The organism is Actinomadura kijaniata, assembly GCF_014138665.1.
GTDB lineage: Bacteria > Actinomycetota > Actinomycetes > Streptosporangiales > Streptosporangiaceae > Spirillospora > Spirillospora kijaniata.
On the sequence record NZ_JACJIA010000003.1, the window covers coordinates 224724 to 280838 of the forward strand.

The 56115-nt window shown below is 73.2% G+C and carries 52 protein-coding genes, 4 tRNA genes and 1 riboswitch (2 of these 57 running past the window's edge); of the genes, 33 read left to right on the forward strand and 23 right to left on the reverse strand.

The features are described 5' to 3' along the window. On the forward strand, positions 1-135 hold the end of the coding sequence (locus HNR61_RS13105) for a transglycosylase domain-containing protein (RefSeq protein ID WP_182843411.1). It extends 2325 nt beyond the left edge of the window; the window shows 135 of its 2460 coding nt (coding positions 2326-2460); its start codon lies off the left edge, out of view; its stop codon occupies positions 133-135. Positions 136-381: 246 nt separating this feature from the next. On the opposite strand, the gene HNR61_RS13110 is transcribed toward HNR61_RS13105, so the two are convergent. Next, the gene (locus HNR61_RS13110) at positions 382-765 is read right to left on the reverse strand and encodes a hypothetical protein (RefSeq protein WP_182843412.1); all 384 of its coding nucleotides are present in this window, start codon (positions 763-765) and stop codon (positions 382-384) included. Between the two features lie 49 nt (positions 766-814). Next, positions 815-931, forward strand: a riboswitch (SAM riboswitch). 48 nt (positions 932-979) lie between these two features. On the opposite strand from HNR61_RS13110, the gene HNR61_RS13115 reads away from it, so the two are divergent. The 3 genes from HNR61_RS13115 (at position 980) to HNR61_RS13125 (ending at position 7664) form a co-directional block, all read left to right on the forward strand. Beyond that, a complete protein-coding gene (locus tag HNR61_RS13115) occupies positions 980-2299 on the forward strand; it encodes an aminotransferase class V-fold PLP-dependent enzyme (RefSeq protein WP_182843413.1) in 1320 nt (439 codons plus the stop codon). A gap of 137 nt (positions 2300-2436) precedes the next feature. Continuing rightward, positions 2437-7299, forward strand: a complete 4863-nt coding sequence (locus HNR61_RS13120) for an SseB family protein (RefSeq protein ID WP_182843414.1) — start codon at positions 2437-2439, stop codon at positions 7297-7299. Then, positions 7296-7664, forward strand: a complete 369-nt coding sequence (locus HNR61_RS13125; protein WP_182843415.1) for a UCP033725 family protein — start codon at positions 7296-7298, stop codon at positions 7662-7664. Before HNR61_RS13120 ends, HNR61_RS13125 begins: the two co-directional genes overlap by 4 nt. 118 nt (positions 7665-7782) lie before the next feature. Here HNR61_RS13125 and HNR61_RS13130 read toward each other — a convergent pair whose 3' ends face one another. After that, complete coding sequence (locus HNR61_RS13130; protein ID WP_182843416.1) at positions 7783-8100, reverse strand: hypothetical protein; 318 nt, start codon at positions 8098-8100, stop codon at positions 7783-7785. Here HNR61_RS13130 and HNR61_RS13135 point away from each other — a divergent pair. Continuing rightward, entirely contained in the window at positions 8078-8866 is a 789-nt protein-coding gene (locus HNR61_RS13135) for a hypothetical protein (RefSeq protein ID WP_182843417.1), read from the forward strand. The genes HNR61_RS13130 and HNR61_RS13135 overlap by 23 nt on opposite strands. A gap of 417 nt (positions 8867-9283) precedes the next feature. Here HNR61_RS13135 and HNR61_RS13140 read toward each other — a convergent pair whose 3' ends face one another. Both HNR61_RS13140 and HNR61_RS13145 read right to left on the reverse strand, forming a co-directional pair. After that, positions 9284-10099, reverse strand: coding sequence for a TrmH family RNA methyltransferase (locus HNR61_RS13140; RefSeq protein WP_182843418.1), 816 nt, complete (start codon positions 10097-10099; stop codon positions 9284-9286). A 34-nt stretch (positions 10100-10133) separates the two neighbouring features. Beyond that, positions 10134-11117, reverse strand: coding sequence for an endonuclease/exonuclease/phosphatase family protein (locus HNR61_RS13145; protein ID WP_182843419.1), 984 nt, complete (start codon positions 11115-11117; stop codon positions 10134-10136). A 353-nt stretch (positions 11118-11470) separates the two neighbouring features. Here HNR61_RS13145 and HNR61_RS13150 point away from each other — a divergent pair, with 353 nt between their 5' ends. From HNR61_RS13150 to HNR61_RS13160, 3 genes are all read left to right on the forward strand, one after another. Continuing rightward, positions 11471-13840, forward strand: coding sequence for a substrate-binding domain-containing protein (locus HNR61_RS13150; RefSeq protein WP_312897888.1), 2370 nt, complete (start codon positions 11471-11473; stop codon positions 13838-13840). A gap of 348 nt (positions 13841-14188) precedes the next feature. Then, positions 14189-15715, forward strand: coding sequence for a sigma-70 family RNA polymerase sigma factor (locus HNR61_RS13155; protein WP_182843421.1), 1527 nt, complete (start codon positions 14189-14191; stop codon positions 15713-15715). Between the two features lie 247 nt (positions 15716-15962). After that, entirely contained in the window at positions 15963-17453 is a 1491-nt protein-coding gene (locus HNR61_RS13160) for an RNA polymerase sigma factor (RefSeq protein ID WP_182843422.1), read from the forward strand. A 102-nt stretch (positions 17454-17555) separates the two neighbouring features. Here the strand turns inward: HNR61_RS13160 and HNR61_RS13165 are convergent, their stop codons facing one another. Further along, on the reverse strand, positions 17556-18641 hold the full coding sequence (locus HNR61_RS13165; RefSeq protein ID WP_182843423.1) for a phosphotransferase family protein: 1086 nt from the start codon (positions 18639-18641) through the stop codon (positions 17556-17558). Positions 18642-19003: 362 nt separating this feature from the next. On the opposite strand from HNR61_RS13165, the gene HNR61_RS13170 reads away from it, so the two are divergent. Next, positions 19004-19696 (forward strand): hypothetical protein, encoded by a 693-nt coding sequence (locus tag HNR61_RS13170; protein ID WP_182843424.1) that lies wholly within the window; start codon positions 19004-19006, stop codon positions 19694-19696. Between the two features lie 15 nt (positions 19697-19711). Here HNR61_RS13170 and pdxR read toward each other — a convergent pair whose 3' ends face one another. Next, complete coding sequence (gene pdxR / locus HNR61_RS13175) at positions 19712-21082, reverse strand: MocR-like pyridoxine biosynthesis transcription factor PdxR (RefSeq protein ID WP_312897889.1); 1371 nt, start codon at positions 21080-21082, stop codon at positions 19712-19714. Positions 21083-21163: 81 nt separating this feature from the next. Here pdxR and HNR61_RS13180 point away from each other — a divergent pair, with 81 nt between their 5' ends. The 3 genes from HNR61_RS13180 to HNR61_RS13190 all read left to right on the forward strand — a co-directional run bounded on the left by HNR61_RS13180 (position 21164) and on the right by HNR61_RS13190 (position 22752). Beyond that, positions 21164-21805: a pyridoxamine 5'-phosphate oxidase family protein gene (locus tag HNR61_RS13180; RefSeq protein ID WP_182843426.1), complete on the forward strand. Its 642-nt coding sequence runs from the start codon at positions 21164-21166 to the stop codon at positions 21803-21805. A 189-nt stretch (positions 21806-21994) separates the two neighbouring features. Next, entirely contained in the window at positions 21995-22597 is a 603-nt protein-coding gene (gene orn / locus HNR61_RS13185) for an oligoribonuclease (RefSeq protein ID WP_182843427.1), read from the forward strand. A 79-nt stretch (positions 22598-22676) separates the two neighbouring features. After that, positions 22677-22752, forward strand: a tRNA-His gene (locus HNR61_RS13190). A 52-nt stretch (positions 22753-22804) separates the two neighbouring features. On the opposite strand, the gene HNR61_RS13195 is transcribed toward HNR61_RS13190, so the two are convergent. Continuing rightward, entirely contained in the window at positions 22805-24547 is a 1743-nt protein-coding gene (locus tag HNR61_RS13195; RefSeq protein WP_182843428.1) for a hypothetical protein, read from the reverse strand. Between the two features lie 119 nt (positions 24548-24666). Here HNR61_RS13195 and HNR61_RS13200 point away from each other — a divergent pair, with 119 nt between their 5' ends. The 4 genes from HNR61_RS13200 (at position 24667) to HNR61_RS13215 (ending at position 26703) form a co-directional block, all read left to right on the forward strand. After that, a complete protein-coding gene (locus HNR61_RS13200) occupies positions 24667-25632 on the forward strand; it encodes a TIGR03557 family F420-dependent LLM class oxidoreductase (protein ID WP_182843429.1) in 966 nt (321 codons plus the stop codon). 191 nt (positions 25633-25823) lie between these two features. Then, complete coding sequence (locus HNR61_RS13205) at positions 25824-26402, forward strand: response regulator transcription factor (protein ID WP_182843430.1); 579 nt, start codon at positions 25824-25826, stop codon at positions 26400-26402. A 122-nt stretch (positions 26403-26524) separates the two neighbouring features. Further along, positions 26525-26597, forward strand: a tRNA-Lys gene (locus HNR61_RS13210). Positions 26598-26630: 33 nt separating this feature from the next. Continuing rightward, positions 26631-26703: transfer RNA gene (locus HNR61_RS13215), tRNA-Lys, on the forward strand. A gap of 54 nt (positions 26704-26757) precedes the next feature. Here HNR61_RS13215 and HNR61_RS13220 read toward each other — a convergent pair. Further along, positions 26758-27777 carry a M4 family metallopeptidase gene (locus tag HNR61_RS13220; protein ID WP_220509298.1) on the reverse strand — a complete coding sequence of 340 codons (1020 nt, stop codon included), beginning with the start codon at positions 27775-27777 and terminating at the stop codon, positions 26758-26760. 151 nt (positions 27778-27928) lie between these two features. On the opposite strand from HNR61_RS13220, the gene HNR61_RS13225 reads away from it, so the two are divergent. Next, positions 27929-28001, forward strand: a tRNA-Lys gene (locus HNR61_RS13225). Between the two features lie 73 nt (positions 28002-28074). On the opposite strand, the gene HNR61_RS13230 is transcribed toward HNR61_RS13225, so the two are convergent. Then, entirely contained in the window at positions 28075-28764 is a 690-nt protein-coding gene (locus HNR61_RS13230; protein ID WP_182843431.1) for a hypothetical protein, read from the reverse strand. Positions 28765-29119: 355 nt separating this feature from the next. Between HNR61_RS13230 and HNR61_RS13235 the strand changes: the two genes are divergently transcribed. From HNR61_RS13235 to HNR61_RS13250, 4 genes are all read left to right on the forward strand, one after another. Next, positions 29120-29914, forward strand: a complete 795-nt coding sequence (locus HNR61_RS13235; RefSeq protein WP_182843432.1) for a helix-turn-helix domain-containing protein — start codon at positions 29120-29122, stop codon at positions 29912-29914. Between the two features lie 308 nt (positions 29915-30222). Then, positions 30223-30384, forward strand: coding sequence for a sensor histidine kinase (locus HNR61_RS47630; RefSeq protein ID WP_182843433.1), 162 nt, complete (start codon positions 30223-30225; stop codon positions 30382-30384). Beyond that, positions 30381-31046 carry a response regulator transcription factor gene (locus HNR61_RS13245; RefSeq protein WP_182843434.1) on the forward strand — a complete coding sequence of 222 codons (666 nt, stop codon included), beginning with the start codon at positions 30381-30383 and terminating at the stop codon, positions 31044-31046. Before HNR61_RS47630 ends, HNR61_RS13245 begins: the two co-directional genes overlap by 4 nt. 120 nt (positions 31047-31166) lie before the next feature. Further along, on the forward strand, positions 31167-32768 hold the full coding sequence (locus tag HNR61_RS13250) for an ArnT family glycosyltransferase (protein WP_182843435.1): 1602 nt from the start codon (positions 31167-31169) through the stop codon (positions 32766-32768). Here HNR61_RS13250 and HNR61_RS13255 read toward each other — a convergent pair. Further along, entirely contained in the window at positions 32753-33385 is a 633-nt protein-coding gene (locus HNR61_RS13255; RefSeq protein WP_182843436.1) for a TetR/AcrR family transcriptional regulator, read from the reverse strand. The genes HNR61_RS13250 and HNR61_RS13255 overlap by 16 nt on opposite strands. A 166-nt stretch (positions 33386-33551) precedes the next feature. Here HNR61_RS13255 and HNR61_RS13260 point away from each other — a divergent pair, with 166 nt between their 5' ends. From HNR61_RS13260 to HNR61_RS13270, 3 genes are all read left to right on the forward strand, one after another. Further along, on the forward strand, positions 33552-34079 hold the full coding sequence (locus HNR61_RS13260) for a hypothetical protein (RefSeq protein WP_182843437.1): 528 nt from the start codon (positions 33552-33554) through the stop codon (positions 34077-34079). Between the two features lie 38 nt (positions 34080-34117). Continuing rightward, positions 34118-35332, forward strand: coding sequence for a cytochrome P450 (locus HNR61_RS13265; RefSeq protein ID WP_182843438.1), 1215 nt, complete (start codon positions 34118-34120; stop codon positions 35330-35332). Between the two features lie 144 nt (positions 35333-35476). Then, entirely contained in the window at positions 35477-37348 is a 1872-nt protein-coding gene (locus HNR61_RS13270) for a neutral/alkaline non-lysosomal ceramidase N-terminal domain-containing protein (RefSeq protein ID WP_220509300.1), read from the forward strand. Between the two features lie 30 nt (positions 37349-37378). On the opposite strand, the gene HNR61_RS13275 is transcribed toward HNR61_RS13270, so the two are convergent. Beyond that, positions 37379-37660, reverse strand: coding sequence for a hypothetical protein (locus HNR61_RS13275; RefSeq protein ID WP_182843439.1), 282 nt, complete (start codon positions 37658-37660; stop codon positions 37379-37381). A 639-nt stretch (positions 37661-38299) separates the two neighbouring features. Between HNR61_RS13275 and HNR61_RS13280 the strand changes: the two genes are divergently transcribed. Continuing rightward, positions 38300-38491 carry a hypothetical protein gene (locus tag HNR61_RS13280; protein ID WP_182843440.1) on the forward strand — a complete coding sequence of 64 codons (192 nt, stop codon included), beginning with the start codon at positions 38300-38302 and terminating at the stop codon, positions 38489-38491. Between the two features lie 635 nt (positions 38492-39126). Here HNR61_RS13280 and HNR61_RS13285 read toward each other — a convergent pair. The 7 genes from HNR61_RS13285 to HNR61_RS13315 all read right to left on the reverse strand — a co-directional run bounded on the left by HNR61_RS13285 (position 39127) and on the right by HNR61_RS13315 (position 45437). Beyond that, positions 39127-39948, reverse strand: coding sequence for an alpha/beta fold hydrolase (locus HNR61_RS13285; RefSeq protein WP_182843441.1), 822 nt, complete (start codon positions 39946-39948; stop codon positions 39127-39129). After that, complete coding sequence (locus tag HNR61_RS13290) at positions 39945-41189, reverse strand: RNA polymerase sigma factor (RefSeq protein WP_182843442.1); 1245 nt, start codon at positions 41187-41189, stop codon at positions 39945-39947. The genes HNR61_RS13285 and HNR61_RS13290 overlap by 4 nt, the downstream gene beginning before the upstream one ends. Beyond that, a complete protein-coding gene (locus HNR61_RS13295) occupies positions 41186-41539 on the reverse strand; it encodes a YciI family protein (RefSeq protein WP_220509368.1) in 354 nt (117 codons plus the stop codon). Before HNR61_RS13295 ends, HNR61_RS13290 begins: the two co-directional genes overlap by 4 nt. Positions 41540-41656: 117 nt before the next feature. Beyond that, positions 41657-43726, reverse strand: a complete 2070-nt coding sequence (locus HNR61_RS13300) for a xanthine dehydrogenase family protein molybdopterin-binding subunit (protein ID WP_182843444.1) — start codon at positions 43724-43726, stop codon at positions 41657-41659. Beyond that, the gene (locus tag HNR61_RS13305; RefSeq protein ID WP_182843445.1) at positions 43723-44697 is read right to left on the reverse strand and encodes an FAD binding domain-containing protein; all 975 of its coding nucleotides are present in this window, start codon (positions 44695-44697) and stop codon (positions 43723-43725) included. The genes HNR61_RS13300 and HNR61_RS13305 overlap by 4 nt, the downstream gene beginning before the upstream one ends. Continuing rightward, positions 44694-45206: a (2Fe-2S)-binding protein gene (locus HNR61_RS13310; protein ID WP_182843446.1), complete on the reverse strand. Its 513-nt coding sequence runs from the start codon at positions 45204-45206 to the stop codon at positions 44694-44696. Before HNR61_RS13310 ends, HNR61_RS13305 begins: the two co-directional genes overlap by 4 nt. A gap of 57 nt (positions 45207-45263) precedes the next feature. After that, positions 45264-45437: a hypothetical protein gene (locus tag HNR61_RS13315; protein WP_182843447.1), complete on the reverse strand. Its 174-nt coding sequence runs from the start codon at positions 45435-45437 to the stop codon at positions 45264-45266. A 53-nt stretch (positions 45438-45490) separates the two neighbouring features. Here HNR61_RS13315 and HNR61_RS13320 point away from each other — a divergent pair, with 53 nt between their 5' ends. Further along, on the forward strand, positions 45491-47695 hold the full coding sequence (locus tag HNR61_RS13320) for a terpene synthase family protein (protein WP_182843448.1): 2205 nt from the start codon (positions 45491-45493) through the stop codon (positions 47693-47695). On the opposite strand, the gene HNR61_RS13325 is transcribed toward HNR61_RS13320, so the two are convergent. Next, a complete protein-coding gene (locus HNR61_RS13325; RefSeq protein WP_182843449.1) occupies positions 47673-48071 on the reverse strand; it encodes a phage holin family protein in 399 nt (132 codons plus the stop codon). The two genes, HNR61_RS13320 and HNR61_RS13325, sit on opposite strands and share 23 nt — an antisense overlap. 56 nt (positions 48072-48127) lie before the next feature. Between HNR61_RS13325 and HNR61_RS13330 the strand changes: the two genes are divergently transcribed. After that, positions 48128-48619 (forward strand): hypothetical protein, encoded by a 492-nt coding sequence (locus tag HNR61_RS13330; protein ID WP_182843450.1) that lies wholly within the window; start codon positions 48128-48130, stop codon positions 48617-48619. A gap of 19 nt (positions 48620-48638) precedes the next feature. Here the strand turns inward: HNR61_RS13330 and HNR61_RS13335 are convergent, their stop codons facing one another. Genes HNR61_RS13335 through HNR61_RS13345 form a run of 3 tightly spaced genes read right to left on the reverse strand, consistent with a single transcriptional unit; the run spans position 48639 to position 49452 of the window. Further along, entirely contained in the window at positions 48639-49046 is a 408-nt protein-coding gene (locus HNR61_RS13335) for an ATP-binding protein (protein ID WP_182843451.1), read from the reverse strand. Beyond that, a complete protein-coding gene (locus tag HNR61_RS13340) occupies positions 49043-49219 on the reverse strand; it encodes a hypothetical protein (RefSeq protein WP_182843452.1) in 177 nt (58 codons plus the stop codon). Before HNR61_RS13340 ends, HNR61_RS13335 begins: the two co-directional genes overlap by 4 nt. Next, complete coding sequence (locus HNR61_RS13345) at positions 49216-49452, reverse strand: hypothetical protein (RefSeq protein WP_182843453.1); 237 nt, start codon at positions 49450-49452, stop codon at positions 49216-49218. Before HNR61_RS13345 ends, HNR61_RS13340 begins: the two co-directional genes overlap by 4 nt. A 221-nt stretch (positions 49453-49673) precedes the next feature. Between HNR61_RS13345 and HNR61_RS13350 the strand changes: the two genes are divergently transcribed. Further along, positions 49674-50501 (forward strand): helix-turn-helix domain-containing protein, encoded by an 828-nt coding sequence (locus HNR61_RS13350; RefSeq protein ID WP_182843454.1) that lies wholly within the window; start codon positions 49674-49676, stop codon positions 50499-50501. Continuing rightward, complete coding sequence (locus HNR61_RS13355) at positions 50485-50673, forward strand: DUF397 domain-containing protein (protein ID WP_182843455.1); 189 nt, start codon at positions 50485-50487, stop codon at positions 50671-50673. The genes HNR61_RS13350 and HNR61_RS13355 overlap by 17 nt, the downstream gene beginning before the upstream one ends. Positions 50674-50786: 113 nt before the next feature. On the opposite strand, the gene HNR61_RS13360 is transcribed toward HNR61_RS13355, so the two are convergent. Then, the gene (locus HNR61_RS13360) at positions 50787-51263 is read right to left on the reverse strand and encodes a hypothetical protein (protein ID WP_182843456.1); all 477 of its coding nucleotides are present in this window, start codon (positions 51261-51263) and stop codon (positions 50787-50789) included. Between the two features lie 917 nt (positions 51264-52180). Between HNR61_RS13360 and HNR61_RS13365 the strand changes: the two genes are divergently transcribed. The 4 genes from HNR61_RS13365 to HNR61_RS13380 form a co-directional block, all read left to right on the forward strand. Then, positions 52181-52621: a hypothetical protein gene (locus HNR61_RS13365; protein ID WP_182843457.1), complete on the forward strand. Its 441-nt coding sequence runs from the start codon at positions 52181-52183 to the stop codon at positions 52619-52621. Between the two features lie 88 nt (positions 52622-52709). After that, a complete protein-coding gene (locus tag HNR61_RS13370; protein WP_182843458.1) occupies positions 52710-53510 on the forward strand; it encodes a tetratricopeptide repeat protein in 801 nt (266 codons plus the stop codon). A 294-nt stretch (positions 53511-53804) separates the two neighbouring features. Next, positions 53805-55166, forward strand: a complete 1362-nt coding sequence (locus HNR61_RS13375) for a hypothetical protein (protein ID WP_182843459.1) — start codon at positions 53805-53807, stop codon at positions 55164-55166. Further along, positions 55163-56115 carry the 5' portion of a hypothetical protein gene (locus HNR61_RS13380; protein WP_182843460.1) on the forward strand. Its footprint extends 1570 nt past the window's final position, so the window shows 953 of its 2523 coding nt (coding positions 1-953); it begins with the start codon at positions 55163-55165; the stop codon falls past the right edge of the window. Before HNR61_RS13375 ends, HNR61_RS13380 begins: the two co-directional genes overlap by 4 nt.

Genomic DNA, 56115 nt, shown 5'->3' on the forward strand with positions numbered 1-56115 from the left:
GGTGATGGCCCCGGCAACGGGGACGGCGGCGACGGTCCCGGCAACGGGGACGGTCCCGGCAACGGTGATGGCCCCGGCAACGGCGGCGGTGGCGACGGTTCCGGCGACGGCAACCGACCCGACGCCCGAGGATGACACGGAAGGAGGCCCGGCGGACGCCGGGCCTCCTCGCTTCTCCGCTCCGCTGATCCGGCTCACCCGCCTCGGCGGCGCGGATGTCCGGCCTCCCCGCCGGAGCGCCTTCCCCGAGTCCGGGGTCCTGGCGGCCGGGCTCTCGACCAACCTCCGCGCGGGACACCTCGCCGATCTCGTCACGGACCGCCCGGCGGCAGAGTGACGGGCGTCCACGGCACGGTCCTCACCGCGCGTCCCCCGGCCAGGTCAGTCGCAGACCGCGCCGACGCGGGCGGGAGTGTTCTTCATCACATCGTCCAGGGCGGCCATGTCGCCCGTCCCGGCCGGTCCGGCGGCCTCCCGCAGGCGCTTGGCCTCCTCCTTGAGGGTCTTCTTCAGGGCCGCGTCCTCCGCCTTGGCGGCCAGGCCGTCGACCTTCCCGGCGAGCTGCTGGACGGCCTGCCCCCAGGGGGCCGGCTGGTTGGCAGGAAGGGATCTGACCTGCGACATGTACTGCTGGAACGCCTTCTTGGTGTCGTCGCAGACCGCGGCGGTGTTGCCCCCGCCGAGGACCCCGCAGCCGACCAGCGGACCGGCGCCGGCGAGCAGCAGCGCTCCCCCGGCGAGCGCCCGCAACGCCGCGTTTCGCATTGGACCTCCCACTTGCTCCCCGATCACGTGTGTCTATAATTCCGCACTAGGTCATGAGCGCCAGCGTCAAGCCCCGGCTTGCTGGCCGGCAACCCTTCGTCCGCGATGGGGTGCCCCGGGTGAGGACCAGGCCGGACGCAACACCGCGTTCCGGCAAGCGCGGATCCCGCCGAGCCACCTTCCGGGATCCCTGGATTCCGAGGAGGTACCGCCCATGTCCGCCACCCTTACCGAAGCCCCCGTCACCCCCGATGTGACGCGTTCCGGGCAGCACGGGGTTCGCTTTCCGGACCGGGAACTTCGCGTCGTCGGCGCCGACGTCACCGTTCCGCTGAACGACGGCCGCCGCGTCCCCTACGCCAACTTCGACTACGCCGCCAGCGCCCCCTGTCTGGAGGCGGTGCACGAGGCCATCACCCGCGCACTGCCCTACTACAGCAGCGTGCACCGGGGCGCGGGCTACGCCTCCCAGGTGACCACCGCCGCCTACGAGAAGGCGCGCGGGACCGTCCGGTCGTTCCTGGGCGCGTGGCGGCGCGCGTCGGTCGTGTTCACCCGCAACACCACCGACGCGATGAACCTGCTCGCGCACGCCCTGCCGGCCGGCACCACCGTCGTGGTCTTCGAGACCGAGCACCACGCGACCCTGCTGCCCTGGAAGAACGTGGTGCGGCTGCCCGCCCCCGCGTCCCCGCTGGAGGCCGTCGCCGCCGCCGACCGCGCCCTCGCGCAGGCCCCCACCGGGCCGCGCCTGCTCGTCGTCACGGCCGCCTCCAACGTCACCGGCGAGCTGTGGCCGCTGCGCGAACTCGCCGAGACCGCCCACCGCAACGGCGCGCGCATCGCCGTCGACGCCGCCCAGCACGTCCCGCACCGGCCGCTCGACATGACCGCGCTGGGCCTGGACTACGTGGCGTTCTCCGGGCACAAGCTGTACGCGCCGTTCGGGGCGGGCGTGCTGGCGGGGCGCTCGGACTGGCTGCGCGCCGCCGACCCGTACCTGAAGGGCGGCGGGGCCAGCGCGTCGGTCGAGGACCGCGGCGACACCACGCGATGGCAGGCCGAGCCCGAGGCCCGGCACGAGGCCGGAACCCCCAACGTGCTGGGCGTCATCGCCCTGGCCGCCGCCTGCGAGGCGCTGGCCGCCACCGGCTGGGACTCCCTGGTCGAGCACGAGGAGCGGCTGCTGACCCGGCTGCGTTCCGGCCTGGCCCGCGTTCCGGGTGTGCGGGAACTCACCCTGTGGGACGAGCGTCACCCCCGGGTCGGAATCGTGTCCTTCACCGTCGAGGGCTGGAACGCGCGTGATGTGGCGCTTACGCTTTCAGGTGAGTACGGAATCGGCGTTCGGGACGGCAAGTTCTGCGCCCATCCGTTCGTTCGTCACCTGCTGGCCTCGGCGGAGAACGGGGAGGGATGCCAGGACGGGCAGAGCACGGCGGTGCGCGCGAGCTTCGGGATCGGCAGCACCGAGGAGCACGTCGACCGGCTGCTGGCCGCCCTCACCAGGCTCACGAGCGAGCCGCGCGGGTGACCCGCGGCCCCGCGGCCGCTGCCTCGCGGACGGGTCGTCTCATCCACAGAACCGGACGATAGGGCGCTTTGGCACTGTTCGCCCATGTAGCGTAGGCAGGTCCGTAACCTGCCCGGCCGGGGTAGAGGCAGCGCGCGATGAAACAGGGGGTGGCGGCCGTGGCCGACGCGTGGCGGCCCACGTCGGAGCTTGAGCGCCGACTGCTGGAGACGGTGCGCACGGGGGACCAGCGGGAGTTCTTCCGCCTGCTGGCGGAGAGCGAGCTGGTCGTCCCCGTTCCACCGGACATGATCGACGACGTGCTCGCCAACGAGGCGCAGCCGACCTGGCCCGCCCAGCAGGAGGGCGACCGCACCTGGGTGCTCGTCTACACCTCGGCGGCCGCGATGCGCGTCTGCCTGGGCCCGGGTTACCGGCACTTCCTGAAGCTGAAGTTCACGGACCTGGCCGCCACCTGGCCCGACCCGCACTGGTGGCTGGCCGTGAACGCGCCCGCCCGGGGCGTGGAGAACGTGGCGCTGCCGATCGAGGCCCGCCTCCCCAGCTGGTTCATCCGGCAGATCACCGAGGGCGACCCGCTTCCGCCCCAGGCGGGCCGCCCCGAGGCCCTGCCCCGGAACCTCGGCGCCTCGGACCCGGCCGCCGACCCGACCCTGACCCAGATCCTCAAGCCCCACCGCCCCGAACGCGAGGAGCCGTCCACCCAGGACCGCCTGGTGGCGGGCGGAACCCCGGCCGCATACGGGGACACCGGCGTTCCGTACGGAGAGGCCGCCGCCCGTAACGGAGCCCACCCGTCGTACGGCCAGGGAACGCCCGGCGCTCCCCCGGCACACGACCACAGGCTCGGCGAACCCGCCCCGCGACGCGAGGAACCCGGGGTCCCGGCACCGTACGGACCCGACGAAACACCCGCGCAGGACCACCTCGTCGCGGGCGGAGGACCTGCCGCGTTCGGCACCTCCCCGTTCGGCGACGCTCCTGACCAGCACGTTCCCGGTGGACCACCCGAGTACGGCCTTGGCGAACGCGGCGAGGTCCCCGGCGTCCCTCACGGAGAGGGCACGACACCAGGTCACCCCCGCGCGAGCGAGGAAAGCGTCGCACACGCCCCCGGCCAGGACCGGCCCGACGTTCCCCCGACGCAGGGCGAGACCGCCACGCCCGCAGGCGCGGAGCCCGACGCGTCCGACCTCTCTTATAGAGAAGCCGCCGCATACGGCGAGGGAGAAGCCATCACACACGATGGCGCTCCCGCACCGTACGGGCCCGCCGCACATGGCGAACCGCCCGCGTTCGACCGACCCATCCCGCAGAGCGAAGTCACGGCGCACGACGGCATCCCCGCACCGTACGGCCCCGGCGCACACGGCGAACCGCCCATGCCCGGTCAGCCCATCACACAGGGAGAAGCCACCGCGCACGCTGGTGCCCCCGCGCCGTACGGGCCCGGCGCACACGGCGAACCGCCCGCGTTCGACCAGCCCGCCCCGCAGGGCGAAACCGCTGCCCACGATGGCACCTCCACGCCCTACGGCCCCGGCGTTCACAGTGCGGACGGCCTCCCCCGCGTACCCGGCGAACCGCCCGTACCTGGCCAGCCCACCCCGCAGGGGGAAACCACCGCACACGACGGACCGCCCACGCCCTACGGGCCCAGCGAACCGCCCGTGCCTGGTCAGCCCCCCGTGCAGGGAGAAGCCACCGTGCACGGCGGTACCCCTGCGCCGTACGGGCCCGGCGCACACGACGGACTCGGCGCGAACGGCGTCCTCGGCGAACCGGCCCTGCCCGGCCAGCCCGCCCCACAGGAAGAGGTCGCCGCGCACGACGGTGCCCCCGCGCCCTACGGGCCGGGCGCGCACGACGGACCGCCCGCGTTCGACCAGCCCGCCCCGCAGGGCGAAACCACCCCGCGCGACGGCGCCTCCGCGCCGTACGGGCCCGGCGCACACGGCGAACCGCCCGCGTTCGACCAGCCCACCACGCAGGGAGGGGCCACCGCACACAACGGCCCTGGCGCGGACGGCACCCCCACCGCGCCCGGCGAACCTGTCCTGCCTAGCCAGCCTGCCCCGCAGGGAGAAGCCACCGCGCACGATGGTGCTCCCACACCGTATGGGCCCGGCGCACACGACGGACCGCCTGCGTTCGACCAGCTCACCCCGCAGGGAGAGGGCGTCGCGCGCGACGGGCTCGGCACGGACGCCATCCCCTCCGCGCCCGGCACACCGCCCGTGCCCGGCCAGCCCGTCCCGCAGGGAGAGGCCGCCGCACACGACGGACCGCCCGCGTTCGACCAGCCCATCCCGCAAGGGGAGGGCCTCGCGCGCGACGGGCTCGGCACGGACGCCATCCCCTCCGCGCCCGGCACACCACCCGTGCCCGGCCAACCCGCCACGCAGGGAGAGGCCACCGCACACGGCGAACCGCCCGCGTTCGACCAGCCCGCCCCGCAAGGGGAGGGCGTCGCGCACGAGGTGGAAGGTCAGCCTGTCGCGCAGGAGCGTCTTCTCACCGGCGAGTCGCCCGTGCCGGGCAGTGCGCTTCCGGAGGGAGAGGCCGAGCGGCATGGGACCGGCGCGCCCGGTGAGCCGTTGGTGAGTGAACCCGCCGCGCAGGGTTACCCCGAAGCGCCCGCCATCCCCTCCGTTCGCGATCTCGCTCCCGATCGGGGTGTTCCCGGCGAGCCGCCGGTGCCGGAGCAGCCCGTCCCGCACGACGGCGTCGTCGCACCGCAGGAGTCGGGTGCGCGCGATGTGGGGGCGGACGCCGCTTCCCCCATGGAGACCCGGGTGGATCTTCCGCCCGTCCCCGACGACGCGGCCGTCCCCGCCGAGCAGGGCGTGCGGGGTGAGGGTGAGGAGGCCTCCCAGTGGGAGGAGCTTCAGGAGCAGCACAAGGAGCTGCCCCGCGAGGAGCCCCGCCCCGAGTTCCAGCCCGCCAACGACGTCGAGCGCGCCCTCCTGCACGCCGCCGCCACCAACGACCACGACCTGTTCCTCCAGACGCTGGCCGACGCCGAGGTGCTGGTGCCGGTGCCCGAGGACATGGACTACGCGTTGCGGCCGGGCAAGCCCGGGTTCCCCTGGCAGACCCGCGAGATCGACGGGACCCCCGCCGTCCCGGTCTACACCTCGCCCGAACGCCTCATAGAGGCGGAAGGCGCGGCGACCGGGTCGGTCACGCTGTCGTTCACCAGCGTGCTGCGCTACTGGCCGCACCCGAACTGGATGCTCGCCATCAACTCGGGCGCCCCGGCGGGCGGCACCATCGTCGCCGAGCAGTTGCCCGGGCTCGCGGCGTGGGCCGACCAGCGGGCCGCGCGGCGGATGGCCGAGAACTTCGAGCCGCAGAACGAGGTCGAGCAGCGGCTGTTCGACGCCGCGCTGCGCCGCGACACCGACGCGTTCTTCAAGGTGCTGCTCGGCGCGCAGGTGCTGGTGCCCGCCGACCCCGACACGCCGTGGGGCATCGCGCCCGACGACCCGGAGTTCCCGTGGCGGCCCGCCCCGGTGCACGGCCGCACGGCGATCCAGGTGTTCACGTCGTTGAAGTGGATGACCGACGCGATCGGGTCGTCGCGGTTCGTGATGCCCGGCTTCCTGGAGGTCGTCACCGCCTGGCCGGACGGCGACTGGTCGCTCGTCCTCAACCCCGGCACCCCCGTCGACGCGTCGCTGACCGCCGAGCAGGTCCGCGCGTTGAGCGGCCCGGCACGCGTCGAGGAGCCCGGGCCGGACGACGAGCCGTCCCCCGTGCGGGCCGCCCCCGAGGCGCAGTCCCCGGCCGTCCCCGGCGAGCCGCCGGACGCCGAGGTCGAGGAGCCGCTGTTCGAACCCGGCAACCGCATCGACCAGGAACTCTACGAAGCGGTCCTGGCCGGGGACTCCGACGCGTTCCTGCGCGTCCTGCTCGCCGCGAACGTGCTGGTGCCGATCCCGCAGGACGCGCCCCTGGAGGTCACCCCGATCCAGCGGGAGTTCCGCTGGGAGGCGGCGCTGCGCGGCGACGACGCGGTGCAGGTGTTCACGTCGCTGGTGCGGCTGCGCGAGGTGCTGCCGGAATCGCGGTTCGTGTACGCCGACTTCCGCGAGCTGATCGGGTCCTGGCCGCACCAGGACTGGGCCATGCTGCTCAACCCGGGCACCCGCATCGGCGCGTCGCTGCGCGGCGACCAGGTGCGGGCGCTCAGCGAGTGGGCGGTGCGCGTCGGCCTGGTCCGGCCGCTGTCCGAGGTGCCGACGACGCCCGTGCCGGTGCACGAGCCGCAGGCCGCGCCGGAGTCGTTCGCGGCGCCCGAACCCGACCCGACCCAGACCGTGCAGGACGTCCCCGCCGACGAGTTCGGCGTCCCGGCGGCGCAGGAGCCGGTTCACGAGGACGTCGCCCCGCCGGTCGACCCGCAGCGGAACGGCGCCCCGGCCCGCCCCGAACGCCTGCTGCCGCCCGAACCCGAGGGCGAGCCCGTCCCGCAACCGGCGATCATGCAGAAGGTCGTGCCGCACCCGCACGTCTCCTGGTACCTGGAGCAGGGCTACGACCGGATCGGTGGTTTCGTCCACCCGACCTCCGACGTCGCCGACCTCCAGACGCCGCAGCAGCTGTACGAGACGCTGGGCCTGCTGTACGAGGGGTCGCCGTTCTCCCCCGACGACGAGGGCGTGTACGTGATCCGCTGGCCCGCGTACTGTTCGGGGTTGTACCGGATCCCGTTCGGCGGCCGCACCGAGGAGGAACTGGCGGCCTGGGGTGACGCGGGCTGGGTGCTGGAGACCGAACCGTTCGAGGGCACCGGGTTCGCGCCGGGCAGCGCGGGAACGATCCGCGAGTACAAGGTGGACAGCATCCGGTTGCCCTACGGCGCGGAAATGTATCACCTGGGCGCGGACCGGTCGGAGCGGTTCATCGCCATGTACGACCCGGACCGGCTGGCCTGGCTGAGGCCCGAGGGAGCCGGGAGCGGCGAGGAGCAGGCGGACCGGAGGGCGGAAGGGTGATACGGGACGGATACCTCGCGCGCTGGCTGGGCCGGGAGTTCGAGGCGGCCCCCGGCGCCGACGGCGACATCCGGCTCTACGCGTCCGAGCCGACCGACGGGTTCGAGGAGTTGCGGCCGGGCCGTTACCGGCGGGTGGTGCCCTCCTTCGAGGTGGAGGATCTGCGGTACGTCCGCACGATCGGAACCTGGCGCGGCGAACGCTTCGTAGTCGTCGGCGAGCATGACAGCTGGCTGCGCGTGGAGTACTCCGGTGGCCGTGCTCCCGTCGCCGAACGCCTGGGTCTGGAGCAGATGGAACGCGGCGTCTGGCAGGCGTGGGCGCCCCGCGACGAGGTCGAGGACCTACACGAAGAGTATTCGTGAGGACGCCGGTGATCCCGACGGGATACGGTATGCGGGAGCCTCGGGGTTGATTTGGTCCGTAGATCCGTGTTCGCATGGCTTCGGAAGCCGCCCCTGAGGGAGGGCGAGACTCGGGCGTTCAATGGTGACGCGACGGAGGTGCTGGCGCGGTGCTCCCCCGATCGGCAGGAAAACCGATCATCGTCGGACTCGGCACGGCGGCGGTGCTCGCCGCGGGCGGACTGCCGGCGTTCGGTGCCGAAGCCGCGACGGTGACGGTGACCGCGACACCGTCCGCCACGGAGGTGGTGGCGGGCGAGAAGGTCACGGTGACGGCGAGGATCGCCGCTTCGGCCGACACCTTCAAGTCGGTCACGGTGACCGGTGCGCCCTCGCAGACCACCCCACCCGCGAAGGTGGCGTTCAGGTGCGGCGTGGGCGGCACGACGACCCCCACCGGGTGCACGTTCGCCGAGGTCGGCACCAAGGGCGTCACGGTGACCTACACCGTGAGGGTGAACAAGCAGAAGGTGAAGGACGACACTCTCGTCCGCCTGGGCGTCACGGCCGCCTGGGAGCAGGAGGTGAAGGGGAAGCAGGTCCAGAAGGAGAAGACCGACACGGCCGCCTTCACCTTCACCCCGGTGGTCGCCCCGACCCCGACGCCCACGCCGACCCCGACGCCGACCCCGACTCCCAAGCCGACGCCGACCAAGTCGACCCCCAAGCCCTCCCCGTCCAAGACCGACAAGGACAAGGACAAGGACGGCTCCGGTTCGAACAACGGCGGCGGCGGGAGTTCCAACTCGAACTCGAACTCCAACAGCAGCAGCAGCAACGGCAGCAGCAGCAACAACACCCCCGCCTACACCCCGCCGTCGCCGAACGCCTCGTTCAGCCCGAACGACACCACCAAGAGCCCCCAGGTCGCGCTGCCCCCGATCGCGCCGAGCCCGACGGTGGCCTCCGCGCCGACCTCGTCCGCGCCGGAGAGCAGGCTGCGCAACAACAAGGCCCCGGTCGCGCAGGACCTGACGTTCACGCGGATGGCCAGCACGCAGGTGGCGTGGCTGGCGGCGCTGCTGGTGGCGTTCTCGCTGCTGCTGACCCAGCTCCGGCTGGGCCGCCGGACCGCGCCGCGCGGCGCGGCGGCGGCCGCCGCGGCCCCGCGCCGTCCCAAGGGCACCCACCGCCGTCCCCGCAAGGGCATGTTCGGCAAGTGACCGGCGCCCGCCGGGCGACGAAGACGCGGACGGAGACGAAAGGGAGCGTCCACCTCACCCGGTGGGCGCTCCTTCCGCGTTCAGCGGCCTCCGGGCCACGTTCGGAAGTCCCCGCCCCCGACGCTCGCCCGGCGGGCAACGCGCTCGCGCGGTGGTCTCGGCCCCTTCGCGGCGGATCCCGGAACCCGTTCCGAAGCGGACCTCAGCCGCGCACGCGAGCGCTGTCCAGCCCTCGAAGCGATGGCGCGCCCACCAAGCACCGGTGAGATGCGAGCCGCCAGGCGGACTCCGTGGACCGGGGCGCGGAAGCGCAGCTCAGGCATGCACCAGGGCCTGGAGCGATGACGCGCCCGCCAAGCCCTGGTGAGGTGCGAGCCGCAAAGGCGAGCGCCGTCGGCCGAGGCGTTGAGGCGCGGCTCAGGCGTGCACCAGGCCGTGGCAGGCGATCGCCGCCGCGGCGACCACGTTGAGGGAGTCCACGCCGTTGGCCATCGCGGCGGGGCTCATCGGGATGCACACGCGCTGGTCCGCCTCCTCCAGCCAGCGGGAGGAGAGGCCGTCGCCCTCCGAGCCGAGCATCAGCGCCGCCCGGTCGTCGACCTTCGCCTGGTCCAGCGGGACGGCGGACTGGTCCGGCGTCAGCGCCAGCAGCGCGAACCCCGCCTCCCGCAGCGTGCCGAGCCCGCCCCGCCAGTCGGTCATCCGCGCGTACGGGACGGCGAACACCGCCCCCATCGACACCTTGATCGAACGCCGGTACAGCGGGTCGGCGCAGCGCGGTGACAGCACGACCGCCTCGATGCCGAGCGCGGCGGCGCAGCGGAAGATCGAACCGACGTTGGCGTGGTCGACCAGGTCCTCCAGCACCAGGATGCGCCGCGCGCCCGCGACGGCCTCGGCGACGTCCGGCAGCGGCAGCCGGTGCACCGACGCCAGCGCGCCCCGGTGCACCTGGAAGCCCGCGACCGCCTCCACGGTGGCGTCGTCGGCGACGTAGACCGGCGCGTCGACCGTGTCCAGCAGGTCCGCCAGCGGTTCGACCCGGCGGCGGGCCATCAGGAACGAACGCGGCGCGTGCCCCGTCCGCACGGCCCGCCGGATGACCTTCTCCCCCTCGGCGATGAACAGCCCGTGCTCGGCCTCCAGGCTCTTGCGCAGGTTGACGTCGCGCAGCCGCACGTAGTCGGCCAGGCGCGGGTCGTCGGGGTCGGAGACGGGAACGAGCTGGGCCATGCCTCAATTGTGCGGGCGGCGGCCCGGTGCTCGGTCACGGCAGCCGGATCTCCGCCGACAGCGGGCGGTGGTCGCTGCCGGGCAGGACGTGGATCCGCACGTCGCGTACGGCGGCCCGGTCGTCGACCAGCACGTGGTCGATGGTCAGCGGGACCAGGTCGCCCCAGGTCCGCACCAGCCCGGCCCCGGCCCGGTCGGCGGCGTCGGCGTAGCCGCGTCCGATGAGGTCGCGCAGGGTGGCGTGGTCGAGGGTGGCGTTGAAGTCCCCGGCCAGGACCCGGAACGGGGCGCCGCTCCCGCCGTCCCGCGCGCCGGGGAGGACGCCCAGGTCGCGCCGCCAGTTCCGGTAGTTGACGCCGGAGATCGGCGGGATCGGGTGGACGGCGGTGATCTCGACGCGGCGTCCCCCGACGGTCAGCTCGGCGCGCGGCATCGCCATCTCGGAACGCGGGGCGGGCAGTTCGCGCAGCGGGTGGCGGGAGTACAGGCCGCTTCCGGTCGGGCCGCCGCGGGGGTCGACGACCTTGTGCGGCAGCAGGGCGGTGAGCCCGGCGCGTTCGTAGCGCCCCACGGACTCGGGGGTGAGCTCCTGGAGGCTGAGCACGTCGGCCCCGGTGCGCCGGACGAGGTCGACGAGCCGTTCGGCGTCGCCCTCCCCGAAGAACACGTTGGCGGTCAGGACCTTAAGCGCCGGTCCGCGCGCCTCGGGCTGCGCGCCGCCCCAGGCGCGGGGCAGCACGGCGACGGCCAGGCTCGCGGCGACGATCCCGGCGGCGACGGCGGCCCGCCGGCGGCGCAGGGCCAGCGCGACCACCACCGGAACCGGCGCGGCGGCCGCGACCAGCGGGGTCACGGCCAGCAGCGGCGCGGCGAACACCCCGACGCCGCCGATGCGGTCACCCCCGGCCCACCGCACCAGCGACCAGAGCCCCCAGGCGGCGACCCCGGCCCAGGCGAGCACGGTCCGGCCCCGGCCCGCCGTCGCGCCGCCGTCCGGCACGCGTGCGCTTTCCGCCATGCTCCCCGCCCTTCCCCGCGCCATTCAAGATCATTTTTTATGGCGGCTCGCGAGCGCTATCTCCGGGCCCGGCCGCCGTTCCTCCCCGGCCATGCCGCCCACTTCTTTTTTTGATCTTCGATCAGGGGGTCCCCGCCCTCAGAGGTAATGACGATCGACGCGGAACGGGAGTTGCGTCGGCGAGCCGTGGTGGATCAACTGCGGATCGTCACCGCACCCGCCGGATGCCCTGATTGTCAAGACATAAGGGGATGACCTGCGTCATTCTCATTTTTGAGCTCTTTGTAACCTCTTCTCCGTACCACTACAGTGCCGGGGAACATCGACGGGTTTCTGGTGAAGCGAGGACAGCCGTGAGCGGACGTCATGCCAATGACTTCCCGGAGGGGACGCCGGGCGACGGCGGGCGCGACGCGTCCGGGGCGTCCCGGCCGGTCTTCGGTCCGGCCAACGACGGTTCCTCCGACTGGTTCGCACCGCGCGACAGCCAGGGCACGCCGATCGGGCCGGACGGCCCGCCCCTCCAGGGCCCGTCCGCGCAAGGCCCGCCCCCGCAGGGTCCGCCCCCGCAGGGTCCGCCCCCGCAGGGTCCGCCCCCGCAGGGTCCGCCCGCACCGGGTCCGGGCGAGTCGTCGGAGACCCCCGAGTGGTTCACCCCGCGCCGTTCGGCCGAGCAGCCCGTCTTCGGGCAGGGCGGGTTCACCGGCGCGTCCGACGCCGGGGGCTACGGCCTGGGCCGCGCGTCCGGCACCCCCGACGGCTACGAGCTCCCCGCCGAACGCTCCCGCGCCGAGGGCCGTCCCGAGACCCGCCCGCAGGAGGCCGCCGCGTTCGGGGCCGCCGCCGCGCAGGAGCCCGGCTACGGCGACTACGACGCGATCAGCCGGTCCGACGAGCGGCCGAGCGGGTTCTTCGGCGGCCGGGCCGGGGGCGGCTCCGGCGGTTCGGGCGGCTACGGCGGCGGCTCGGGCGACTACGAGTACGGGCGCCGCCGCAAGAAGCGCAGCGCCGCCGCGTTGATCGGCCCGCTGGCCGGCGCGGTGGGCCTGGCGCTGCTGCTGGGCGTCGGCGTGTACGCGTTCGCCGAGAGCGGCAGCTGCGGCGGCGACGACGCGCTCGCCCTGTCGGTGGCGGTGGCGCCGGAGCTCGAACCCGCCGTGGTGAAGGCCGCCAAGCGGTTCAACGACGCCAAGCACGAGGTCTCGGGCAAGTGCGTCAAGGCCAACGTCACCAAGACCGAGCCCTACTCGGTCGCCACCCTGCTGTCGGGCACCGGCGTGCCGACCGACGGCGACCAGCGGCCCGATGTGTGGATCCCCGACTCCTCGCTGTGGGTGTCGCTGGTGCGCGGGTCGGGCAAGGGCCGCGACGCCGTCCAGACCACCCGGACCTCGGTCGCCTCCAGCCCGCTGGTGATCGGCATGCCGCGCACCCTGGCCACCCAGGTCCGCCAGCAGGGCCTCAACACCTCCACGCTGACCTGGGACAGCCTGCTCAAGGTGGTCGGCGGCGTGCAGGGCGGCGGCGTCACCAAGAACCAGATGCTCCCGCCCAACGCGGTGCGGCTGCTGGTGCCCGAGCCGTCCCGCAACACCGCGGGCATGGCCGGCCTGATGGTCACCAACGCGCTGCTGGCCAACGACGCCAACCAGGAGTCGATCTTCACCGGCATCGTGCGGACGGTCCGCGAGAGCACGGTGCCGACGACGCAGGCGCAGTTCCAGCAGTTCCGCAAGGGCCGCACCGGCAGGCAGCCGATCACGCTGTCGTCGGAGCAGGCGCTGTTCAGCTACAACAAGACCAACCCGGCCGAGCCCGCGGTGGCGCTGTACCCGAGCGACGGCACCCTGCTGATGGACCACCCGTTCACGGTGACCGCCAGGGACGGCGACCGGCAGAAGGCCGCCCAGCTCCTCGAACAGGCCATGACCACCGAGAACACGCGCAACGACGTGCGCGAGCTGGGCTTCCGCTCCCCCGACGGCAAGGCCCCCACGGCGTTCTCGGCCCGGCTGGGCGTCAGCCCGTCCCGGCCGTTGCAGCTCCCCGCGCCCAAGCCCACCGAGGTCGTCGGGGTCATGCAGGCCTGGTCGAAGCTGTCGCTGGGCCTGCGGCTGCTGACGCTGATCGACGTGTCGGGCTCGATGGCCGAGAAGGTCTCCCCGACCACCAACCGCATGCAGGCCACCGCGAGGATCGCCCAGGGCGGGCTGAGCATGATGTCCAACGACACCGAGCTCGGCGTGTGGCTGTTCTCCACGAAGATGCAGGGCGACCAGGACCACCGGGAGGCGGTGTCGGTCGGCCCGCTGGGCGAGCGGATCGGCTCGACCACCCGCCGCGGCCTGGTGCTGTCGCAGCTGGCGCAGATGCAGCCGAAGATGGACGGCGACACCGGCCTGTACGACAGCGTGCTGGCGGCGTACAAGCACATGAAGCGCACCTACAAGCCGGAGTTCGGCAACTCGATCCTGCTGCTGACCGACGGCGCCAACGACGACCCCGGCGGCCTGTCCCTCAAGCAGACCCTCGCCGAGCTGCGGAGCCTGCGCGACCCCAACCGGCCGATCCAGGTCAACATGATCGGTTTCGGCAAGGGCGTGGACCCGAACGAGCTGAAGCAGATCGCCGACGCGACCGGCGGCAGCGTGCAGGTCGCGCAGACCCCGCAGGAGATCTCCAAGATCTTCCTGCGGATGCTGTCCCGCCGGATCAAGGAGTAGGAGCGGCGCGGACCGCCCCGGCGCGGGGCGGGGACCGCGGGTCGCACGCGTGGCGGGGCGCCTTCCGGAGCACCGGGGGGCGCCCTGCGCGCTCCCGTCCCGGACAGATCAGAAATCTCCGCTTTTTCTTTTCACCCGGTGTCAACCGGACGCCCGAGCCGCCCGTCAATCTAGTGGAGGCCCGACGGGGAGCGGGGCCGTCGGGCCTCCGACCTTCTCCCCTCCTCCGGCCCGCGACGGAGAGCGACCCGGGATCCCCGGGGACCGCGGGGAGAGGACGGCACTTCCCCAAGGGCTTCCGTTCCGGGGCCCTGACGGCTCCACGCCTCAGTTCGCGGGAGGACCATCGTGTCCGCTTGGCCCAGTCTCGACCGCGTTGACGACCAGCGCCTGGCGCTGTCCCTGGCCACCGGAGACCCGGGCGCGCTCCCCCAGATCGTCGACCACTACGCCACCCGGCTGTTCGACTACTGCCACGCCCTGCTGCGCGACAGCGACGCGGCGGCGGGCGCGCTGCACGACGCGTTCCTGGCCGCGCACGCCCACGCCGGGCGGCTGCGCGAGCCCGCGTGGTTCCGCGGCTGGCTGTACGCGCTGGTCCGCAACGAGTGCCTGCGCCTGCTGCGCGACCCGGACCGGCCCGCCGAACGCCACGAGGCCCCCGAGGTGCACGACGTCTTCCTCGACGCCGCCGAACGCGCGCAACGCCTGGAGACCCGGCGGCTGGTGCACGGCGCGCTGGCGGGGCTGCGCGGCCGCGAACGCGAGGCGCTGGACCTGATGCTGCGGCACGGCCTGGACACCGGCGAGATCGCCGGGGTGCTGGCGCTGGACGAGGGCGGGACCACCGAGCTGGTCGCCGCCGCGCGCCGCCGCCTGGACGACGCGCTGGCCGCCGCCGTGATCGTGCGGACCGGCGCGGGCGACTGCCCGACCGTGGCGACGCTGGCCGACGCCGACGCGCCCCTGGACGGGCCGCTCGGCGACGAGACGGCCCGCCGGGTGGTCCGGCACATCGAGTCCTGCCCGATCTGCGCCGACCGCTGCGACCGCACGGTCTCGACGGTGCGGCTGCTCCAGGTGCTCCCGGTCGCGCTGATGCCGCCCGAGCTGCGCAACCACGTCCTGGCGGACGCGACCTCCCCGGAGACCGCCGGGATGCGCGCCGCGGTCGCCGCGCGGGCCGAGCCGTTCGACGAGGAGGGCTGGCCGCTGCCGGTGGAGGCCGCGCCGCGCCCCGCGGACCCCGGCCGGTCCGTTCCGCCGCGCCTGTGGCCCGCCGTCGCCGCGGCGGCCGCGGTGATCCTGATGGTGGCGGGCGCGTTCGCGCTGATGCCCGACTCGGGCCGCGAGCGCACCGGCGCCCAGCACCCCTCCCCCACCGCCCCGGCCGAGGTCCCCGCCGATCCGGAGCGCACCCCGCAGGACCCGCCGACGACCGTGGTGTCCCCCACCGTCACGCCCACCCGGACGACGCCGTCGCGGACCCCGTCCGGCACGCCGTCGCCGACGCGCCGCCCGCCCAGCCGCAGCCCCCGGCCCCCGGCCACGTCCGGCCCTCCCGAGGCCGCCGGCCACCTCGGCGTGAGCGGCTGCTCGATCCCCGCCGGGCAGAGCTCCTGCGCCATCTCCGTCACCGCCGTGAACGGCCCGGTGAGCTGGTCGGTCACCGGCGCGCTCAACGTGTCGGCGGTCGGCGGCGGCCGGCTGCGCGCGGGGCAGGGCGCCTCCGTCCGGGCGACGCGCCCCGGCCCGTGCGAGGGTGAGGGCGGCAGCGGCGTGGTCCGGTTCGCGCCCTCCGGCACGGCGACGGTCACGTGGCGGTGCGCGGAGAACGGTCCTCCGGACGACCGCGAACCGCGCCCCGTTCGCTGATCCGACCCACCCCGAAACACCCCTCCGGCCAAACGAGACCCAGATCACATTCGGCCCGCAAACGCGGTGGTCATCGGGGGGTGACGAGCACAGCGCGTACCCGTGATATCACGCGTCAACGCCCTCCGAGAGGAAATATCCCAACATCGGTGGCAGTATCGGGCAACCAAAGCGGCCCCGGGCGTCGTCCCGGGTCCCGCTCGCAAGGGGGGACTGTCCGAGACACCGACGTATCTGGAGGATCTTCGTGGCCGGTGGGCCTGGGCCCGGTCGGTTCGACGACCCCCGCCTGGCGGAGTCGCTGCGCGCCGGGGACGCCATCGCGCTGACCAAGGTCTACGACACCTACGCGCCGTTCCTGTTCGACTACTGCCATGGCCTGCTGCGCGATCGCGTGGAGGCGGCGGGGGCGCTGCGCGCCTGCCTGGTGGCGGCGCGCGAGCACGTGGGCGGACTGCGGGAACCCGAACGACTGCGCGGCTGGCTGTACGCGGTCGCCCGCAAGGAGTGCATGCGGCGGCGCGACAACCCCTCCGGGGGACCGGGCCAGGAGGCGCCCGAGGTCGACGACGGCCTGTCGGAGATGCGGCGCGCCCGGCGCGCCGAACGGCGGATGCTCACCCACAGCATGCTCGCCGCGCTGACCGGGCGGCAGCGCGAGGTCGTCGACCTGGCGGTGCGGCACGAGCTGGACGCGGGGGACCTGGCCGGGATCTTCGGGCTGTCCGAGCCGGAGGCCGAGCGGATGCTGGCCGGCGCCCTGCGCGACCTCGACGAGGCCGCCCGCGCGGTGGCGATCGCGCACGCGCTGCGGGACGAGTGCCCCAGTCTGGCGCCGCTCACCGCGTCGTGGCCGCTGCCGCCGGGGGACGCGCGTTCGCTGGTGCGGCACGTGGCGTCCTGCCCGACGTGCCACGGGCAGCAGGTCACGCCGCCGCCCGCCGACCGCCTGCTGGCGGTGCTGCCGGTCGCGGCGGTCCCGCCGGACCTGCGGCTGGAGACGCTGACCACCGCCACCCACCCCGACCGCGCCGAGACCCGCGCCGCCATCGCCGCGGCGGTCGAGCCGTTCGACCACCGCGGCTGGCCGCTGCCCTACGAGCCGCACCCGGCGGCCGCGCCCGAACGGCGGCGGCGCGGCCGGACGCTGGCGGCCGTCGGCGGCGGGATCGCGGCGGTGGCGCTGCTCGGGGTGACGCTGACGGCGTTCACCGGCGGCGACCAGACCACGAACTCGGCGGCGCGGGGACCGCTGCGGGCCTCCGTCCCCTCGGCCACCCCGCACCCGTCGTCGCCGGACCTGTCGCCCAGCCAGACGCCGACGCCCACCCCGTCCTCCTCGTCGCCGACGCCGACCAAGAGCGCGACGCCGTCCAAGAGCGCGACGCCCACGCCGTCCGCGTCGTCCACGTCGTCCACGCCGCCGGGCGCGCCTGCGACCAGGCCCCCGACGACCACCAGCCCGCCCGCGCCGCCGACGCCGGGACGGCTCGCCGTGTCGGGCTGCTCGATGGGCGTGGCGGAGTCCTGCGCGGTCACCATCACCGCCGTGGACGGCCCGGTGAGCTGGCGCGTGACCGGGACCTCCGGGAGGCTGCGCGCGTACGGCTCGGGCCAGCTCGCCGCCGGGGAGTCGACGCGGGTGCGGGTGGAGCGGACCAACGACTTCTGCTGGGGCCGCAGGACCGGCTCGGTGTCGTTCGCGCCGGGCGGGTCCGCGTCGGTCTCCTACTGCTGACCCGTACCGCTGACCCGTCGGCCGTTCTTCCGCCGACGGAGCCGGGGCGGCGTGGTGCGGCATGATCCGCCCCGGCTCACCTTCCGCCGACGCCCCCGGGGGCTACCAGGGGGAGCGCTCGTCCAGGGTCCGGTGGGCGCGGTCCAGCAGCACCGGCACCGCGTCGCCGATCCGGTCGAAGCCCTCGCCGACGGTGGCGTTCTGCAGGTAGCGGGCGTGGATGCCCTCCAGGATCACCGCCAGCTTGAAGCACGCGAACGCTACGTAGAAGTCCATCTCCGACAGGTCGAACCCGGTGAGCGCGGCGTACCGCTCGGCGAACTCGCGGCGGGTGTGGAAGCCGGGGGCGGTGGTGATGGTCGCGCCGACCGGCAGCAGCTCGGCATCGCCCGCCTCGGCCCAGTAGACCAGCGTGAGGCCGAGGTCCGACAGCGGGTCGCCGAGGGTGGACATCTCCCAGTCCACGACGGCGGCGATCTCCGGGCGGGGCTCCAGCCGGGCCAGCGCGTTGTCCAGCCGGAAGTCGCCGTGGACCAGGCGGGCGGGGGCGTCGGCGGGCAGGCGTTCGGCCAGCCGGGACACCAGCCGGTCGTACTCGGGCAGGTCGTGGACGTTGCCGGTGGCGCGGATCGCCTCCTGGGAGGCGTCCCACTGCTTGCCCCAGCGCTTGAGCTGGCGGGTCATGTACCCGCCCGGACGGCCGAAGTCGCCCAGCCCGACGGCCTCGACGTCCACGGTGTGCACGGCCGCCAGCGCCGTCGCGAGGGCCTCGGAGAGCCCTCCCGCCTGCTCGGGGGTGAGGTCGGCGGCGTCCTCGACGGTGCGCAGCACCCGCCCCTCGACGAAGTCCATCAGGTAGAACCGGGCGCCGATGACGTCCTCGTCCTCGCAGAACGCGAGCGTCGTCGGCACCGGGACGTCGCTGCCCGCGCCGAGCGCCGACAGCACCCGGTACTCGCGGCCCATGTCGTGCGCGGTCGGCAGCACGTGCCCGAGCGGCGGCCGGCGCAGAACGATCCTGCGCCCGCCGTCCAGCGTGATCCCGTAGGTCAGGTTGGAGCGGCCACCGGCGATCAGGTCGATGGCGGTGATCCGTCCGGTGCCGGGCAGGGCGCGCGCCAACCAGTCCGCCAGGCGGGGGACATCGATGCCGGGGACCCCGGCGGGGAGTTCAGCGTCAACCGTCATGACGCCTTATTAGAACGTGACTCGGTTCATGCTGGGAACCCCACCCCCGGGAAAGCGCGGCCCGGCCGCGCCGGAACTGCCCGGCCACTTCCGGCCGTCGGCCGAAAATTTTTCACACGATCCGGTGATTCCCTCCTGACCAGGGCGGACACCGTCCCGGACCCACCTGTCCACTACACCGCGTGAAGAAAACGTCGTACCCAGGTGGATATGGGGAGCCGAGGGGGTACGCATCTGCGACAGCACCGGAGTAAACCGGATCTCTTGGATTTTCAAGCCGGAAGGCCCCATGCCGGTCCACCGTCACGCCTGGGGCGTTCGACCGGTCCGGGGTCGTACCGCCCGATTGGGGGGGACGCATCGTGGCTGACGCATGGCTGCCCGAAGCCGGCCGGTTGCCGGCCCGCACCGACGGTGGCGCGTTGGGGGGAGGAGCGCCCCGAGCGGTCTGGTTCAGCAGCGAGTCGGACGCCCGCACGATCTCGGCCCGTTCGGTGGCCGCCGACCTCGCCCGCGCCGACCGGGCCCCGCACCTGGTGTGGAATCCCTGGAGCGGCGAGTTCGTCCAGCTGCTGCCCATCGTCCGCGCCGCCCGGATGCTGGACGCGGTGGGACGCGAGGGCCGGGTCTGCGCGCAGATCGTGGTGGTGGGGCAGGCGCGCGACCCGTTCACCGGGACCCCGCTGAACGGCCTGGACCCGCTCATGGCCTGGCTGGACGCCTGGGGCGTGGCCCGCCGCTGGCCCGCCGGGCCGCCGCTGCCGACGCCGCAGTCCTACCAGGCCCGCCGCGACCGCCGCGGCTGGGCCCGGGGCGGCCACTTCGGCGCCTCCCAGGTCCCGGGCGCCGGGCGCCCCGACCCCGGCGGCATCGACATCCGCCGCGTCACCGGCCCCGACACCCCGGTCGCGCCGATCCCCCGCCCCCGTCCCTCCGTGGGCCAGCCCGGCGGAAGCCCCCCGGCCCCGGCCTCCCCGCTGCACAACGGGATCCTGCCGCCGTCCCCTCCGGTGCTGGGGGTCCCGGTCCCCGAACCGGCCAACGCCCGCTCCTGACGCGCCGCGGCGCGCTCAGCGGTCCCGGCGTTCCGCCGCCAGCCCGCGGATCACGGCGCAGCCCCGGCGGAGCTCGGTCAGGTTCGCCGCCGCGCCGTAACCGATGACCAGGCCGCCGGCGCGTTCGGGACCGGCGTGGTGGCGCCGCAGGGTGTCGACCAGGACGCCGCGCCGCCGCGCCGCCTCGGCGAGGCGCGCGGCCTCCTCCGGGGAGGTCTCCACGACCACGTGCAGGCCCGCCGTGTCGCCGCGCAGGCGCAGGCCGCCCAGGGCCTCCGCCACGGCGGCGCGGCGGCGGGCGTACTCGGCGCGCATCCGGCGGACGTAGCGGTCCAGGTCGCCGCGTTCCAGCAGCAGCCGCATCGCCTCCTGCGGGACGACGGCCGTGCGGTCGTTGAGGTCCCGGCGGCGGTGCGCGATCGCCGTCACCAGGTCGGGACGGGCCACCAGCCAGCCGACGCCCACGTCCGAGGTGAGGATCTTGGAGGTGGTGCCGAGGTAGACGACCACCTCCGGGTCCAGCCCGTACAGCGCGGGCAGCGGCGCGACGTCGTAGCGGAACTCCCCGTCGTAGTCGTCCTCGGCGACCAGCGCCCCGGTCCGCCGTGCCCACGCCAGCAGCGCCTGCCGGCGCGGCACCGGCAGCACCCCGCCCAGCGGGTACTGGTGCGACGGTGTCGTGTAGACCAGCCGCAGGTCGCCCGGCAGCGCGTCCACGACCAGGCCGTGCCCGTCCACGGGACAGGGCACCAGCGTGAGGCCGCGTCCCGCCAGCACGGCCTTGGCCCCGGTGTAGCCGGGCTCCTCGACGCCGACCCGGTCGCCGGGCCGCAGCACCGTCGCCGCGAGCATGTCCAGGCCGTTGGTCGCGCCCCGCGTCACCAGCACCCGTTCGGCGCTGCACGCCACGCCCCGGCCGCGCCGCACGTGGTCGGCCAGCGCGGCGCGCAGCCCCGGCAGGCCGTGCGGGTCGGGGCGGCTGACGCGTTCCACGGTCGCCGCCAGCCGCCAGGCCCGCCGCCACGCGGGGGTGTCCAGCGCTCCGATCCACGGCACCCCCGGCCGCAGGTCCACCATCCCGGCGGCGTCCTCGGCGGCACCGGGCGCCGGAGCGGGCCCGGCGGGCTCGGGGACGACGGTGATCGCGCTGACGAACGTCCCCGACCCGTGCCGCCCCTCCAGCCAGCCCTCGGCGTACAGCTGCTCGTACGCCTCGGTCACCACGGTCCGGCTGACCCCGAGCACCCCGGCCAGCGCGCGGCTGGAGGGAAGGCGCTCCCCGGCCGCCAGCCGCCCCTCCCGCATGGCGGCGCGCAACTGCCCCACCAGCTGGGCGCTCATCGGCTCCCCGCGCCCCCGGTCCACGACCAGCGGCAGATCGATCACGGCACGCGACAAAGTGGTCTCCCGCAAAAACATCCGAGTGGCTCTAAGCACCAGGCCACTTCGTCCCTACCGTAGTCGGGCATGAGCACGCTCCTCTCCCCCACCGAACGCACCCGCGTCCGCCGCATCCGCGAACGGGCCCGCTCCGACCGCGCCGACCTGTACGCCGTCCTGGACGAGGGCGTGGTCTGCCACCTCGGCGTGGTCGTCGACGGCACGCCGCGCGTGATCCCGACCGCCTACGGGCGCTCCGGCGACACCCTCTACCTGCACGGCTCCACCGGCGCGGCGAGCCTGCGCTCCGGCGCGGCCCAGGAGGTCTGCGTGACCGTCACGCACCTGGACGGGATCGTGGTGGCGCGTTCGCTGTTCCACCACTCGCTCAACTACCGCAGCGCCGTCGTCTATGGGACCCCGCGCGCCCTCACCGACCCCGCCGACAAGCTCACCGCCCTCCAGGCGATCACCGAGCACCTCGTCCCCGGCCAGTGGGACGCCCTGCGCCCGCCCTCCCCCAAGGAACTGGCGGCCACCGCCCTGCTGGCCCTCCCGCTGGACGAGGCGTCGGTGAAGATCCGCCAGGGCCCGCCCACCGACGAGGAGGAGGACTACGCGCTGCCGGTGTGGGCGGGCGTCCTCCCGGTGCGGCAGGCGTTCGGCGCCCCCGAGCCCGACCCCCGGCTGCGCCCCGGCGTCCCGGTCCCGCCCCACCTGACCAGGTGATCCCCCGCCCCGCCCGCACCGTCTGTCAATGTCCGGGACGGCCCCTTAGGGTCGTAGCCTGACAGGGGACCGGATCAGTGGAGGTCAGGCCCGCCGCGACGGGCGTCGCGGCGGTTCTCGCCCCTACCGGCCGCCACCGTGCGCGGTCCCCGTCTGACAGAGCGAGAGCTACCGCAGGTGAGAGGGCAGATGGTCGTGGAGAAGCTGGTGTGGGTCGACTGCGAGATGACGGGCCTCGACCTCCGCAGGGACGCGTTGATCGAGATCGCGGCACTGGTGACCGACAGCGAGCTGAACATCCTCGACGAGGGCGTCGACCTGGTGATCAAGCCCCCGCAGGAGGCCCTGGAGCAGATGTCGAAGATCGTCCGCGACATGCACACCACCTCCGGCCTGCTGGACGTGCTGCCGGGCGGCGTCACCCTCGCCGAGGCCGAGGAGGCCGTGCTGTCCTACGTCCGCTCGCACGTCAAGGACCCCAAGAAGGCCCCGCTGTGCGGCAACTCCATCGCCACGGACCGCTCGTTCCTGGCCCGCGACATGCCCGCCCTGGACTCCCACCTGCACTACCGGATGGTCGACGTCTCCTCCATCAAGGAACTGGCCCGCCGCTGGTACCCGCGCGTCTACTTCGCCAGCCCGGAGAAGAAGGGCGGCCACCGCGCCCTGGCCGACATCACCGAGTCCATCCAGGAACTCCGCTACTACCGCGCGGCCCTGTTCGTCCCCCAGCCCGGCCCCGACTCCGAGACCGCCCGCGCCCTCGCCGCCCGCATCATCGCCGAGGCGTGACCGGCCCCTCCCCGAGCCAGGTCGAACCACCCTCCCGAACCCGCTATGCTTACATCTGCCGGAAGCGATTCCGGCCCTGGTGGGTGTAGCTCAGCTGGCAGAGCACTTGGTTGTGGTCCAAGATGTCGGGGGTTCAAGTCCCCTCACTCACCCCAGCCGAAGGCCCTGGTCATCGCCACGATGACCAGGGCCTTCGTCGTTTCCGGGTCAGAGGGACTCCAGGTGGCGGGCCGTCTCGCGGGCTCGTTTGGCCAGGTCGTCGTCGCCCTCGGTGTGGGAGCGGATCGCCGGGAGGGCCGGGAGGGCCGCCCTTCCCATCGACGTCAGGGCGTGCAGGACGCGCATGGGGTCGTTCGGGATCTGGGGGATCAGGGTCGGCAGGGCCTCGTCGGGGTCGCGCGTGATGCGCCACAGGGCGTCGGCCGCCGCCACGCGGAGGGCGTCCACCGGTGAGGTGTCCCGGTGGACGCGCAGGGCCGGGGCCGCCGCGCGGGCTCGGGGGCCCAGCTCTCCCAGCCAGCCGCAGGCGTTGCGGTCGTAGCGCCATCCCCGGCGCCCCTCCTGGCGGCCGTGGACGTCGCGGCGGGACAGGACGCCCAGGAGCAGGGCGACGATCTCGGGATCGGCATGCTCGCCCAGGCCCATGAGGGCGCGGATCGCCGCCAGGGCGGTCTCCAGGTCCGGGCCGGCGGCGACCTCGCGCAGGACCGTCAGGGCCCGTTCGTCGGCCAGGGCGCGCCTGCGCAGGAAGCCGCAGGCCCGCGCGGCGGCCTCCAGCGCCTCGGGGTCGGGGTGGGCCAGCAGGTCGCGGGACAGGCGTTCCAGGATGCCGATCACCTCGGGGACCGCCTCGGCGCCGCCCGGCCAGCCGGCCGTGCCCTTCAGGAGCTCCTCGATCTCGGCCGGGGCCGTGGCCCCGGCCAGGCGGGCGCGGACGTGCGGCCAGAGCGCGTCGGCGAACGCCTTCGCCTCCCGCAGCGGCAGGCGCGCCGCCTCGCCCGCGGCGATCCTCCGTTGGAGCGTGGGAACGCCGCGCGGGTCGTCGCGGTGGGTGAGCAGCAGCAGGGCCCTGCCCGCCAGCCTCGGATCGTCGAGCGCTCCGACCAGGGCGTCGGCGTAGGCGTCGTCGCGGTACAGGTCGTGGGCCGCGAGCGCCGTCCGGCGGACGTCCGGGTCGGGGTGGGACAGCAGGGCCGTCACGGCGGACGCCTGGCGGCGGTGCTCCTCGCGGTCGTCGAGGAAAAGCCGGTCGGCGGCCCGCACCAGGGCGGCGGCCGACGAGGCGGGCAGGGCGCCGTTCCACAGCAGCGGGAACATGCGGTCCAGCCAGCGCGAACGCAGCTCCGGCGAACGCCACAGCCAGTGGTCCGTCGCCTTCACCGGGTCGTTCCACTCCGGATCGCACCAGGCGAGCTCCCGCAGGGCCGCGCCCGCCTCGCCCGCGCACAGCGTCAGGGCGTCGAGCACCGGGTCGTCCACGGCCGGGGGCGTGTGGAGGAGGAACGCCAGCGCCGCGCCCAGCGACGACGCCGGATCGGCGTCCAGGCGGCGGCGCAGCAGGGCCTCGACCTCGGGGTCGTCCGCGTACGGTCCCAGCGCCACCAGCAGGCCGAGGCGCGCCGGAGCGTCCGGTTCCCGCTCGATCCGGGCCGCCACCGCCGGGACCGCCCGCGCGGACCGGACGTACGCCAGCACCACGGCCAGGATCCGCCGGATGCCGGGGTCGGGGTGCGCCAGCCGTTCCAGCAGCGCGGGCAGCCCGGCGTTGAGGGTGCGGAACAGGGCGTCCGTCCACTCCCCCACCAGCTCGAAACCCTCGGCGTCGGCCGGCACCTCCAGGTCGTCCAGCAGCGCGTCCAACGCCGCCCCGCTGCGCCGCCCCGGCTCGTCCAGATCGACGTCGAAGTCCCGGTAGACGACCGCTTCCCAGTCGAACCCCATGGTCTCCACGCCGCGCACCCTAGCCCGGATCATCCGGACACAGCGATCGGGTTTTGCCCAGATGAGGGTGTAAACACCCGGTGCCCGGACACCTCTCGCGAGGAGGACGGAACGTCGAGAGGAGCTCCATGAAGATCGGATACAAGCTGCTCGCCGAGGGCTACGACCCCAAGGAGATCGTCCGGCAGGCGGTGGCCGCCGAACGCGCCGGGTTCGACTTCGTCGAGGTCAGCGACCACTACCATCCCTGGCTCGCGGAGCAGGGGCATTCGGGGTTCGCCTGGGCGATGCTGGCGAACGCCGCGGCGAAGACCGAGCGGATCACCCTGATGACGGGCGTGACCTGCCCGACGATGCGGTACCACCCGGCGATCATCGCGCAGGCCGCGGCGACGCTGGCGATCCTGAGCGACGGGCGGTTCACGCTCGGCGTCGGATCCGGCGAACGCCTCAACGAGCACGTCATCGGCGGCGGCTGGCCCGCCGTGCACGTGCGGCAGGAGATGCTCCGCGAGGCCCTGGAGATCATCCGGCTGCTGTGGTCGGGCGGCTACCACTCCTACGACGGCCAGTACCTGGAGATCGCCGAGGCGCGGGTGTTCGACCTGCCGCCGGAGCTTCCGGAGATCGTCGTGGCGGCGGGCGGCCCCAAGGCCGCGAAGATCGCCGCCGATCTCGGGGACGGGATCTTCAACACCGAGGACGACCCCTCGGTCCTGGAGGCCTACGCCTCCGAGGGCGGCAAGGGGCCGCGCTACTGCGAGGTGATGATGGCCTACGCCGGGCGCGAGCAGGACGCGGTCGCGGCGGCGCGGGAGAAGATGCGGTTCGGGCTGACCGGCTGGAAGGTGATGGCCGAACTGCCCAACCCGGGCAGCTTCGACGCGGCCACCGCCACTGTCACCGAGGATGACATCCGTCAGAACTTCAGTTGCGGACCCGACCCCGAAAGCCACATCAAGTCCGTCCAGAATTACGTGAATGCCGGTTTCGACCATCTGACGTTGGCGAACGCCGGTCCCGACGTCGACGGCTTCTTCGAGTTCTTCACCAGCGAACTCCAGGGCCCGCTGCGCGAGCTCAAGACGGCGTGAAGCCCCGCCGCACCGGGCCTCCGGACGCGTTCACCGGCGTTCGGGGGCCCCGCGGACCCGCCGCCGTCCGTTATCCGGAGTCCCCGAACGGCCGCCCCGTCCGCCCGGCACATTGGATCTGGGTGATCGGGCAGTTATGCTCCGACCTTATAAATGCCAATGGCACCCCAAGGGTGAACGCCGGAGACCGGATGAGTGTCGACGAAACGGCCCCGCTGCGCGTTCTGGTGGTGGACGGTGACCCCCGCGTCCGCGCCAGCGTGGTGTCGCTGCTCGAGAGCAGCGACGAACTTCAGGTGATCGCCGAGACCGACGGCGGTTCCGACGCGGTCGACCTGGCCGAACGACTACGCCCCGACGTCGTGCTGCTGGCCGCCGACGCCGCCCGCACCGGGCACACCGCCCCGCTGAGCCGCGCCTCCCGGGTGTTCGTGCTCGCCGGTCCCGAGGACCGTGGAACGGTCGAGGTCGCGATCCGGGCGGGCGCGTGCGGGCACCTGGTGCCGGGCGCGTTCACGGTCGGCGACCTGATCCGCGGCATCCGCGACGCCAGCCGGGTCAGCCTGGGGCTGTCGGCGCGCGAGGCCGAGGTCATGGACCTGATCGCCAGCGGCCGCTCCAACGGGGAGATCGCCCGCCAGCTCTTCCTGAGCGAGAAGACCGTCAAGAACCACGTCAACCGCATCTATTCCAAGCTCGGCGTGTCCTCCCGCGCCACCGCCATCGCCCTGTGGCGGGGCATGGTGAGCGTGCTGCCGGGCAAGGACTGAGGCGGCCGGTCACAGGCCCCGGGGCCTGGACAATCGATTCGCACTCGGTCCGCCGTGCCTGCTACTGTTCTTCCTGTCGTCAACGAAGACCCGGCCGAGGAGCCGGGGCTGACGGACGGCATGCGCCGTTAGCTCAATTGGCAGAGCAGCGGACTCTTAATCCGCGGGTTCGGGGTTCAAGTCCCTGACGGCGCACCCGCCCTCGTCATCGGGGCCAACAGATGGCATGCGCCGTTAGCTCAATTGGCAGAGCAGCGGACTCTTAATCCGCGGGTTCGGGGTTCAAGTCCCTGACGGCGCACCGGGTGACCCCCGCCCGTTCCTCCGGGAAACGGACGGGGGTTTTCGGCTTTTCTCACAGAATGCCGCGCTCCACGAACGCCGCCCGGGTCGCCTCCGCCGCCCGCGCCCCGTACAGCCGCTGCGCCGCCGCCACCGTGGCCTGCGCCGCCGCCCGGAACGTGGTGTCGGGCGCGAACGCGAACTGCGCCTCGACGATCAACGTGCTGGCCTGGGTGTCGCCGAGCGACCGCCGGATGTCCCACAGCGCGCGCGACCAGATCTCGCCGTCGGCGTGCACCTCGCCGACCACGTCCCGCGGGTAGCGCTTGTCCTCGTCCAGCCTCCGCAGGCAGTGGACGGGCCCCGGCGAGTAGGACACCGCGTCCCAGTCGGCGACGCACGCCTCCGGCGCGGCGGTGGGGCGGCCGTTCGCCCAGCTGGTGACCGTCACCGCCAGGTAGTCGCTGAACGCCTCGCCGATCGCGCCGGACTCCAGGGTGGTCCCGAAGCCGGGGACCTGCCCGTCCTGCACCGAGTGGCCGTACTCGTGCACGATCACCTCGGCGTCCTCGCCGTCGTCCACCCCGCCCTTACCCAGGGTGATGTCGCGCTTGTTCTCGCGGAAGAACGAGTTGTCGCCGCCGTACTGGTTGATCCGCAGCTCGATGCGGCGCTGGTTGACCGGCCGCAGCTTCGACCCGAAGCCGAGGGACTGCAGGTAGTGCTGGGCCTTGGTCACCCAGTGGTAGCCCATCACCTGCTCGAACTGGTCGGCGTCGCGGTGGTAGGCGGGCAGGGCTCCGCCCGTCACGCGCACCGGCGCGCCGGTCTCGCTCTTGACGGTGACGTAGCGGCCGCTCAGCCCGCCCGAGCCGTCGAGGTCGGTGAGGGTGACGGTGCGGTAGGCGGGCGCGAGGGCCGGGTAGTCGGCGTCCTTGGCGTCGGTGAGCGACTGGTCGCCGAGCTGCTGGACGGGGTTGGGGGCGAAGACGGTCCCGGTGACGGTGCCGCCGGAGTCCGCCGCGAACGCGGGGGTCGCCACCAGCGGGAGCGCGGCGGCGGCGACCAGGGCGAGGGCTCGTGTCATGCGCATGCGCGGACGATATGGGGCCGCCGACCCGCTTTGAAGGTCCAATCACCGGGGGCTTTCGCCCGGATTTCCCGATCCAATCGGGCGGACGGGGCATCTCCCCCGGACTGCTAACCTTGAGAGGTCCCCACGGCGCGAGGCGCCCCGGGGACACGCGCCGTTAGCTCAATTGGCAGAGCAGCGGACTCTTAATCCGCGGGTTCGGGGTTCAAGTCCCTGACGGCGCACCCGCTCCGAACCGGGCATCCGCAGCATGACTGCGGATGCCCGTCGGTCGTTGTAAGGACCGCCAGCCGGTGATCACTGCGTTGGCGGATCATGGGCCTGCGAGGGGCCGTTGTCATGGTTCGGAGGAAACCACACCCGGGCCACGGTGTTGGTCTCCTTGCATGTGACCCGTAGGCGCCGGTAGGCGTCGCCGTCGATGAAGCCCCCATAGCCGCACGTGTCGGCGTAGAGCCGATCGGAGACGATGAGCCCGAGGTCGGCGTCGGTGGCGGCGACGGCCTGTTTGAACTCGCCGGACTCCAGGAGCCGGAACAGGTGGATGAGGGGACGTCCCGCGACGCCGTGGGCGTCGTGGTGGACATAGCCGGCGTGGACCGCCAACCGCAGACGGAGCCGTGCGGCTGCGGAGACGATCCGGTTGTACCGGCGGAGTAGAGCGGTCAGATGGTGGGCCAGCGGATCCAGAAAATAGTCGGAGGGAACGTTGGGCGGCGCGATAATGAGAACGCCGTCGCCGCGGTCTTCCCGGTAGCAGGCCGACCACGGGATCCGGGTCATCTCGAACGCGTCGGCCGCCTGTGCGTACATCTCCCGGCGCTGGTGCAACTGGGTGCGGTCGTCGCGCTCGCCGAACGAGCAGATGTCGAGCGCGACCACAGTGGCGTAGCGGATCGAAGGCTGCGCGTGGGTTCCGGAAACGGGATCGGGCTCCGGATGGAGGCGTTCGTCTTTCTTCACCAGGCGAAGGCTGGGAACGGACATGAGCGTGGGCTCCAAGGAAGGCATCAGCGGTGTTCGGCCGGTGACCGCCGGTTCAACCGGCGCGTTCGGCAGGAACGGCGACGGATTTCACGAGCATGATGGTCCTGACGACCGGCCTTGACTTGCTCTTCGAGTTCACTCCGTTCTGATCGGGTGCGTTCTCTGTCCAGTCTCTGCCGAGGTCGCGGCGAAGTCGCCGAGAGTGAACAAGGATGCGGCCTTACCTCACAAGGAGCTACGGCGAGAGATCTTGTCGAATGCGGTGGAAGAGAACTGACGATGGCGGACAATGGCGGGCAACGCTCCCCTGGAGGCTTGAGCCGTGCCCCCACGTCCACGTCGCCTGGATCCGGCGGTGCCCGTCGAACGCTTCGCGCTCGAACTACGGGAACTTCATCGCGACGCAGGAAAACCCAAGCAACAGCTCCTGGCCGCCGCGATGCACTGCAGCCACGCCACCGTTTCGGCCATCCTCAATGGTCACCGCTTCCCTTCCTGGTTCCAGACGGAAGCCTTCGTGCGTGCCTGCAGGGGGGACGTCGACGCGTGGCGGTACAAGTGGACGGAAACCGACAGGGAGATCAACGCCGATCTTCCCGTGCCCGGCGCGGGTGACGTTCCGGCGACTTCGCGTTCGGCCGTTCGCCACCTGACTGGGCGTGAGTTCTACCTGGCTCTGGCCGCAGAGGTCCGGCGAACCGAACACCGCATCTTGACCACCTACATTCGGACGACGCCTCCGCACTACTTCGCGGGGTTCACCGACCAGGAGACCGGTCGGGCCGCGAACGAGTACTTCAACGCGATCCCCTCCTGGGTCACCCTATCGGAATCTCGTTCGGTTCGTCGGCTCGTCTGCCTGCCCAACGCCGAAATGCTCGACTGGGGCCAGGAGGTCCGCCGCCAAACCCAGAAGATTCCCGGCTACGAGGTGCGTGTATTGGACTGGCAGATAAACGCTGATCCCGTCAATATCGCTATCTTCGACGATACGTCGGTTTTTCTCGCTTTCGACGCCGGGGCGTCCCCGCGGATGGGCGGGTTCAGAATCGATGACCAGGAGTTCGCGCGCGGCGCCATCGGCTATTTCAGCCGCCTGTGGTCCAGTGGGATCCGCCTGGCCGACCACCTGGCCTCACTGTCCGGCTGATCGGATCATCGAATCAGGGCCCCGCCGCCCCGGAACCCTCCCCGGTTTGCGTCGCCACTACGCCGACATGCCCGGTGCGGCTTCGCTCGTTTCGGACGGTACGAGCCGAACGGGTGAGAACGCCTGCCGGAGGCGATCCTTGATCTGTTCCCGGATCTCCGCCGGTCCGTGTCCGATGGCGGGGTCGACACAGCACTCACGGAGGACCGGGTGGCTGCGGGGCTCCCGGCACATCAGCACGGTCAGGACGCAGATCGGCCAGATCAGGCGGAACGCGTCCTCGGGGCGACGCCGACGCCGTCCACCTGGTGATCAGCGACGACGGGCGCGGCGCCCCGGCGCCGCCCGGCCACGGGCTGACCGGCATGCGCGAACGGGTGGACCTGCTCGGCGGCGCGTTCGAGGCGGGCCCCGCCGGGACCGGCTGGCGGCTGTCGGCCGAGCTGCCGCGGTCGGGGGCGCGGCCGTGATCCGCGTCCTGGTCGCCGACGACCAGCACCTGGTCCGGGCGGGCCTGCGCGTGTTCTGCGAGTCGGCCGCCGACATGGCGGTCGCCGGGGAGGCCGCCGACGGGCGCGAGGCGGTGGCGCTGGCCGGGCGGCTGCTCCCCGACGTGGTGCTGATGGACCTGCGGATGCCCGTCCTGGACGGCGCGGCCGCCACCGAGCGCATCCTGGCGGCCCGCCCCGCGACCCGGGTGCTGGCGCTCACCACCTTCGGTGACGACGACCATCTCTATCCGGCGCTGGCCGCCGGGGCCTGCGGGTTCCTGCTCAAGAGCGCGCCGCCGGGCGAGCTGCTGGACGCCGTGCGCCGGGCCGCCGCGGGCGGGACGCCGTTCAGCCAGGAGGTCCTCGGCCGCCTGGTCGAACGGGCCGTCAGCGCCCGCCCCGAGGCCGACCCCGGCGGCCTCACCCCACGCGAGCGCCAGGTCCTGGCCCTGGTCGCCGCCGGGCTGACCAACCAGGAGATCGCCGCCCGGCTCCACCTCGGAGTGACCACGGTCAAGACCCACGTCGCCGCGCTGCTCGCCAAGACCGACTGCCCCAACCGCATCCGCCTGGCCGTCTTCGCCGTCCGCGCGGGCCTGGGCCCGGACGACTCCCCGTCGCCCCGGTCCCCGCGCCGTTGAGGGGGCGTCGCGCCGACCGGGCGAGGCCCCTCGTTGTTCACTTGCCTTTGATACACAGCAGGGGTTTCTCACGTACCGAGGTGGAGTGGGCGATGCGGGCCCGCCGGTGTGGGGTGGGTGATGGCGGCGCGGGTGGTGGTGGCGTTCGCGGTGGTCGTGCTGCTCGGCCAGATGGCGGCCGGGATGGTCACGGCGGCGCTGCGGCAGACGCCGACCGTCGACGAGCCGGTGTACGTGGCCGCCGCCGTCGTCTACCAGCGGCAGCACGACCTGCGTTACAACCCCGAGCATCCGCCGCTGGGCAAGCTGGTCGTGGGAGCCGGGGTGGCGTTCGCCGATCCGCGGTTCGATCCCGCGTTCACCGGGCCCCAGTACAAGGCCGGGCGGCACCTGCTGTACGGGGCGGGCAACGATCCCTGGCGGCTGATGCTGTGGGCGCGGCTGCCGGTGATCGTGCTGACGTTGCTGTTCGGGCTGGTGGTCTTCGCGTTCGCGCGGGATCTGGCCGGCACGGCGGGCGGGCTGGCGGCGCTCGGGCTGTACGCGTTCTCGCCGGACGTCATCGCGCACGGGTCGCTGGCGACGCTCGACGTCCCGGCCGCCGGGTTCCTGCTGACGGCGGTCTGGCTGGTGTGGCTGGCGCGGCGGCGGCCGGGGCTGTGCCTCCCGCTCGCCGGGGTGGCGCTCGGCGCGGCGATGGCGACCAAGATGAACGCGGTCGCGGCGCTCCCGGTGGTCTGCGGGCTGGTGGTCGCGTCGGTCCGGCACGCGCGGCGGACGCGGTGGCTCGCGGCCGGTCTGGTGGCGGCGGCCGGGGTGGCGGTGACGGCGGTCGCCGTCGTGTGGGTCTGCTATCTGGCCGTCGATCCCCGGCTGCGCTGGACGCCGCCGGGCGGCGTGCCGGACGTCGGGGGCCTGCGCGGGCTGCTCGTCGACGCGCTGCCGCTCCCCCGGCCGTACCGGGACGGGATGCGGATGCAGTTCGCGTTCGACCGGTACGGGTTCGACTACGCCAGCCGGGTGGAGGGGTTCCTGTTCGGGCGCCGCTATGCGGGTTCGCTCTGGTACTACCTGCCCGCGGCGCTGCTGGTGAAGACGCCGCTCGGCGCGCTCGCGCTGTGGGCGGCCGGCGCCGTCGTGATGGTGGCGCGGCTGCGCGCCGCGGCGGTGTACGTGCTCGTTCCCGCCGCCGTGCTGACGGGCGTGGCGATGACCGGGTCCCGCGACCTCGGCGTCCGGTATGTGGTCTTCGTTCCGATGTTCCTGGCGGTGGCGGGGGCGTGCGTGTTCCTCGTCCGGCGGCGGTGGGCGCGGGTCGCGGGGGCGGCGGCGCTGGCGTTCGTCGCGGTGAGCTCGCTGCGGGCGTTCCCGTACCACCTGCCGTACTCCAACGAGGCGTTCGGCGGCCCCGCGCGGACCCACCGGCACCTGCACGACTCCAACGTCGACTGGGGGCAGGACCTGGGCAGGCTCGCCGACCACCTGCGGGAACGCCATCCGGGTGAGCGGGTGTGGCTGCTGTACAAGGGCAGCGGCGTCCCCGAGCACTACGGGATCAGGGCGTCCGATCCGCTCGCGGTGCCGCCCGAGCGGGTCCGGGGCGTGCTCGCGGTGTCCAACAGCCGGATCGCCAAGGCCGACCGGCGGTTGCGCGCCCTGCTGGCCACCAGCCGGCCGGTCGGGACCGTCGGGCACTCGATCACGGTCTACCGCCGGGGCTGAGCCGTGCCCTCGGCGGAGAGGCGCAGGCCCGCGACGATGTGGCCGATGACCTCGCCGTACTCGGCGCGGACGCGGGTCTTGTCGGCCTCGGGGGCCGCCGCCAGGGCCATGCCCGCCGCGCCGAGGACGTGGAACAGGACGCGCGACGCCGCCTCCAGCGGCATCTCCGGCAGGCCGCCCGCGGCCATCAGCTCGCCCACGAGTTCCTCGACCAGGCCGTAGCCGTACTTCTCCTCGCACTCGTTCCACCGCTCCCAGCCGAGCGCGATGGGGGCCTGCTGCCAGACGACCCGCCCGTAGACCGGGTCGCAGCACTGGTCGAGGAACTTCTCCTGCGCCGCGAGCGCGGCGGCCCAGGGGTCGGAGTGGGCGTCGGCGGCCTCGGCGATCTGGCGGACCGCGTCCTCCTCCAGGCGTTCGAACACGGCCTGGAACAGGGCGGTCTTGTTGGCGAAGTGGTGGTAGACCGCCCCGCGCGTGGCGCGGATGTCGGAGGCGACGTCCTCCAGGGAGGTCCCGGCGAACCCGTGTTCGGCGAACCGGCGGGTGGCCGCGTCCAGCAGCGCCGTCCGGGTCTCCTCGGAGTACTGCTCGCGTCGGCTCTTCACGGTCGGCATGCCGAAACCATACGACAAGCACAACGCAGGTCACATACGCGCCGTAGGCGCATGCCCTGCGGAAACGCGTCCGAGTGACGTAGGCCACCTTGACGGCCCGGCGGCGGCCGACATAGGAACGGGGACATACACAGCGTATGTTTCCAACACCAAGTAGGTGCCCACAATGTCGTGGAACAGCACGCGCCACTCCTTGGTCCGGGACGTCCTCGACGAGGTCGCCCGCACCGGGGTCCCGGAGGTCCCGGGCGGACGGCGGGCCGAGATCGACGCCGCGTTCGGCGGGCTCGGCGCCTTCCTGCTGGAGGTCCAGCGCCGCTGGTACCGGGCGTTCGACGCGCGGCTGGACGCGTTGCTGGAGAACCGGCCCCAGGACATCGACTCCGCGCTGGCCGCCCTGTGGCACGGCCTGGCCGCCGACGCCCCCGGCGCGCGCCTGCTGCTGGACGCGCACCTCGACCACCCCGCGCTGGCGGAGCTGCACCGCCAGCACCGCCGCATGCTGCACTGGGCGACCGGCGTCCGCCTGGACCTGGTCCCGGCCGCTCCCCCGCCCGGCGTCCCGACCGGTGACGCGCTCTGGACCCGCCCGGCCACCCGCCGCGGGGCCACCGCGTACGCCCCGCCGCACCGCCCCGCGAGTAAGCGCCGGCGGTGCCCCGCGTTCTTCCGGCCCCGCCCGGCCACCCCCTGAACCCCTCCCCCGACCTTCCGACACCCCGGAGGCATCCGATGACCGAGACGGAACTGCTGTTCAACCCGTTCGAGCCCGGCTACACCGACGACCCCTACCCCACCTACCGGCGGATGCGGGAGACCGACCCGGTCCACGACCACCCGTTCGGGCTGTGGATGGTCACCCGGTACGAGGACGCGGTGACCGTGCTGCGCTCCAAGCTGTCGGTGGAGGAGAAGCTGGTCAACGCGGGGATGCTGCGCGAGCAGTACGACGCGATCGACGCCGACACCGGCGCGGGCACCATCCTCAGCCTGTCCATGCTGGACCGCGACCCGCCCGACCACACCCGGCTGCGCTCGCTGGTGGCCAAGGTGTTCACGCCGCGCTCGGTCGGGGCGCTGGAGCCCCAGGTCGCCGAGCTGGTGGACGAGGGGCTGGACCGGATCGCCGCCGACGGGGGCGGCGACCTGGTGGAGTCGCTGGCGTTCCCGCTGCCGTTCGAGGTGATCTCGCGGATGCTGGGCCTGCCGCCGACCGACCACCTGCGCATCCGGGAGCTCAGCGGGTGGCTGGTGCGCTCGCTGGAGCCGGTGCCCGACGACGAGACGCTGGCGCGGGTCATCGCGGCGGGCGACGAGCTGGCCGAGATCGCCCGGGACCTCATCGCCTACAAGCGCGAGCACCCGGGCGACGACCTGCTCACCGCGATGATCGCCGCCGAGGAGGACGGCGACCGGCTCAGCGACGACGAGCTGGTCGCGCAGCTGGTGCTGCTGTACGTGGCCGGGCACGAGACGACCGTGAACCTGGTCGCCAACGGCACCGTCGCGCTGCTGCGCAACCCCGACCAGCTCGCCCTGCTGCGCGAGCGCCCCGAGCTGGCGGCCAACGCGGTGGAGGAGTTCCTGCGCTACGACAGCCCGGTCCAGCAGACCCGCCGCGTCACCACCGCGCCGTTCGAGCTGGGCGGCAAGGTGATCCCGGAGGGCTCGTTCGTGTCGGTGGTGCTGGCGTCGGCCAACCGGGACGAGGCGTTCTGGGGCCCCGACGCCGACCGGCTGCGGATCGACCGGGACAACGCCCGCCAGCACGTGTCGTTCGGCTCCGGGGTCCACCACTGCCTGGGCGCGGCGCTGGCCCGGCTGGAGGGACGGGTGGCGTTCGAACGCCTGGTGACCCGCTTCCCCGGCCTCGCCCCCGGCGGCGAGGTGCGGTGGAACGGCCGGATCAACCTGCGCGGCCCCGCCGAGCTCCCGATCACGGTGTAGCGGCACGGCGGCGAGGCGGCGGGCGCGGCACGCACCCGCCGTCTCGCCATTTTTCTGACCTCTCCCCTTTCACCCCATTGTCAGCGGGTTTCCGGCGCGCGAGGATCGCAACGCGAAGGATATTCAGGTTGGAGGGGGCGGCGGGTGACCTATCTGGCCGGGCGCGGGATCGCGGACGTCACGGGCGAGGCCGCCGAGTGCGGGATGCTCGGTTACGGCATGAAGTGGCAGGTCAGCGACGGGATCCACACCCGGCTGCGGGCGCGGGCCTTCGCGTTCGAACGCCAGGGGGGCCGGGCGCTGCTGGTGGTGTGCGACCTGCCGCTGATGTTCGACTCGGTCGTGCGGGCGGTGCTGCCGCGCCTGCCGGACGGCTACGACGAGACCAACGTCATGATCACCGCGACGCACACCCACTGCGGCCCCGGCGGCTACGCCAGGCACGCCCTGTACAACTCCACCGCCGGCGGCTTCCGGGACAGGACGTTCGGCGCGATCGTGGACGGGATCGTGGAGGCCGCCACGCGCGCCCACGAGGACCTGGCCCCGGCGCGCCTGCTGCTCGGGCACGGCGAGCTGCGGGACGCCAGCGTCAACCGGTCCCGCCGGGCGTTCGACCGCAACCCCGCCGCGGACCGCGCGTTCTTCCCCGACGCGATCGACCCGCAGGTCACGGTGCTGCGGATCGAACGCGAGGGCCGCCTCGTCGGCGCGGTCTCCTGGTTCGCCACCCACAACACGAGCCTCACCAACCGCAACACCCTGATCTCCGGCGACAACAAGGGCTACGCCTCCTACCACTGGGAACGCCTCGTCGGGGGCGTGGACTACCTGGACGAGCCGGGCTTCGTGGCGGCGTTCCCGCAGACCAACGCCGGGGACATGTCCCCCAACCTGTGGCTGGCCGAGGGCCGGGGCCCCACCGACGACCAGTGGACCAACGCCCGCCTGATCGGCGAACGCCAGTACCGGGCCGCGACCGCCGTTCGCTGCGCGGAGATCGACGGCCCGATCGACGCGCGGCTCACCCACGTGGACATGGGGAACGTGCTGGTCCGCCCGGAGTTCACCGGCGACGGGCGGCCGCACCGCACCGGCCGTCCGGTCGCCGGGGCGTCCGCCTGGGCGGGGGCCGGGGTGGACGGACCGGCGTTCAAGGGGTTCCGGGAGGGCCGCAACCCGGTGTGGGACGCGCTGTCCCGCTGCCTGGTCTACCCCCTGGCGCCGCGGCTGCGCGACGCGCAGTACCCCAAGGCCGTCACGCTGCCCGCCGGGGTCGCCAACCGGTTCCGGCCGATGGTCGCCGAACGGTTCGCGTTCCAGTTGCTGCGGATCGGCCCGCTGTACCTGGTCGGGATCCCCGGCGAGGTGACGATCGTGGCGGGCCTGCGGCTGCGCCGCGCCGTCGCGGGGATCGTCGGCGCCGAGCTGGAGAACGTGCTGGTCGCGGGCTACAGCAACGGCTACATGCACTACACGACCACGCCCGAGGAGTACGACGCGCGCGAGTACGAGGGCGGCAGCACGCTGTTCGGCCGCTGGCAGCTCCCGGCGCTGTGCCAGATCGGCGCGGGGCTGGCCACGGCCATGCGCGACGGCGCGCCGGTGGGGCGCGGCACGCCCGAGCCGGAGCCGCCGGCGCGCCGCGCCCGGCACACGATCCCGCCGGACCGGCCGCACCCGCGGCGCGCGTTCGGGGACGTGCTGTCGGTGGGCCGCGACGGTCGGACGGTGACCGCCCGGTTCGTGGGCGCGCACCCCGGTAACGACCTGCGGCGGGGCGGCACCTACCTGGCGGTGGAGCGCCGGGACGGCGACGCCTGGACGCGGGTGGCCGACGACGGCGACTGGTGCACGACGTTCCGCTGGGCGCGCACCGGCGACGCCGGATCCACCGTGACGATCACCTGGGACGTCCCCGAGGACGCCCCGGCCGGGAGGTACCGGATCCGCTACCTGGGCGACACCCCGGACGGGCCGTTCACCGGCGCGACCGACCCGTTCGAGATCCCCTGACCCCGCGGAGAGGCCGTGCCCGCATCGTGATCACCGGCCGCGGCTCCGGCCTGCCCTGGTCCGGACCGGGAGCGGCCCCTGGTGAGCCAGGGCGTACATCTTGCGGCCGGCGACCGTGACCGTCGTGCAGTAGTAGCCGGGGCCGGCCTGGTTGGCGTCGGAGTTGCGCTTCTTGGCGCCCGCCGTGGTGTACGGATACCACCGGACGATCGTCTCGGCGGAGGCCGGGCCGGGCACCAGGGTGGCGGCCAGGGCGGTGGTCGCGATGGCGGTGGCCATCCCTGCGGACAGACGCTTGAGGGGGGGCTTCATGGACTGGTCCTCCTTCGGAGCGGCGGCTGTATCGAGAGCCGGTGGGGCGAGTCCGGACGCTCGCGGGGGTCTTCGCCGAGCGACCGGATCCCGACAAGATCATTTTCGGGGAGCCTGGCGGCTCGGCGGCCGGCTGTCAGCAGGGTGCCGCGACGCCCGCGGCATCCTGCTCGAAAACGTCACTCCCGACCCGGGGATCGACCCCCTTCCCCAAGGGACATGCCTGCGGGGAAGGAAGGCCATGGTTCGCCGATGGAACTCCACCAATGACACGTCTCACGAGATCGTTGCGGTACGAGCTCAGCGATCCATTCCCCGGCTCAGCGGTTTTCCGTCCGGCCTGCCCCATCCTGGATCCCCTGTTGCCATCCCAGAGACCTCACCCCTCCCCGAAGAGGTGCTCCGATGCCGGGGCGGGACGGTTCTCCACCCCTCTTTTTACGCCTTGGAGGAACTGCGATCCAGGTCAGGAACAGAACGGTCGCGCCATGATCAAAAATTGCGGCACATCCCTTGTTCTCCGCGCTTTCGCCCACGTATCGTGATCAACAACCTGCCGTGCCGCGCGGAATCCCCGTGGCGCCGGGTCGAACCGCATTGAGGCGAACACCACCGCCTCCGTGGCGAAAGGAAGCCCTGATGAAGAAGATCCTGCTCTACTCCGTGACGGGGGGAGCCCTCGCGCTGGCCGGCCTGGGCCTGGCGACTCCTGCGGCGGCCGCGGAACCGCGCTCCACTTCCGTGGCCGCCAAGGAATGCCCGCCCGGATATCTGTGGCACCCCTTCCAGGGCTGCATTCCGGTGCCCCCCGGCCCTGACGGCGTCTCCTGACCCGGCCGCCAAAGCATCTGCGAGATGCGGTCGGATAACCAGCGGTTGTGTCCGTCGAGTCGGCGAGAGACCGGGGCGCGATGATTCCTCCGGCGCAGTCCTGACAATACGACCCGCCCGGACACGATCAAAAAAACAAAAGCCCCGGTCTCCACCGGGGCTTTTCTCTATTGGCCGCAGCGCTTTTCAGGAAATCATCGGTTCAGATCGGCACGGACCTGGCGGCGGACCGCACTTTCCCGAGGACATCGGGCCTCGCCAATGTCCACTCCGGCCGACTTCGGCACCACCGCCCGGAACCGTGCTCCGGACCGGGTACGAGGCCGCCCTGCGGTCGGCGGCCAGAGGCCGGTCATCGCTCGAACCCGCCGGGGGTGAGCCGATCGTTGCCGCGGGGGCTCCCCTGCCAGCGCCCCTGACGGCGACCGGGGCGTGAGGCCCCAGGGCCGCCACGTCTAGGGCCTGTTTCAAAGTGGGCCTCAGCCGCGCACGCGAGCGCGTTACCTGACCTGCGGGCCCGACGCCGAAGGCGAGGGCCCGCAGGTCAGATCGCGAAGCGATGTCGCGCTCGCCAAGCCCTGGTGAGGTGCGAGCCCCCAGGGCGAGCGCCGTGGGCCAGGGCTTTGAAACACGGCCTAGTCCGCGAAGATCTCGATGAGGTGGGCGGCGTACTCGGCGGGGTGCTCGCCGAAGCCGCCGTGGCCGCCGGGGAGCGTCACCGCCGCGACGCCCAGGCGTTCGGCGACGGCGAGTCCCGCGCGGTGCGGCGGCTCCCCGGCCGAGTCCGCGCCCACCGTCGGGACCACGCGGACGCCCTTGAGCGCGTCCAGGTCCGGGTCCTGCCGGCTGAACGGGACCGCCTCGTGCCCGATGAAGAAGTCCATGTTGCGCTCCATGCGGGCCATGGCCTCCAGGAACGCCGGGTCGGGCTCGCCCCCGGGAGCCTCCTGCCCGCCGTCCTGCCCCTCGTCGCTCATGCCCATCAGCTCGCCGAACCGCCCCATCGCCGCGCCCGCCCCGGCCTCCCGGTACACCGCCTCGACCTCGGCGAACCCGGCGCGGAAGTCGGCGGCGTCCGGCAGCAGCCCGAACGCGGGCGGCTCGTGCGCGACCAGGGCGCTGACCCGCCCGGGGTGGCGGGCGGCCAGTTCCATGCCGATCAGCGCGCCGGAGCTGACGCCGAACACGTACGCGGGCTCGTCGGTGACGGCCGCCAGGATCCGGTGCGCGTCGTCGGCGTGCAGCGCGATCGTCTGCGGCTCGCCGGGGTCGGCGAGGGGGCTGCGGGAGTTGCCGCGCCGGTCGTAGCGGACGACGGTGAACCGGTCGGCCAGCCGCGCGGCCAGCGGGAGGTAGGCGTCGGCGTCGAAGATCCCGCCGCAGATCATCAGCAGGACGGGGCCGGTGCCCTGGACCTCGTGGTGGAGGGTGGCGCCGGGGACGTTCAGGGTGCTCATGAGGGGTCGCTTTCGTTGAGTCGGGCCGCGCGGGTCTCCAGGTAGCGGCGTTCGGGAAGGCTGGTGGTGAGGCGCGCGGCGCGGCGGTAGGCGTCGCGCGCGGCGGAGCGGTCGCCGTCGCGTTCCAGCAGGTGGGCGCGGACGGCGGTCAGGCGGTGGTGGTCGGTGAGCCGGCCGTCGGCCTCCAGCCCGTCCAGGATCTCCAGGCCCGCGCGGGGCCCGTGGACCATGGCGGTGGCGACGGCCTCGTTGAGGGTGACCATCGGGTTCGGCGCCAGGTGGGACAGCAGCCGGTACAGGGCGAGGATCTGCGGCCAGTCGGTGTCGGCGTCGCCCGCGGCCTCGGCGTGCACGGCGGCGATGGCGGCCTGCACCTGGTAGAGGCCGGGCGGCGACCAGGTGAGCGCGTCGGTGACGAGGGCGACGCCCTCCTCGATCTCCGCGCGGTCCCACCGGGAACGGTCCTGCTCGGCCAGCGGCACCAGCAGCCCGTCCGGCCCGGTGCGGGCGGCGCGGCGGGCGTCGGTCAGCAGCATCAGCGCCAGCAGCCCCGTCACCTCCCCGTTGCCGGGCAGCAGCGCGCGCAGGGCCCGGGTGAGCCGGATCGCCTCGGCGGTCAGGTCGGCGCGCCGCAGGTCGGGGCCGCTGGAGGCGGTGTAGCCCTCGTTGAAGATCAGGTAGAGGACGTGCAGCACCGCCCCGAGCCGCCGCGCCCGCTCCCCCGGCGGGGGCGGCTCGAACCGCGCCCCTGCCTTCCGGATGGTCGCCTTGGCGCGGCTGATGCGCTGGGCCATGGTCGCCTCGGGCACCAGGAACGCCCGCGCGATCTCGGCGGTGGTGAGGCCCCCGACGGCCCGCAGCGTCAGCGCGACCTGCGACGGTTCCGACAGCGCCGGATGGCAGCACAGGAACAGCAGCGTCAGCGTGTCGTCCCGCCCGGACGGCTCCTCGTCCGGCGCGGGCGCGATCCGTTCCTCCTCGACCGCGACGGCGACCTCCCGGTCGCGCCGCGCGTGCTCGCTGCGCCACAGGTCGGTGAGCCGCCGCGTCGCGACCGTCAGCAGCCACCCGCGCGGGCTGTCCGGAACGCCCTGCTCGGGCCACTGGACGGCCGCCGCCAGCAGCGCCTCCTGCACGGCGTCCTCGCAGGCGTCGAACTGCCCGTGCCGCCGCACCAGCGTCCCGAGGACCTGCGGCGCGAGCGCGCGCAGCAGGTCCTCGGGAACGGCCGGCGTCGTCACATCTCCGTCCCGGACTCGCCCATGAACGGGCGGATCTCCATCGCGCCGCCGTAGCGCACGTCGGGCCAGCGGGCGGCGATCTCGGCGGCGCGCTCGGCGGAGCAGTCCACCGCGACGTACCCGGCGAACACCTCCTTGGACTCCAGGAACGGCCCGTCGGTCACGGCCGGGGCCCCGTCGCCCATCCGCACGGTGCGGGTGTGCGAGGGGTGGGCCAGCGCCTCCCCGCCGACCAGTTCCCCGGCCTCGGTCAGCTCGCGCATGATCTCGTCGACCTCGCCGAACAGCGCGGTCCGCTCCTCCTCCGACAGCTCGTCCACGAACCCGGGCCGGTTGTAGATCAGCAGCATGTACTTCACGGTCGGCTCCCCTGTCCCGGCGCCCCCTGCGGGCGCCCTTCGCCCTTCGGTCGGAGCCGGGACCCCGTCCTCGACATCCCGACCGAAGGACTTCCGAGGATTCTCGCGCTACAGCTCCGGGAGGACGCGCGGCGGGGTGAGGGGCAGGGTGCGGAAGCGGACGCCGGTCGCGTGGTGGACCGCGTTGGTGATGGCCGCCGCCGCGCCCACGATGCCGATCTCGCCGATGCCCTTGGTGCCCATCGGGTTGACGTGCGGGTCGTGCTCGTCGAGCCAGACCGCGTCCAGGTCGCGGACGTCGGCGTTGGCCGGGATGTGGTACTGGGCCAGGTCGGCGGTCAGATGGTCGCCGAACGCCTCGTCCAGCACGCTCTCCTCCATCAGCGCCATCCCCAACCCCATGATCATTCCGCCGAGGAACTGGGAGCGGGCGGCCTTGGCGTTGACGATGCGGCCGGTCGCGAACACGCCCAGCATCCGGGGGACGCGGATCTCGCCGGTGTCGACGTCCACCTCGACCTCCGCGAAGTGCGCGCCGAACGAGTGCCGCGCGTACTCGTCGCCCTGCCCCTTCACCTCCTCGGTGGTGTCGGCCGCCGCCTCCACGCCCTCGGGCGGGACGTGCCCGTTCAGCTTGGACAGCAGCGCCTCGCACGCGCGCACCACGGCCGTGCCCCAGCCCGCGGTGCCCGCCGAGCCCCCGGCCAGGCCGGCGCGCGGCAGGTCGCTGTCGCCGATCTCGACGGTGACCTGGGCGGGGTCGGCCTTCAGCGTCTCGGCGGCGATCAGCCCCAGCGCCGTCCGCGCGCCGGTGCCCAGGTCGATCGCGGCGATGCGGACGGTGTAGCTGCCGTCGGCGTTCGCGCGGGCGGTGGCCTGGGCGGGGCCGCGCAGCACCGGGTAGGTCGCCGCCGCCACGCCCGTGCCGACGAGCCTGCGGCCGGCGCGCCGCACGCCGGGCGTCGGGTCGCGGTCGGACCAGCCGAACCGCGCCGCGCCCTCGCGCAGGCACGCCACCAGGTTCCGGGAGGAGAACGGACGGCCGTCCTCGGGGTGCCCGTCCGGCTCGTTGCGCAGGCGCAGCTCGACCGGGTCGAGGCCGAGGACGACCGCCAGCTCGTCCATCGCCGACTCCAGCGCGAACATCCCCGGCGCGTCGCCCGGCGCCCGCATCCACGACGTGGACGGGACGTCGAGCCTGGTCAGGTGGTAGGCGGTGCGGCGGTTCGGGGCCCGGTACATCACGCGGGTCGGCGTGGTGCTCTCCTCGGCGAACTCCCGGACCGTCGAGGACTGCTCGAACGACTCGTGGATGATCGTGGTGAGGCGGCCGTCCTCCTGCGCGCCCAGCCGGACGCGCTGGACCGTGGGGCTGCGGTAGCCGGTCAGCGCGTACATCTGGCGGCGCGTGAACGCCAGCTTCACCGGACGGCCGGCGGCGCGGGCGGCCATCGCGGCGAGCACGACGTTGGGGCGGGGCGTGCCCTTGGAGCCGAAGCCGCCGCCGATGTGCGGGGAGATCACCCGGACCCGCGCGGGGTCCAGCTCGAAGACCTTGGCGAGGGTGGAGCGGACCGTGGAGGGGCCCTGGTTGGAGTCGTGGACGGTGAGGGCGTCGCCGTCCCAGGCCGCGAGGGTGGCGTGCGGCTCCATGGGGTTGTTGTGCTCGGCGGGCGTGGTGAAGGTGCAGTCGATCCGCACCGGCGCGGCCCGGAACGCGTCCTCGGGGTCGCCCTGCCGCGCCTGCCAGGGGCCGTCCTCGGCCTCGTCGGGCGTGTAGCGGCCGGGGTGGTCGGGGGTCAGGCGCACGTCGTGCCGCCTGGCCGCGTAGGTGACCCGGACCAGGCGGGCGGCCTCGCGGGCCGTCTCCAGGGTCTCGGCGACGACGGCCGCGACGATCTGGCCCCGGTAGGACACCTTCCGGCTCTGCAGGACCGCCAGCTCGCCGTCGCTGACCGGGGCCAGCTCGGGGGCGTTGTCGGGGGTCAGCACGGCCAGCACGCCGGGCAGCGCCTCGGCGTCCGCGGTGTCGAACGCGGTGATCTCGCCCTTGGCGACCGTGGACTGCACGACCCACGCGTACGCGGCGCCCGGCACGGGGTGCTCGACGGCGTACCGGGCCTCGCCGGTGACCTTCTCGCGGCCCTCGACGCGGTTCCGCGAGCCGATGGCGTTCATGCGCGCTCCCCCAGTTCCAGCAGGGTCCGGACGATCAGGTTGCGGGCCAGGCGCAGCTTGTAGGCGTTGTCGCGCAGCGGGTGCGCGGCGGCCAGCTCCTGGTCGGCGGCGCCGGCCAGGTTCTCCCGGGTGAGGGGGCGGCCGCGCAGGTGGTCCTCGGCGCGGCGGGCGCGCCAGGGCCGGTGGGCGACCCCGCCGAGCGCGATGCGGCAGTCCCGGACCACGCCGTCGCGGACGTCGGCCGCGGCGGCGATCGACACCAGCGCGAACGCGAACGACGCGCGTTCGCGGACCTTCCGGTAGCGGGACGGCATCGCCAGCGGCGGGACCTCGACGGCGGTGACGAGCTCGCCCGGCTCCAGGGTGGTGTCGCGCTCGGGATGGGAGCCGGGCAGGCGGTGGAAGTCGGCCAGCGGGATCGCGCGCTCGCCGCCGCGGCCCCTGGTGAGGACGGTCGCGTCCAGCGCGGCCAGCGCCACCGCCATGTCCGACGGGTGCGTGGCCACGCAGGACTCCGAGTGGCCGAGGATCGCCAGGTTGTGGTGCTCGCCGTCGATGGCGGGGCAGCCGGTGCCGGGCTCGCGCTTGTTGCAGGGCTTGGTGATGTCCTGGAAGTAGGAGCAGCGGGTGCGCTGGAGGAGGTTGCCGCCGACGGTGGCCTGGTTGCGGATCTGCCCGGACGCGCCCGACAGGACCGCCTGGACGAGCATCGGGTGGTGGCGGCGGACCGCCGGATGGGCGGTCAGGTCGCTGTTGCGGACGGCCGCGCCGATGCGCAGCGCGCCGCTGGAACGTTCCTCGATCCGGTCGTGCGGCAGCCGGGTCACGTCCACGAGCCGGGCCGGCCGCTCCACGCCCAGCCGCATCAGGTCCACCAGGTTGGTGCCGCCGCCCAGGTAGCGGGTCTCCTCGTCGCACCGCGCCAGCGCCTCCTCGGCGGTCGCGGCCCGCTCGTAGGCGAACGGCCTCATGCCCGCGCCTCCCTCACGGCCGCGACGATGCCCTCGTACGCGCCGCAGCGGCACAGGTTCCCGCTCATCCGCTCGCGGATCTCCGTCTCGTCCAGGTCCGGGTCGGCGGTGAGGTCCTCGGTGACGGCGCTGGGCCAGCCCCGCGCGGCCTCCTCCAGCATCCCGGTCGCCGAGCAGAGCTGGCCGGGCGTGCAGTAGCCGCACTGGAACGCGTCGCGTTCGATGAACGCCCGTTGCAGCGGGCTGAGCGCGTCCCCGTCGGCCAGCCCCTCGACGGTCGTCACCTCCGCGCCGTCCTGCGCGACGGCCAGCGCCAGGCACGCGTTGGCGCGGCGGCCGTCCAGCAGCACCGTGCACGCGCCGCACTGGCCCTGGTCGCAGCCCTTCTTCGAGCCGGTCAGGCCCAGATCCTCCCGCAGCACGTCCAGCAGGGAGGACCGCACGTCGATCCGCAGGCGGTGCTCGCGGCCGTTCACGGTCAGGGTGATCGAGGTCTCCACGCCGTCCATGATCGTGGTCCTTCCCCCGTGGACGTGAATCGAACGGCCGCGAGCCGTTCCCGCGCGTCAGCCGGTCGCGGCGGCGAGCGCCTCCCTCCGGAGACGGCCGTTGGCGCGGCTCGGCGCGATGCCCGCGAGACCGGGGTCCCCGGCGGTGTCGCCGGGCCGGACGAACGACAGCCGGAAGCCCGCGCCGCAGTCGTACCAGGGGAAGCGGACGTCCCCGGCCGGGTTATCCACAGGCAGGCCATTGTCACCTTTGGTGACCGGGTGATTGCATTAGGTTGTGGGACATGCAGCCGTTCGCACTGCCGGACTTCTACGTCCTTCACCCCGCGCGGATCAACCCGCACCTGGAGCGGGCCCGGGCGCACACCCGCGCGTGGGCGCGTTCGATGGGCATGCTCGACGAGACCCGCGACCCCGGCACCCCGGACATCTGGGACGGGGCCGCCCTGGAGGCGATGGACTACGCGCTGCTGTGCGCCTACACCCATCCCGACTGCGACGCCGACGAGCTCGACCTGGTCACCGACTGGTACGTGTGGGTCTTCTACTTCGACGACCACTTCCTGGAGGTGTTCAAGAAGACCCGCGACCGGGAGGGCGCCAAGCGGTACCTGGAGCGGCTGGACGCGTTCATGCCGCTGGAGCCCGGCGCGCCGGCGTCCGAGCCGACCAACGCCGTCGAACGCGGCCTGGCCGACCTGTGGGCGCGGACGGCCCCGGCGATGTCCCCGGCGTGGGCGGAGCGGTTCGCCGAGAGCACCCGGCACCTGCTGCACTCGTCGCTGTGGGAGCTGTCCAACATCGACGAGGGACGGCTGCCCAACCCGGTCGAGTACGTGGAGATGCGCCGCAAGGTCGGCGGCGCGCCCTGGTCGGCGGGGCTGGTCGAGCACGCCTGCCGCGCCGAGGTGCCCGCGCGGGTGGCCGGGACCCGGCCGCTGCGGGTGCTGCGCGACACCTTCTCCGACGCCGTCCACTTCCGCAACGACATCTTCTCCTACCAGCGCGAGACCGAGAGCGAGGGCGAGGTCAACAACTGCGTGCTGGTCCTGGAGCACTTCCTCGACGTCCCGGCGCAGCGGGCCGCCGACATCGTCAACGACCTGGTGACGTCGCGGATGCAGCAGTTCGAGAACACGACGGTCACCGAGCTGCCGCCGCTGTTCGAGGAGCACGCGCTGACCCCGCCGGAACGCGCCGCCGTCCTCGCCCACGTGAAGGGCCTCCAGGACTGGCAGTCGGGCGGGCACGAGTGGCACATGCGGTCCAGCCGCTATATGAACAAGGGCGCGACGGCCGTGCTGGGCGGGCCGACCGGCCTCGGAACGGCCGCGGCGCGCCTGCCCGGCCTCCTGCGGGCGGCGCGGACGCTGCGTCCGCACGTCCCGCACCAGCGGGTGGGGCCGACGGCGGTGACGGAGTTCCCGCTGCCCTATCCCGAGCACGTCAGCCCGCACCAGGCGCGCGCCCGGCGCAACTGCGTCGACTGGTGCGGCGCGATGGGCATGTACGACGTGCCGCCCCGCGTCCCCCATCCGATCTGGGACGCCGAGACGCTGGAGGGGTTCGCGTTCGAGATCTGCTCGGCGGTGATCAACCCCGACGCCTCCACCGACGAACTGGACCTGGCCACCCAGTGGCTCGCCTGGGGCACCTACGGCGACGACTACCTGCCCGCCGTCTTCCTCCGGGACCGCGACCTGGCCGGGGCGAAGGTGTTCCACGCGCGGATGCCGCTGTTCATGCCGCTGGACTGCGGCCCGACGCCGCCGCCCCGGGATCCGGTGGAGCGCGGCCTCGCCGACCTGTGGCGGCGGACCGCCGCGCCGCTGCCCCCGGGCGCGCGGGCGGAGTTCCGGGCCGCCGTGGAGAACATGACCGAGGCGTGGGTGTGGGAGGTCGCCAACCACGTCCAGCAGCGCGTCCCCGACCCGGTGGACTACATCGAGATGCGGCGGCGCACGTTCGGCTCCGAAATGATCATGGAGCTGGGGCGGATCGGACGGCGCGACACCCTGCCCGCCGCGCTCTTCGGCACCCGCGCGATGGAGGCGCTCCAGCACGCCGCCATGGACTACGCGTGGCTGTTCAACGACCGCGTCTCCCACCAGAAGGAGATCGAGTTCGAGGGCGAGCTGCACAACGGGATCCTGGTGTTCCAGCGGTTCCTGGAGTGCGGGACGCCGGAGGCGACGCGCATCGCCGCGGACCTGATGGAGGTCCGGCGACGCGAGTTCGAGCGCATCGCCGCCGAGGAGCTCCCGGCCGCGGCCGCTGACCTGGAGCTGGACGCCCGGGAGCGCGCGGCGCTGGACGACTACGTGAACGAGCTGCGCGACTGGATGAACGGCATCATCAAGTGGCACCGCGACACGTCCCGCTACCGGGAGCCGGAGCTGCTGCGCCGCTACCGTCCGTCCCCGCCCGCCGGCCTGGGCGCCTCCGCCCTCGCGGGCGTCCCCGGCCTCAGTCGGCGGCCTCCTGGATGATCTCGGCGACCTGCTTGGCGGTCTCGGTCGGCAGCGGCGTGGGCAGCCCCCGCCACCGCCGCACGGCCGCCAGCGCCGCCGCGCTCGCGCCCCCGCTGTAGACGGCGGTCGCCACCAGGGCCGCGGCCTCGGGCGGGAGCTTGCGCTCCAGCAGCGCGAGGTTCATCCGATAGGACGCGGCGACGGCCATCGTCCCCAGCACCCCGGCCACGGCACCCATCCGCAACGCGGGCACCCGCTTGCGTGCCTTCTCGGCCATCTCCCGCTGCGCGGCGTCGATCACGTATTTGGCCAACATGAGGTTCTGCTCCACCGGACTGTCGGCAGTCTCGGCGAGCTCCTGCTTACTGGGCCGACGGCGCGCCTTACTGCTCATGCGCGCCCCGTACCCGCTGAGACCGGGACCATTCACCCCCCTTTATGGTCCTCTGGATGGACCACCGCTCCCGGATCCGGCGACGCCTGCGATCACTGGCCGGACTCGAACCGTTCAACATCCCGTTCCAGGCGGCCGTCTGGTTCGGCGGGCTCGGCCTGCCCCTCACGGCGGCGAACGCGACGGGCTTCGCGCTGGTCGCCCTCGTCCTGCTGGAGGGCGCGGCGTACTGGGCGGCGAAACTCCGCCACCTCCGGGCACCGGGAGGGCCGCTGCCGTTCGCCACCGCCTTCGCGGCCGCCCGCCTGGCGAACCCGCCGCTCCTGGCCGCGGGCGTGGCGTTCACGGCCTGGTCGGTGGTCATGGACCCGGGCGCGGGCACGATCCCCGGCCTGGCGTTCGCCGTGTTCGGCGTGCTGGAACACGTGAACTACTTCCACACGCAACTGATGTACGACACCCGCGAGGACGTCCGGTACCTGCGCTCGAAGGGCTTCCGCCGCTCCCACCTCGCCCGCGACCTGGAGCGCCGCTCCGCCAGGACCTGAACGAAAGGGCGGTCCTCCCTCACCCCCGCAGAACGGCGTGAACGATCTTGCCGCCGTCCGCGAGTGGCGCGACACCCCAGCTCTCGGCCATGATCTCGACCATCGCCAGCCCGCGCCCGTCGACCTCGTCGAGCCCGAACGGCCGGACGACGGGCAACGCGTCGCTCCCGTCCCCGACCTCCACCACGGCCCGGCACCCCGCCCGGTGGAGCCGAACGAAGATCTTGTCCCCCGGCCCGGACCCGTGCCGGTAGGCGTTGGTCACCAGCTCGGTGACGACCAGCCGCGCGGCGTCCGTGACGCACCCGGAGAACCCCTGGGCGAGGAACCAGCGCGCCGTGAAGTCCCGCGCCGTCCCGACCGCCTCCGGCACGGCCGCGACCACCAGCGACGAACCGTCCCGGCAACGCCCCTGGTCGGCGGTCATGGGACATCATCGGCCGCGCCGTCGGGGAGGCCGTTCAGAGCGGCCAGGTTGGCCTCGGCGTAAGAGCTGATCAGCTCGATGGCGCTCGGCAGCAGCCCATGGGTGCGCATGGCCTCCTCGTACGCGGCCTTGACGATCTCGATGGCCCGGCTCAGCTCCCGGTGAACGCTCATCGGCGACCCCGCCCGGCGGCCAGCTCACGCGCGAGGACGCGCACGACACCCGCCACATCCCCGACCGGAGCGATGACCTCACCGCTGTCGGCCCACACATACCGCCAGCAGCCGTCGAGGTGGTCGCACCCGACCTCGACCATCCGCCGCGCCGCCCCGACCTGCACGACGTTCAGGATCGGAGTCCCCCTGCGGATCACGATCCCGCACGCCAGCCCCGGATCAGCGGTCACCCCTCTATCCAGAGCCGACAGGTAAGCCCGCCGCCCCCCGCCCGGAAGAATTTCTTGATCTTTCCTCTCCGCCGCCCGGCGCAGGCTGGAGAAATCCACATCGATCACCCGTTTTCACCCGTGGCCATTTCCTGAATCCACTGTCAAGACTGACCACACAGAGTTACTCTCGCCACATTCCCCGGAACATCTGGAAACCGAGTGCCACGAAAGTGATCAGGATGCGCATCAACGAGCCCCCTGACCCGAGATCCTCTTTGTGGAACCTCATCGCCTACTACCTGCGCTTTCTCCGGATGCAGCGCGGAGAGTCCGGCCATACGCTGGCCATGTTGTTGAACTGCGCCCGTTCCTCGGTTTCCAGACTGGAGAACGGAGAGGCCCGGCTCACTCCGGAACAAGCAGACAAGCTCGATGCCGCCTGGAGAACGGGCGGACTCTTCGGCGTCCTGGTCTACTACGCCACGCTGGGCCACGATCCAGATTGGTTCAAGGCGCACCTGGAGCTGGAGGCTCGGGCTCGGGTCCTACGCATCTACGAGCTGGGATTCGTTCCGGGCCTGCTCCAGACCGAGCGCTATGCCCGTGCGCTGTTCAACGCGTGGGGCGTCAGGGACGTGGAGAAGCAGCTCACCCAACGCATGGAACGGCAGGTGGCGGTGTTCGACCGGCCAGAACCACCGATGACATGGGTACTGCTGGCAGAACCCGTGCTCGAATGGCAGATCGGTGGCCCCGAAGTGATGCGCGAGCAGCTTGCCCACCTGCTGGAAATCTCCGAACACCCCAACGTGGTGATCCGCGTGGTTCCCAAGATCGAAGGTGCTCACCCAGGTCTGGGAGGCGCATTCAAGATCATGACGGTGGGTGGCGCGGATCTCGTCTACACCGAGGCGATGGGCGGTGGGAGACTTGTCCAAGGAGCTCTGGAAACCGGCAGGTTCGTGGACTGGTGGGACCGGATCGGCGCCCGAGCACTGCCGGAAGGCTCCACACGGCTTCTGGTCAGAAGGAAGATGGAGGCGTTCCAGGATGGTTCAGTGGCGTAAGTCCACCCGAAGCAGCGGAGCCGAGAACACCGACTGTGTCGAAGTAGCCGCGTTCTTCGGCTCCGTGGCCGTCCGGGACAGCAAGGCTCCCGACTCCGGGCATCTCGCGATTTCCAGGGCGGACTTCGACGCGCTGGTCGCCCAGGTGAAGCAGGGCTCGTCCGAGAGCTGAACCCGACGAACGCGCGCAAGCCCCGGCCTCACGGCCGGGGCTTGGTCACGTGCGGCGATCGGCGCGACCACGGCACCCCGCCCGGTCGGTGATCACCGTGCCTTCGGGTCAGGTCAGCCGCCGCAGCCGGTGTACCGGGGGCTGGAGTGGCGCGCGATCTGCCTACCGCCCTTGGTGAGCCCGAAGACCTCGACCCGCATCGGCCACACGCCGCACCTCACGCTGCTCGTGGTGACCGATCCCTTCGACTTCGCGGATATGTTCAGGCAGTTTCCGGCGGCCATCTGCGGACCGGTCACGCCCGCCCAGACCAGGTAGACGCAGACCCTCCTCATCTTGGACTTCTTGGAGGCCGTCCAACTGGCCTTGGCGTAGACGTACTTGCCCTTCTTGCCCTTCCTCTTGTGGACGACCGGCTTGTACGCCTTGACGGTCTGCGCCTTGGCCTTGGCCGTGACGTCCGCGACGTCCGCGACGGCGACCTGGGCGTTCACGGGCTGGGCGGTCGTGGCCTGGGCGGGCATGGCCGTCAGGCCGGCGAACGCGACCGCCGCCGCCGTCACCGATGCCCCGAAACGGTAGGTCAGCATCAAAGGCTCCTTCCAGAAATTGGGTTGCCTTTGTGCTTTCCTTCCGCCATGTTCCCAAAACTCGAAATTCCAAGTTGCCCCGAAGAACAGTGCCGGGGCACTAAAGAATAGTTCCCGGGGTCCATGTCCGCGCATTTCCGCTTGTCTCATGTCCGCGGGGCTTCGCCGCATGGGGGTGGGCTGTAGGGCCCCCGAGGAGGCCGAGCGAGCGCGCGGGGTGGTCCTCCTCGCCTGCTGCTCGACCTGTTGGGGCGCGGAACGGCGGAAGTGTCGCGGAGGCGTGGGAGGCGTTCCCCAACGGACGAACGCTTCCTCTCCCTGCTGGATCGGGCTCGACCACAGGGCGTCCGCGCGAGGCGGAGAGCCGTCCGGCCGGATCGTCCGCGGGTCCGGGCCGGTGAGATCACCGGCGCAGGGCGTCCTCGTGGGGGCGTGCCGTCCGGTGCGTCCGACGCCGTCGACCACGGCGGCGCGGGTGGAGCCGGTGCGGTCGTACTCCTCCCGGATCCGGGACAGGATGAACACCTCGTAGTCCGTCGACAGCCCGTACAGGAAGGGCCAGACCGTCGGGAGCCGGGCGCGGCGGATTCCGTCCGGCTCGTTCGCTGACGGGCGGGATCCCACCAACGCGCCCATCGAGTGACGCGCTCCCAGCGGCGGGGACGCCTCGTGTGCCGTCGTGCAATCTGCATGCCGGGCTGGTGCACGGCGAACTACCGGAGGCACCGGCTCCCGTTCCCGGCGCCATCCGGCAGGGCTCCGACAGTGCCTGGGCACCAGTCCCTCCGGGGAAGTTGAACCTTCGGGCCCTATTTGACGCATTCGGTGGTCGGGGACCATGAGCGACGTCGTCGCGGCCTGGCCAAGCTCGGCCGCGCCCGAAGCCGACCGGCTCCCGATTCTCCCGAAAGGACCCCATGCGCACCCTCACGCTCGCCGGAGCCACCGCTGCGACCGGCGTCGCCCTGGCCCTCCTCGCCACGCCGGGGACCGCGTCCGCGGGCATCGTGTCCAGGGCCGGCGCGCCCGCCGCCGGCGTGGACGGCGCCCCCGCCGTCTCGGCCGCGGCCTCCCTGAAGAGGGACTCCATCAAGTGCGGCAAGGGCCGGGGCGGCGACCGGAAGGTGAACTTCAGTTACAAGCCCAGCTCCTACTCCACCACGATCTACTTCAACAATCACTGCGCCAAGGGGAAGAGGATCCCCGCGACGGTGAAGTCCTGGGCGTGGTCCAGCAACGGGAAGATCTACATGTACAGGTGCATGACCACCAACGGTCAGACCAAGGGCAAGAAGAAGTTCAACACCGGCAAGTGGAAGTTCATGGACATCTACGGCAAGAGCGAGCACTGCAAATGAGCCGGCCGGTGGCGCTTCGTACAGACATGTGCGTCTTCTTGATGGCTTGATCGAGGGTGTGTTGATCGAGCCGAGTCCGGGAGCGCTGATGGATCCGCGGGAGGCCGCCGCCGACCCGGAACGCGGGCGCGCGTTCTACCGGGAGGCCATCGAGTCCGGGGACGCCGACCGGGCGGCGGAGGCGACGTTCCTGATGGGCGCGCTCGAACGCGACGTCGGCCGGACCGACGCGGCACGGGACTGGTTCGAACGGGCGATCGCGACCGGGCACGCCGAGGTCGCGCCCAAGGCGTGGGTCAACCTCGCGGTGCTGGAGGCGGTGGCCGGGCGGGTCGAACGGGCGCGGGCCGCGTTCGACCGGGCGATCGACAGCGGGCATCCCCGGCACGCCCCGCAGGCGATGTTCAACGGCGCGATCCTCGAGAGCCGCCGGGGCGACCCGGAGCGGGCGCGCGACCTGTACCGGCGGGCGATCGACGGCGGGGACGTCGAGCACTCCCGGAAGGCGCTGATCAACCTCGCCAACCTCGAATCCGAGCAGGGGCGGGCCGGTGCCGCGCGGGAGCTGTACGAGCGGGCGTTGACGTGCGGCGACGCCGAGACGGAGGAACGGGCGCGGACCGGGCTGCGCAACCTCGACCAGGGGTATTTCCGGAGTCCCCCGCCGTACCGCGGGGCCGATCCGGCGGTACTGCGGGGGCGGCTGGGAATTGACCCCGACGACGTCACCCATGCCGGTTGGGCCACGGGGCGCAGGCCCGGCTACGGGTCGGGATACCTGGAGTACTGGACGCGGGACGACGAGACGCACATCCTGTTCGTGGATCTTCGGGATCCGGACGACTTCCACGTCTACATGTACTTCAAGGAGCGTTTCGGCCTCGCCTGACGTCGCGACCGGGCGCGCGGGCCGTCCGGCGGGTGCGCGGCGGGCGGGGTGGACCGTCGACGGCGCAGGTCGCAGATGAACGCTTCGTGATCGTTATGAGGGTGGGTTCCCGGCGTCCCGGACGGGCGGTACGTTCTTCGGGGAACGGTGGATTGAGGGTGGAAGTTGACGGCTGTCATCGAGGGACCCGGCTGGTCGGCGCGGGGGTTGGACCGGCGTTCCGGAAGATGTCCCCTCGCGGTCGAGGGTCCCGTCCTGCGGGCGGTGGACGCGTTGGTCCCCGGGATCTCGACGGTGACGCGGTTCGTTCGTTACCACGCGCTGTACGCGGCGCTCGGCGCGCACGCGGAACGCCACGGGCTCGGCGCGGAGGCGTGCCGGAACCTGCTGAGACGGTCCGAGGTCGTCATGGCCGGGGTGTCGGAGCTGTTCGACCAGGGGGTCGTGGCGCACGGCGCGGACCGGGTGCGGCCGTGGCTCGACGACGATCTGGACGTCGCGGGTGCGGCCGCTTCCTATTCGCCCCGGGCCTGGGGGTTCTGGGAAGGGTACGGCGGGCCGGGGCAGGTGCTCGGGAGCGTCGCCGTGCGGAACGGGGCGCTGCGGCCGGGGCGGCACTCGTGCCCGGAGGAGGTCCGGGGGCTGTTCGCGCCGCTGTTCGAGGCGGCCGGGCACGACCGGCTGGACTTCGGGGGGCTGGAGGGGCTGGAGCCGCTGGCGCTGTCGGGCGCCGGGCGTCCCGAGGACCCCTGGATGCGGGACCTGTTCACCGCGACCCGGCGCGGGCGGCACGACCCCGGCGTGTGGGAGGCCGACGACCTGCGGCGGCGCGGCGCGATGCGGATGGTGCTGCGGTCCCTGGTGCTGAACGGCGGCCGGGACGACGGCGAGGGCTGGGAGGACGCCGTCCGCTCGGTGGTGGCGTTCGGGAACCGCGCCGCGACCGACCCGGTGCTGGCGTCGATCCGCGAGGTGCCGGGCTGGCGCGGGGTGCTGCTGCGGCACTACTCGGTCGGCGCGTGGCGGCGGCTGTGGGCGGCGCTGGTCGCCACGATCGGGCGGGACGGCGAGGACGCCGACCGCGACCCCCAGGAGCTGCGGGACTGGCTGGCCGACCGGATGCCGGACCAGACGGTGCGGGCGTTCCTGGGTGAGCTTCCGGCGACGATGGTCGGCGGGCACCCGGCCCCCATCGAACGGGCCGTGCTGACCGTCGGGGACGCCGGCGACCCGCTGACGAACGTCCGGCTGCTGCTGGTCGGCGGGCGGCGCGCCGCCGAACTGGAGGGCGGGACGCGCGCGGCGTTCCTGGGCGCGCGGCACGACATCCTCAACCCCGAATGGGTGCGGCTGCGCACCGAGGACTTCCTGGACCGGCCGCTGCGGGAGCTGGCGGCCGGGCTGGTGGACGACATGCTGGCGCAGGCGCGGCGGGTCGCGCTGGCGGGGACGGCGCCGGACCCCTCGGGACGGCTGCGGGTGTTCTCGCAGGTCCACGAGCGGAACGGGCGGTACTACCGGACCGGCGACGAGGCGACGGCGGAACTGGAGCCGCGGATCGGGCGGCTGGCGTCGTTCGCCCGTCAGCTCGGGCTGGTCGACGAGGGCGGGGCGGTGCTCCCGCTCGGCGTGGAGCTGCTGGGGGTGGGCGCGTGACCGGCTGGGAGTTCACTTCGCCGTTGGCGCTGCTGAACGAGTGGCGCGACCGGGAGGACGGGGCGGACCTGCACGAGTTCCTGCTGCTCGGGTCCGCCGTGGACCTGCCGTTCCTGGAGAGGGTGGCGGTGCCGGCGGCGCGGGCGATGGGCGCGCGGATCACCGTCGTCGGGGACGCGGCGCGGGGCCGGTACGACCCGGTGGACGTGCGGATGGCGGGACGCGCCTACTTCCACGGGCTGGCGGCGTGCGCGGGGGCGTTCCACCCGAAGGTGGCGCTGCTGGTCGGCGAGCGCGACATCGTCGCGGCCGTCGGCTCCGGGGACCCCACCATGGACGGGTGGGGCCACGACGACGAGCTGTGGACGGTGCTGCGCGGCACGCGCGAGGCGGTCCCGGCGGCGTTGGCGCAGCTCGGCGAGTGGTTGCAGATGCTTCCGGCCGGGGTGGCGGTGCCGGAGTACGTGGACGCGCTGCTCCAGGAGATCGCCGCTCCGCTGGAGGGGGCGCGGCCGGCCGGCGGCGACGCGCGGCTGCTGCACAACCTGGACGAGGGACTGCTCGGGCAGGTGCCGGGCGGGCCCGTGGACGAGCTGTGCCTGTACGCGCCGTCCGTCGACGCGGGCGGGGACGCGCTCGCCGAGATCGTGGCGCACTTCGATCCGGCGCGGGTCGTGATCGGCCTCCAGGAGCGCTGGACCGGCTACGACGGGGACGCGCTCGCGCTGGTCCTCGACGGGCGCGACGCCGAGATCCGGCTGCTGGCCGAGGACGTCCCCCGGCACGGGAAGCTGGTGGAGTGGGCCAGGGACGGGCGCCGCTGGGCGCTCACCGGCAGCGCCGACCTCACCGGCGAGGCGCTGCTGCGCTCCCTCGGCGAGGGCGGCGACTGCGAGCTGGCGGTGCTGTCGCCGGTCGCGGCGTCCCTGATGCCCGAGGGCGCCGCGTG

What these genes read in the sequence shown, in the direction of transcription:
- HNR61_RS13275 (WP_182843439.1), bottom strand. Translation starts at nt 37,660, where the DNA reads ATGAAGCCCCCCCTCAAGCGTCTGTCCGCAGGGATGGCCACCGCCATC.
- HNR61_RS13220 (WP_220509298.1), bottom strand. Translation starts at nt 27,777, where the DNA reads ATGCGCATGACACGAGCCCTCGCCCTGGTCGCCGCCGCCGCGCTCCCG.
- HNR61_RS13365 (WP_182843457.1), top strand. Translation starts at nt 52,181, where the DNA reads ATGCGCACCCTCACGCTCGCCGGAGCCACCGCTGCGACCGGCGTCGCC.
- HNR61_RS13165 (WP_182843423.1), bottom strand. Translation starts at nt 18,641, where the DNA reads ATGACGGTTGACGCTGAACTCCCCGCCGGGGTCCCCGGCATCGATGTC.
- HNR61_RS13140 (WP_182843418.1), bottom strand. Translation starts at nt 10,099, where the DNA reads ATGGCCCAGCTCGTTCCCGTCTCCGACCCCGACGACCCGCGCCTGGCC.
- HNR61_RS13325 (WP_182843449.1), bottom strand. Translation starts at nt 48,071, where the DNA reads ATGAGCAGTAAGGCGCGCCGTCGGCCCAGTAAGCAGGAGCTCGCCGAG.
- HNR61_RS13300 (WP_182843444.1), bottom strand. Translation starts at nt 43,726, where the DNA reads ATGAACGCCATCGGCTCGCGGAACCGCGTCGAGGGCCGCGAGAAGGTC.
- HNR61_RS13320 (WP_182843448.1), top strand. Translation starts at nt 45,491, where the DNA reads ATGCAGCCGTTCGCACTGCCGGACTTCTACGTCCTTCACCCCGCGCGG.
- HNR61_RS13280 (WP_182843440.1), top strand. Translation starts at nt 38,300, where the DNA reads ATGAAGAAGATCCTGCTCTACTCCGTGACGGGGGGAGCCCTCGCGCTG.
- HNR61_RS13355 (WP_182843455.1), top strand. Translation starts at nt 50,485, where the DNA reads ATGGTTCAGTGGCGTAAGTCCACCCGAAGCAGCGGAGCCGAGAACACC.
- orn (WP_182843427.1), top strand. Translation starts at nt 21,995, where the DNA reads ATGGTCGTGGAGAAGCTGGTGTGGGTCGACTGCGAGATGACGGGCCTC.
- HNR61_RS13330 (WP_182843450.1), top strand. Translation starts at nt 48,128, where the DNA reads ATGGACCACCGCTCCCGGATCCGGCGACGCCTGCGATCACTGGCCGGA.
- HNR61_RS13285 (WP_182843441.1), bottom strand. Translation starts at nt 39,948, where the DNA reads ATGAGCACCCTGAACGTCCCCGGCGCCACCCTCCACCACGAGGTCCAG.
- HNR61_RS13120 (WP_182843414.1), top strand. Translation starts at nt 2,437, where the DNA reads ATGAAACAGGGGGTGGCGGCCGTGGCCGACGCGTGGCGGCCCACGTCG.
- HNR61_RS13360 (WP_182843456.1), bottom strand. Translation starts at nt 51,263, where the DNA reads ATGCTGACCTACCGTTTCGGGGCATCGGTGACGGCGGCGGCGGTCGCG.
- HNR61_RS13200 (WP_182843429.1), top strand. Translation starts at nt 24,667, where the DNA reads ATGAAGATCGGATACAAGCTGCTCGCCGAGGGCTACGACCCCAAGGAG.
- HNR61_RS13115 (WP_182843413.1), top strand. Translation starts at nt 980, where the DNA reads ATGTCCGCCACCCTTACCGAAGCCCCCGTCACCCCCGATGTGACGCGT.
- HNR61_RS13250 (WP_182843435.1), top strand. Translation starts at nt 31,167, where the DNA reads ATGGCGGCGCGGGTGGTGGTGGCGTTCGCGGTGGTCGTGCTGCTCGGC.
- HNR61_RS13205 (WP_182843430.1), top strand. Translation starts at nt 25,824, where the DNA reads ATGAGTGTCGACGAAACGGCCCCGCTGCGCGTTCTGGTGGTGGACGGT.
- HNR61_RS13110 (WP_182843412.1), bottom strand. Translation starts at nt 765, where the DNA reads ATGCGAAACGCGGCGTTGCGGGCGCTCGCCGGGGGAGCGCTGCTGCTC.
- HNR61_RS13370 (WP_182843458.1), top strand. Translation starts at nt 52,710, where the DNA reads ATGGATCCGCGGGAGGCCGCCGCCGACCCGGAACGCGGGCGCGCGTTC.
- HNR61_RS13310 (WP_182843446.1), bottom strand. Translation starts at nt 45,206, where the DNA reads ATGGACGGCGTGGAGACCTCGATCACCCTGACCGTGAACGGCCGCGAG.
- HNR61_RS13145 (WP_182843419.1), bottom strand. Translation starts at nt 11,117, where the DNA reads ATGGCGGAAAGCGCACGCGTGCCGGACGGCGGCGCGACGGCGGGCCGG.
- HNR61_RS13265 (WP_182843438.1), top strand. Translation starts at nt 34,118, where the DNA reads ATGACCGAGACGGAACTGCTGTTCAACCCGTTCGAGCCCGGCTACACC.
- HNR61_RS13230 (WP_182843431.1), bottom strand. Translation starts at nt 28,764, where the DNA reads ATGTCCGTTCCCAGCCTTCGCCTGGTGAAGAAAGACGAACGCCTCCAT.
- HNR61_RS13340 (WP_182843452.1), bottom strand. Translation starts at nt 49,219, where the DNA reads ATGAGCGTTCACCGGGAGCTGAGCCGGGCCATCGAGATCGTCAAGGCC.
- HNR61_RS13260 (WP_182843437.1), top strand. Translation starts at nt 33,552, where the DNA reads ATGTCGTGGAACAGCACGCGCCACTCCTTGGTCCGGGACGTCCTCGAC.
- HNR61_RS13305 (WP_182843445.1), bottom strand. Translation starts at nt 44,697, where the DNA reads ATGAGGCCGTTCGCCTACGAGCGGGCCGCGACCGCCGAGGAGGCGCTG.
- HNR61_RS13335 (WP_182843451.1), bottom strand. Translation starts at nt 49,046, where the DNA reads ATGACCGCCGACCAGGGGCGTTGCCGGGACGGTTCGTCGCTGGTGGTC.
- HNR61_RS13295 (WP_220509368.1), bottom strand. Translation starts at nt 41,539, where the DNA reads ATGCTGCTGATCTACAACCGGCCCGGGTTCGTGGACGAGCTGTCGGAG.
- HNR61_RS13255 (WP_182843436.1), bottom strand. Translation starts at nt 33,385, where the DNA reads ATGCCGACCGTGAAGAGCCGACGCGAGCAGTACTCCGAGGAGACCCGG.
- HNR61_RS13180 (WP_182843426.1), top strand. Translation starts at nt 21,164, where the DNA reads ATGAGCACGCTCCTCTCCCCCACCGAACGCACCCGCGTCCGCCGCATC.
- HNR61_RS13350 (WP_182843454.1), top strand. Translation starts at nt 49,674, where the DNA reads ATGCGCATCAACGAGCCCCCTGACCCGAGATCCTCTTTGTGGAACCTC.